The 56783-nt window shown below is 44.8% G+C and carries 57 protein-coding genes, 21 tRNA genes, 2 pseudogenes, 1 riboswitch and 1 other annotated feature (1 of these 82 running past the window's edge); of the genes and pseudogenes, 62 read left to right on the forward strand and 18 right to left on the reverse strand.

The window, feature by feature from the left end:
• Positions 1–51: 51 nt before the first annotated feature.
• The 21 genes from AXI59_RS09475 (at position 52) to AXI59_RS09575 (ending at position 1958) form a co-directional block, all read left to right on the forward strand.
• Positions 52–127: transfer RNA gene (locus AXI59_RS09475), tRNA-Val, on the forward strand.
• 30 nt (positions 128–157) lie between these two features.
• Positions 158–233, forward strand: a tRNA-Thr gene (locus AXI59_RS09480).
• A gap of 37 nt (positions 234–270) precedes the next feature.
• Positions 271–346, forward strand: a tRNA-Lys gene (locus tag AXI59_RS09485).
• A 10-nt stretch (positions 347–356) separates the two neighbouring features.
• Positions 357–440, forward strand: a tRNA-Leu gene (locus tag AXI59_RS09490).
• 9 nt (positions 441–449) lie between these two features.
• Positions 450–524: transfer RNA gene (locus tag AXI59_RS09495), tRNA-Gly, on the forward strand.
• 14 nt (positions 525–538) lie between these two features.
• Positions 539–624, forward strand: a tRNA-Leu gene (locus tag AXI59_RS09500).
• A 9-nt stretch (positions 625–633) separates the two neighbouring features.
• Positions 634–710, forward strand: a tRNA-Arg gene (locus tag AXI59_RS09505).
• A gap of 19 nt (positions 711–729) precedes the next feature.
• Positions 730–806, forward strand: a tRNA-Pro gene (locus AXI59_RS09510).
• Positions 807–811: 5 nt separating this feature from the next.
• Positions 812–884: transfer RNA gene (locus AXI59_RS09515), tRNA-Ala, on the forward strand.
• A gap of 19 nt (positions 885–903) precedes the next feature.
• Positions 904–980 (forward strand) — tRNA-Met (locus AXI59_RS09520).
• A 2-nt stretch (positions 981–982) separates the two neighbouring features.
• Positions 983–1059: transfer RNA gene (locus AXI59_RS09525), tRNA-Ile, on the forward strand.
• Positions 1060–1065: 6 nt separating this feature from the next.
• Positions 1066–1158: transfer RNA gene (locus tag AXI59_RS09530), tRNA-Ser, on the forward strand.
• 23 nt (positions 1159–1181) lie between these two features.
• Positions 1182–1258, forward strand: a tRNA-Met gene (locus AXI59_RS09535).
• 11 nt (positions 1259–1269) lie between these two features.
• A tRNA-Asp gene (locus AXI59_RS09540) sits at positions 1270–1346 on the forward strand.
• Between the two features lie 11 nt (positions 1347–1357).
• A tRNA-Phe gene (locus tag AXI59_RS09545) sits at positions 1358–1433 on the forward strand.
• 22 nt (positions 1434–1455) lie between these two features.
• Positions 1456–1531, forward strand: a tRNA-His gene (locus AXI59_RS09550).
• 7 nt (positions 1532–1538) lie between these two features.
• Positions 1539–1612 (forward strand) — tRNA-Gly (locus AXI59_RS09555).
• Positions 1613–1627: 15 nt separating this feature from the next.
• Positions 1628–1704: transfer RNA gene (locus AXI59_RS09560), tRNA-Ile, on the forward strand.
• 10 nt (positions 1705–1714) lie between these two features.
• Positions 1715–1789: transfer RNA gene (locus AXI59_RS09565), tRNA-Asn, on the forward strand.
• Between the two features lie 3 nt (positions 1790–1792).
• Positions 1793–1883 (forward strand) — tRNA-Ser (locus tag AXI59_RS09570).
• Between the two features lie 3 nt (positions 1884–1886).
• A tRNA-Glu gene (locus tag AXI59_RS09575) sits at positions 1887–1958 on the forward strand.
• A 49-nt stretch (positions 1959–2007) separates the two neighbouring features.
• Here the strand turns inward: AXI59_RS09575 and AXI59_RS19315 are convergent.
• The 3 genes and pseudogenes from AXI59_RS19315 to AXI59_RS09585 all read right to left on the reverse strand — a co-directional run.
• Positions 2008–2094: pseudogene (locus AXI59_RS19315) on the reverse strand (tryptophan-rich sensory protein); the annotation flags it as partial.
• 335 nt (positions 2095–2429) lie between these two features.
• Positions 2430–3626: a glycosyltransferase family 4 protein gene (locus tag AXI59_RS09580; protein ID WP_061528042.1), complete on the reverse strand. Its 1197-nt coding sequence runs from the start codon at positions 3624–3626 to the stop codon at positions 2430–2432.
• 169 nt (positions 3627–3795) lie between these two features.
• Complete coding sequence (locus AXI59_RS09585) at positions 3796–4515, reverse strand: TraR/DksA C4-type zinc finger protein (RefSeq protein ID WP_061528043.1); 720 nt, start codon at positions 4513–4515, stop codon at positions 3796–3798.
• A gap of 282 nt (positions 4516–4797) precedes the next feature.
• Between AXI59_RS09585 and AXI59_RS09590 the strand changes: the two genes are divergently transcribed.
• From AXI59_RS09590 to AXI59_RS09635, 10 genes are all read left to right on the forward strand, one after another.
• Entirely contained in the window at positions 4798–6213 is a 1416-nt protein-coding gene (locus AXI59_RS09590) for an isochorismate synthase (protein WP_061520043.1), read from the forward strand.
• The gene (menD, locus tag AXI59_RS09595) at positions 6210–7946 is read left to right on the forward strand and encodes a 2-succinyl-5-enolpyruvyl-6-hydroxy-3-cyclohexene-1-carboxylic-acid synthase (protein ID WP_061528044.1); all 1737 of its coding nucleotides are present in this window, start codon (positions 6210–6212) and stop codon (positions 7944–7946) included. The genes AXI59_RS09590 and menD overlap by 4 nt, the downstream gene beginning before the upstream one ends.
• A complete protein-coding gene (gene menH / locus AXI59_RS09600) occupies positions 7934–8764 on the forward strand; it encodes a 2-succinyl-6-hydroxy-2,4-cyclohexadiene-1-carboxylate synthase (protein ID WP_061520045.1) in 831 nt (276 codons plus the stop codon). Before menD ends, menH begins: the two co-directional genes overlap by 13 nt.
• A gap of 51 nt (positions 8765–8815) precedes the next feature.
• Positions 8816–9634, forward strand: coding sequence for a 1,4-dihydroxy-2-naphthoyl-CoA synthase (gene menB, locus AXI59_RS09605; protein WP_061520046.1), 819 nt, complete (start codon positions 8816–8818; stop codon positions 9632–9634).
• A gap of 90 nt (positions 9635–9724) precedes the next feature.
• Complete coding sequence (locus tag AXI59_RS09610; RefSeq protein ID WP_061528045.1) at positions 9725–11188, forward strand: o-succinylbenzoate--CoA ligase; 1464 nt, start codon at positions 9725–9727, stop codon at positions 11186–11188.
• A complete protein-coding gene (gene menC, locus AXI59_RS09615) occupies positions 11185–12300 on the forward strand; it encodes an o-succinylbenzoate synthase (RefSeq protein WP_061528046.1) in 1116 nt (371 codons plus the stop codon). Before AXI59_RS09610 ends, menC begins: the two co-directional genes overlap by 4 nt.
• Before the next feature lie 285 nt (positions 12301–12585).
• Entirely contained in the window at positions 12586–13503 is a 918-nt protein-coding gene (locus AXI59_RS09620) for a metal ABC transporter solute-binding protein, Zn/Mn family (protein WP_061528047.1), read from the forward strand.
• Between the two features lie 20 nt (positions 13504–13523).
• Positions 13524–14276, forward strand: coding sequence for a metal ABC transporter ATP-binding protein (locus AXI59_RS09625; protein WP_061520050.1), 753 nt, complete (start codon positions 13524–13526; stop codon positions 14274–14276).
• A 5-nt stretch (positions 14277–14281) separates the two neighbouring features.
• Entirely contained in the window at positions 14282–15565 is a 1284-nt protein-coding gene (locus tag AXI59_RS09630; protein WP_061528068.1) for a metal ABC transporter permease, read from the forward strand.
• Entirely contained in the window at positions 15555–16436 is an 882-nt protein-coding gene (locus AXI59_RS09635; protein ID WP_061520051.1) for a metal ABC transporter permease, read from the forward strand. The genes AXI59_RS09630 and AXI59_RS09635 overlap by 11 nt, the downstream gene beginning before the upstream one ends.
• Positions 16437–16451: 15 nt before the next feature.
• Here AXI59_RS09635 and AXI59_RS19320 read toward each other — a convergent pair whose 3' ends face one another.
• Genes AXI59_RS19320 through AXI59_RS09645 form a run of 3 tightly spaced genes read right to left on the reverse strand, consistent with a single transcriptional unit; the run spans position 16452 to position 19066 of the window.
• Positions 16452–16610, reverse strand: a complete 159-nt coding sequence (locus tag AXI59_RS19320; RefSeq protein ID WP_082791754.1) for a DUF1540 domain-containing protein — start codon at positions 16608–16610, stop codon at positions 16452–16454.
• A 59-nt stretch (positions 16611–16669) separates the two neighbouring features.
• Positions 16670–17710 carry a cytochrome d ubiquinol oxidase subunit II gene (locus tag AXI59_RS09640; protein WP_061520052.1) on the reverse strand — a complete coding sequence of 347 codons (1041 nt, stop codon included), beginning with the start codon at positions 17708–17710 and terminating at the stop codon, positions 16670–16672.
• 24 nt (positions 17711–17734) lie between these two features.
• A complete protein-coding gene (locus tag AXI59_RS09645; RefSeq protein WP_061520104.1) occupies positions 17735–19066 on the reverse strand; it encodes a cytochrome ubiquinol oxidase subunit I in 1332 nt (443 codons plus the stop codon).
• Between the two features lie 197 nt (positions 19067–19263).
• Between AXI59_RS09645 and AXI59_RS09650 the strand changes: the two genes are divergently transcribed.
• Together AXI59_RS09650 and AXI59_RS09655 are read left to right on the forward strand one after the other, a co-directional pair.
• The gene (locus AXI59_RS09650; RefSeq protein WP_061520053.1) at positions 19264–19512 is read left to right on the forward strand and encodes a type B 50S ribosomal protein L31; all 249 of its coding nucleotides are present in this window, start codon (positions 19264–19266) and stop codon (positions 19510–19512) included.
• A 125-nt stretch (positions 19513–19637) separates the two neighbouring features.
• Positions 19638–20207, forward strand: coding sequence for a beta-class carbonic anhydrase (locus AXI59_RS09655; protein WP_061528048.1), 570 nt, complete (start codon positions 19638–19640; stop codon positions 20205–20207).
• Here the strand turns inward: AXI59_RS09655 and yidD are convergent.
• Positions 20204–20431: a membrane protein insertion efficiency factor YidD gene (gene yidD / locus AXI59_RS09660; RefSeq protein ID WP_061520055.1), complete on the reverse strand. Its 228-nt coding sequence runs from the start codon at positions 20429–20431 to the stop codon at positions 20204–20206. The two genes, AXI59_RS09655 and yidD, sit on opposite strands and share 4 nt — an antisense overlap.
• A 121-nt stretch (positions 20432–20552) precedes the next feature.
• Between yidD and AXI59_RS09665 the strand changes: the two genes are divergently transcribed.
• Positions 20553–21026 (forward strand): S-ribosylhomocysteine lyase, encoded by a 474-nt coding sequence (locus AXI59_RS09665; protein WP_061520056.1) that lies wholly within the window; start codon positions 20553–20555, stop codon positions 21024–21026.
• A 115-nt stretch (positions 21027–21141) separates the two neighbouring features.
• Entirely contained in the window at positions 21142–21585 is a 444-nt protein-coding gene (locus tag AXI59_RS09670) for a FixH family protein (protein ID WP_061520057.1), read from the forward strand.
• Here the strand turns inward: AXI59_RS09670 and ytzI are convergent.
• The gene (gene ytzI, locus AXI59_RS09675; protein ID WP_061520058.1) at positions 21582–21731 is read right to left on the reverse strand and encodes a YtzI protein; all 150 of its coding nucleotides are present in this window, start codon (positions 21729–21731) and stop codon (positions 21582–21584) included. The two genes, AXI59_RS09670 and ytzI, sit on opposite strands and share 4 nt — an antisense overlap.
• A 126-nt stretch (positions 21732–21857) precedes the next feature.
• Between ytzI and AXI59_RS09680 the strand changes: the two genes are divergently transcribed.
• The 3 genes from AXI59_RS09680 to ytkD all read left to right on the forward strand — a co-directional run bounded on the left by AXI59_RS09680 (position 21858) and on the right by ytkD (position 23456).
• On the forward strand, positions 21858–22295 hold the full coding sequence (locus tag AXI59_RS09680; RefSeq protein WP_061520059.1) for a Dps family protein: 438 nt from the start codon (positions 21858–21860) through the stop codon (positions 22293–22295).
• A gap of 149 nt (positions 22296–22444) precedes the next feature.
• Positions 22445–22849, forward strand: a complete 405-nt coding sequence (locus tag AXI59_RS09685; RefSeq protein WP_061520060.1) for a phage holin family protein — start codon at positions 22445–22447, stop codon at positions 22847–22849.
• A gap of 130 nt (positions 22850–22979) precedes the next feature.
• Positions 22980–23456: an RNA deprotection pyrophosphohydrolase gene (ytkD, locus tag AXI59_RS09690; RefSeq protein WP_061528049.1), complete on the forward strand. Its 477-nt coding sequence runs from the start codon at positions 22980–22982 to the stop codon at positions 23454–23456.
• Between the two features lie 38 nt (positions 23457–23494).
• On the opposite strand, the gene AXI59_RS09695 is transcribed toward ytkD, so the two are convergent.
• The 3 genes from AXI59_RS09695 to AXI59_RS09705 are packed head-to-tail and all read right to left on the reverse strand — an operon-like array spanning position 23495 to position 26079.
• The gene (locus tag AXI59_RS09695; protein WP_061520062.1) at positions 23495–24307 is read right to left on the reverse strand and encodes an ABC transporter permease; all 813 of its coding nucleotides are present in this window, start codon (positions 24305–24307) and stop codon (positions 23495–23497) included.
• The gene (locus tag AXI59_RS09700; protein ID WP_061528050.1) at positions 24282–25064 is read right to left on the reverse strand and encodes an ABC transporter ATP-binding protein; all 783 of its coding nucleotides are present in this window, start codon (positions 25062–25064) and stop codon (positions 24282–24284) included. The genes AXI59_RS09695 and AXI59_RS09700 overlap by 26 nt, the downstream gene beginning before the upstream one ends.
• A gap of 10 nt (positions 25065–25074) precedes the next feature.
• Positions 25075–26079, reverse strand: coding sequence for an ABC transporter substrate-binding protein (locus AXI59_RS09705; protein ID WP_061520064.1), 1005 nt, complete (start codon positions 26077–26079; stop codon positions 25075–25077).
• A 141-nt stretch (positions 26080–26220) separates the two neighbouring features.
• Between AXI59_RS09705 and AXI59_RS09710 the strand changes: the two genes are divergently transcribed.
• Both AXI59_RS09710 and AXI59_RS09715 read left to right on the forward strand, forming a co-directional pair.
• Positions 26221–26994 (forward strand): alpha/beta hydrolase family protein, encoded by a 774-nt coding sequence (locus tag AXI59_RS09710; protein WP_061520065.1) that lies wholly within the window; start codon positions 26221–26223, stop codon positions 26992–26994.
• Between the two features lie 54 nt (positions 26995–27048).
• On the forward strand, positions 27049–27291 hold the full coding sequence (locus tag AXI59_RS09715) for a DUF2584 domain-containing protein (protein ID WP_061520066.1): 243 nt from the start codon (positions 27049–27051) through the stop codon (positions 27289–27291).
• A gap of 41 nt (positions 27292–27332) precedes the next feature.
• Here the strand turns inward: AXI59_RS09715 and pckA are convergent, their stop codons facing one another.
• Positions 27333–28916, reverse strand: a complete 1584-nt coding sequence (gene pckA, locus AXI59_RS09720) for a phosphoenolpyruvate carboxykinase (ATP) (protein ID WP_061520067.1) — start codon at positions 28914–28916, stop codon at positions 27333–27335.
• Positions 28917–29114: 198 nt separating this feature from the next.
• A riboswitch (SAM riboswitch) is annotated at positions 29115–29254 on the forward strand.
• A gap of 170 nt (positions 29255–29424) precedes the next feature.
• Here pckA and metK point away from each other — a divergent pair.
• The 3 genes from metK (at position 29425) to alaP (ending at position 34275) form a co-directional block, all read left to right on the forward strand.
• Positions 29425–30627: a methionine adenosyltransferase gene (metK, locus tag AXI59_RS09725; RefSeq protein ID WP_061520068.1), complete on the forward strand. Its 1203-nt coding sequence runs from the start codon at positions 29425–29427 to the stop codon at positions 30625–30627.
• A gap of 144 nt (positions 30628–30771) precedes the next feature.
• Positions 30772–32670, forward strand: a complete 1899-nt coding sequence (asnB, locus tag AXI59_RS09730) for an asparagine synthase (glutamine-hydrolyzing) (protein ID WP_061520069.1) — start codon at positions 30772–30774, stop codon at positions 32668–32670.
• Positions 32671–32871: 201 nt separating this feature from the next.
• Positions 32872–34275: an alanine permease AlaP gene (alaP, locus tag AXI59_RS09735; RefSeq protein WP_061528051.1), complete on the forward strand. Its 1404-nt coding sequence runs from the start codon at positions 32872–32874 to the stop codon at positions 34273–34275.
• Between the two features lie 174 nt (positions 34276–34449).
• Here the strand turns inward: alaP and AXI59_RS09740 are convergent, their stop codons facing one another.
• The gene (locus AXI59_RS09740; RefSeq protein ID WP_156476256.1) at positions 34450–34965 is read right to left on the reverse strand and encodes a gamma carbonic anhydrase; all 516 of its coding nucleotides are present in this window, start codon (positions 34963–34965) and stop codon (positions 34450–34452) included.
• A gap of 46 nt (positions 34966–35011) precedes the next feature.
• Here AXI59_RS09740 and AXI59_RS09745 point away from each other — a divergent pair, with 46 nt between their 5' ends.
• From AXI59_RS09745 to AXI59_RS20380, 3 genes and pseudogenes are all read left to right on the forward strand, one after another.
• The gene (locus AXI59_RS09745) at positions 35012–35791 is read left to right on the forward strand and encodes an alpha/beta hydrolase (protein WP_061528052.1); all 780 of its coding nucleotides are present in this window, start codon (positions 35012–35014) and stop codon (positions 35789–35791) included.
• A 20-nt stretch (positions 35792–35811) separates the two neighbouring features.
• Positions 35812–36891: a tetraprenyl-beta-curcumene synthase family protein gene (locus AXI59_RS09750; RefSeq protein ID WP_061520073.1), complete on the forward strand. Its 1080-nt coding sequence runs from the start codon at positions 35812–35814 to the stop codon at positions 36889–36891.
• A gap of 105 nt (positions 36892–36996) precedes the next feature.
• Positions 36997–37110 (forward strand): annotated as a pseudogene (locus tag AXI59_RS20380) (glycerophosphodiester phosphodiesterase); the annotation flags it as partial.
• 24 nt (positions 37111–37134) lie between these two features.
• Here the strand turns inward: AXI59_RS20380 and AXI59_RS09755 are convergent.
• The 4 genes from AXI59_RS09755 to AXI59_RS09770 form a co-directional block, all read right to left on the reverse strand.
• A complete protein-coding gene (locus AXI59_RS09755; RefSeq protein WP_061528069.1) occupies positions 37135–37329 on the reverse strand; it encodes a hypothetical protein in 195 nt (64 codons plus the stop codon).
• Between the two features lie 418 nt (positions 37330–37747).
• Positions 37748–38329: a tRNA 5-(aminomethyl)-2-thiouridylate-methyltransferase MnmM gene (gene mnmM / locus AXI59_RS09760; RefSeq protein WP_061528053.1), complete on the reverse strand. Its 582-nt coding sequence runs from the start codon at positions 38327–38329 to the stop codon at positions 37748–37750.
• A complete protein-coding gene (gene mnmL / locus AXI59_RS09765) occupies positions 38326–39294 on the reverse strand; it encodes a tRNA modification radical SAM protein MnmL/YtqA (RefSeq protein ID WP_061528054.1) in 969 nt (322 codons plus the stop codon). Before mnmL ends, mnmM begins: the two co-directional genes overlap by 4 nt.
• Positions 39295–39382: 88 nt before the next feature.
• Positions 39383–41023: an MFS transporter gene (locus AXI59_RS09770; protein ID WP_061528055.1), complete on the reverse strand. Its 1641-nt coding sequence runs from the start codon at positions 41021–41023 to the stop codon at positions 39383–39385.
• A gap of 158 nt (positions 41024–41181) precedes the next feature.
• On the opposite strand from AXI59_RS09770, the gene AXI59_RS09775 reads away from it, so the two are divergent.
• From AXI59_RS09775 to AXI59_RS09840, 15 genes are all read left to right on the forward strand, one after another.
• Positions 41182–42246, forward strand: coding sequence for an ArsR/SmtB family transcription factor (locus tag AXI59_RS09775; protein WP_061528056.1), 1065 nt, complete (start codon positions 41182–41184; stop codon positions 42244–42246).
• A gap of 108 nt (positions 42247–42354) precedes the next feature.
• The gene (locus AXI59_RS09780) at positions 42355–42627 is read left to right on the forward strand and encodes a YtzC family protein (protein WP_061520077.1); all 273 of its coding nucleotides are present in this window, start codon (positions 42355–42357) and stop codon (positions 42625–42627) included.
• Between the two features lie 191 nt (positions 42628–42818).
• Complete coding sequence (locus AXI59_RS20385) at positions 42819–42935, forward strand: hypothetical protein (protein ID WP_229978237.1); 117 nt, start codon at positions 42819–42821, stop codon at positions 42933–42935.
• A 38-nt stretch (positions 42936–42973) separates the two neighbouring features.
• A complete protein-coding gene (gene ytrA / locus AXI59_RS09785; RefSeq protein ID WP_061520078.1) occupies positions 42974–43366 on the forward strand; it encodes a GntR family transcriptional regulator YtrA in 393 nt (130 codons plus the stop codon).
• Positions 43359–44237 (forward strand): ABC transporter ATP-binding protein, encoded by an 879-nt coding sequence (locus AXI59_RS09790; protein ID WP_061520079.1) that lies wholly within the window; start codon positions 43359–43361, stop codon positions 44235–44237. The genes ytrA and AXI59_RS09790 overlap by 8 nt, the downstream gene beginning before the upstream one ends.
• On the forward strand, positions 44231–45205 hold the full coding sequence (locus tag AXI59_RS09795; protein WP_061528057.1) for an ABC transporter permease subunit: 975 nt from the start codon (positions 44231–44233) through the stop codon (positions 45203–45205). Before AXI59_RS09790 ends, AXI59_RS09795 begins: the two co-directional genes overlap by 7 nt.
• A gap of 56 nt (positions 45206–45261) precedes the next feature.
• Positions 45262–46245, forward strand: a complete 984-nt coding sequence (locus AXI59_RS09800; RefSeq protein WP_061528058.1) for an ABC transporter permease — start codon at positions 45262–45264, stop codon at positions 46243–46245.
• Between the two features lie 14 nt (positions 46246–46259).
• Complete coding sequence (locus AXI59_RS09805; RefSeq protein WP_061520083.1) at positions 46260–46955, forward strand: ABC transporter ATP-binding protein; 696 nt, start codon at positions 46260–46262, stop codon at positions 46953–46955.
• Positions 46945–48258, forward strand: a complete 1314-nt coding sequence (locus tag AXI59_RS09810) for an ABC transporter permease (protein WP_061528059.1) — start codon at positions 46945–46947, stop codon at positions 48256–48258. The genes AXI59_RS09805 and AXI59_RS09810 overlap by 11 nt, the downstream gene beginning before the upstream one ends.
• A gap of 63 nt (positions 48259–48321) precedes the next feature.
• A complete protein-coding gene (locus AXI59_RS09815; protein ID WP_061528060.1) occupies positions 48322–49017 on the forward strand; it encodes a response regulator transcription factor in 696 nt (231 codons plus the stop codon).
• Positions 49010–50014 carry a sensor histidine kinase gene (locus tag AXI59_RS09820; RefSeq protein ID WP_061528061.1) on the forward strand — a complete coding sequence of 335 codons (1005 nt, stop codon included), beginning with the start codon at positions 49010–49012 and terminating at the stop codon, positions 50012–50014. Before AXI59_RS09815 ends, AXI59_RS09820 begins: the two co-directional genes overlap by 8 nt.
• Before the next feature lie 101 nt (positions 50015–50115).
• Positions 50116–50877, forward strand: a complete 762-nt coding sequence (locus AXI59_RS09825) for an ABC transporter ATP-binding protein (protein WP_061520087.1) — start codon at positions 50116–50118, stop codon at positions 50875–50877.
• Positions 50867–52807, forward strand: a complete 1941-nt coding sequence (locus AXI59_RS09830; protein ID WP_061528062.1) for an ABC transporter permease — start codon at positions 50867–50869, stop codon at positions 52805–52807. Before AXI59_RS09825 ends, AXI59_RS09830 begins: the two co-directional genes overlap by 11 nt.
• A 116-nt stretch (positions 52808–52923) precedes the next feature.
• Positions 52924–53637: a YwaF family protein gene (locus AXI59_RS09835; protein ID WP_061520089.1), complete on the forward strand. Its 714-nt coding sequence runs from the start codon at positions 52924–52926 to the stop codon at positions 53635–53637.
• Between the two features lie 194 nt (positions 53638–53831).
• On the forward strand, positions 53832–55013 hold the full coding sequence (locus tag AXI59_RS09840; RefSeq protein ID WP_061528063.1) for an MDR family MFS transporter: 1182 nt from the start codon (positions 53832–53834) through the stop codon (positions 55011–55013).
• 40 nt (positions 55014–55053) lie between these two features.
• Here AXI59_RS09840 and ytvA read toward each other — a convergent pair whose 3' ends face one another.
• On the reverse strand, positions 55054–55839 hold the full coding sequence (gene ytvA, locus AXI59_RS09845) for a YtvA family blue-light photoreceptor (RefSeq protein ID WP_061528064.1): 786 nt from the start codon (positions 55837–55839) through the stop codon (positions 55054–55056).
• Positions 55840–56232: 393 nt separating this feature from the next.
• Here ytvA and AXI59_RS09850 point away from each other — a divergent pair, with 393 nt between their 5' ends.
• Positions 56233–56568, forward strand: a complete 336-nt coding sequence (locus tag AXI59_RS09850; RefSeq protein WP_082791755.1) for a DUF4257 domain-containing protein — start codon at positions 56233–56235, stop codon at positions 56566–56568.
• 102 nt (positions 56569–56670) lie between these two features.
• Positions 56671–56783, forward strand: a binding site (T-box leader); it runs 103 nt beyond the window's last position.

Genomic DNA, 56783 nt, shown 5'->3' on the forward strand with positions numbered 1-56783 from the left:
CCCCTGTGAGAGTAGGACGTCGCCAAGCAATTACACGTAAGTGTAATATATGGAGGATTAGCTCAGCTGGGAGAGCATCTGCCTTACAAGCAGAGGGTCGGCGGTTCGAGCCCGTCATCCTCCACCATTCACCTATTACATAAGTTAAGCGTATTGAGCCGGTGTAGCTCAATTGGTAGAGCAACTGACTTGTAATCAGTAGGTTGGGGGTTCAAGTCCTCTTGCCGGCACCACTTTTATATGTTATAATATCTAAGTCTCTTGTAAAAAGAGCCATTAGCTCAGTTGGTAGAGCATCTGACTTTTAATCAGAGGGTCGAAGGTTCGAGTCCTTCATGGCTCACCATGTTTTTCTTGCGGATGTGGCGGAATTGGCAGACGCGCTAGAATCAGGCTCTAGTGTCTTTACAGACGTGGGGGTTCAAGTCCCTTCATCCGCATTGCCAAACGCGGAAGTAGTTCAGTGGTAGAACACCACCTTGCCAAGGTGGGGGTCGCGGGTTCGAATCCCGTCTTCCGCTCCAACTATACCATCCATGCCGGGGTGGTGGAATTGGCAGACACACAGGACTTAAAATCCTGCGGTAGGTGACTACCGTGCCGGTTCAAGTCCGGCCCTCGGCACTTATTACTGCGCCCGTAGCTCAATTGGATAGAGCGTTTGACTACGGATCAAAAGGTTAGGGGTTCGACTCCTCTCGGGCGCGCCATACATACTTTTAACAAAATCGGGAAGTAGCTCAGCTTGGTAGAGCACATGGTTTGGGACCATGGGGTCGCAGGTTCGAATCCTGTCTTCCCGACCATCTTTGGGGCCTTAGCTCAGCTGGGAGAGCGCCTGCTTTGCACGCAGGAGGTCAGCGGTTCGATCCCGCTAGGCTCCACTTGATTTTAATTGTTTTTGGCGGTGTAGCTCAGCTGGCTAGAGCGTACGGTTCATACCCGTGAGGTCGGGGGTTCGATCCCCTCCGCCGCTACCATTGGACCTTTAGCTCAGTTGGTTAGAGCAGACGGCTCATAACCGTCCGGTCGTAGGTTCGAGTCCTACAAGGTCCACCATTATACGGAGGAATACCCAAGTCTGGCTGAAGGGATCGGTCTTGAAAACCGACAGGGGTGTCAAAGCCCGCGGGGGTTCGAATCCCTCTTCCTCCGCCATATCAAATTTCATATTATATCATCGCGGGGTGGAGCAGTTCGGTAGCTCGTCGGGCTCATAACCCGAAGGTCGCAGGTTCAAATCCTGCCCCCGCAACCAAATTTCAAAATGGTCCGGTAGTTCAGTTGGTTAGAATGCCTGCCTGTCACGCAGGAGGTCGCGGGTTCGAGTCCCGTCCGGACCGCCATTTATATTCAAGGCTCGGTAGCTCAGTTGGTAGAGCAACGGACTGAAAATCCGTGTGTCGGCGGTTCGATTCCGTCCCGAGCCACCATTTTAATTCAATATATGTTTTGGCGGTTGTGGCGAAGTGGTTAACGCACCAGATTGTGGCTCTGGCATTCGTGGGTTCGATTCCCATCAATCGCCCCAAACAAATGCGGGTGTAGTTTAGTGGTAAAACCTCAGCCTTCCAAGCTGATGTCGTGGGTTCGATTCCCATCACCCGCTCCATTTTTATATTGTCGTGGGCCTGTAGCTCAGCTGGTTAGAGCGCACGCCTGATAAGCGTGAGGTCGGTGGTTCGAGTCCACTCAGGCCCACCATGACTTTTCTTCCACAGTAGCTCAGTGGTAGAGCTATCGGCTGTTAACCGATCGGTCGCAGGTTCGAATCCTGCCTGTGGAGCCATATGGAGAAGTACTCAAGTGGCTGAAGAGGCGCCCCTGCTAAGGGTGTAGGTCGCGTAAGCGGCGCGAGGGTTCAAATCCCTCCTTCTCCGCCATAAGGCCCGTTGGTCAAGCGGTTAAGACACCGCCCTTTCACGGCGGTAACACGGGTTCGAATCCCGTACGGGTCATTTTAAAAACCTTGCATAGAATGCAAGGTTTTTTTGTTTGGTTTGGTTATTAATTTTTAGTGTAAATAGTAAATGAGAGATATGTGGCAAAAGCGCTCCATAATAAATAAGGAATCAGAAGGCAGGCTGCAGCCTTATGGAGGGTTTAATGCGCCCAGCTTTTCCTTTTTCATAGGCGAACGCTGCGATTAATGCCGTCATCCTAAAGTTCGTATGGGAACAGCATATCGATAAACATGATTTGTTTTTGATTATCTGTGAGCGGTGCTGCTTTTGGTCGGTGCTCCGTTAAGCGGTTGACAGCTGACAGAAGCGATAACAAAATTTGCAGGCACCTTCATCATCATGTGAATTCTGTTTATTCTATTGTCACATCAATCACTCGTAAACCCGTTCCTCCATCATGTATTTCTAAAACAGTTCATCGGGCTATGCCTTTTTAACATATGAAACGTCCGTGTAAGAGTTGCTTCAGTTAGCGAACAGGCGTTTTAAAAAAGACAAATCTGGCAGTTGCAGTAATGGAGGAGGCATTGATTTTCCGTTTGCCTTGTTTAGGACGGATTGATAAACGGCATCAAGTTTTTTGGCGGTATGGAGAAAGGTGAATGACGTTTCCACCCGATGCCTGGCCCTGCGTGTCATTTTCTTTACCAGTGAAGGCTGTAAAAAAACGATGTCGATGGCATGTACGAAGGCTGAAGGTTTTTGACAGTGTTCAATGACGAGCCCGTTTTCTTCGTGTTTGACAACCTCTGTGTTTCCGCCGCAGTTTGTCGTTATTAACGGGGTTCCGGCAGCCATTGCTTCATAATACACACGGGCGAGAGGCTCATTCTTTTGAGAGCTGCGGACAAAAACATCAGCCATGAGAAAAAGGTTCGGCATCTCATGCGGCGGGATAAACTTTGTGAAAATGACATGCTCTTTACAGGGGAGGGCCAGCTTGTGCAAATATTCCATGTATTGATTCATACCGTCACCCGTGATGATTAAAACAGCATCCTTGTGCTTTTGTAATATCCGTCTCATGCTGTGGATCAGTAGGTGAGGCCCTTTTGCCGGGCTTAAACGTCCGGCAAATAAAATGACGTTTTTGTCTTCAACTCCGTATCTTTTGCGGTATTCATTTCTTATGTCTTTCCCTTTTTTTGACCAGACCGGAGGATAGGATGCGAGGTCAACGCCTGAATAAACGACTTTGATGATGTCCTCTGCTTCGGGGAAACGTTCGATGACGGATTGTTTGATAAATGCACTGGCAGTTGTAATCATAGACACATGTTCAAGAACTTCTTTTCCTTGTGCGAATGTCAGTTTTTTTTCTGAGAACATCTCGTTGTGCAGACTCAGAACAACTTGGCTGTTTGGCGAGGCTTTTTTATATAACGGAACATTGAGGGGCCTGTTGAATACGTGTATCAAATCAAAGGAAGCTTCTCTCAGTTCATTGGCGACAGCTTCGCGGTAATGAGTCCTCGGGAGACGAATGTAGTTTACTCCGTTTCTCTTCTCCTCTTTAGGGAGAGCCGGATCTTCAATAGATAAGACGGTTAACTCGTAACGGCTGGAGAAAAAAGGGGATATCCCGTCAATCATCATCGGAATGGAGCCGCCGTGCACGGCGGGGACCGGTAATTTTTCCGTGCAAATCAAGGCCAGTTTCACATTGATTCCTCCTCATACATCGATATGTATTTTTCGTCTCCCGCGTTTTGTCCGGAGGTTAATGCAGCAGACGAAGATACCTATACGATATCGTATTACAAAAAAGGAAGAGCGTGCTTTGTATAAAAGCCTATATGTAAAAAAAAGACCCCGGAAAAAAGCCGGGGTATTAATCAGCGTGCAGGTCGCCGAAAGTCGTCATAATTCCTTCTTCATCCAGTTCCTGTTCATATTTTTCATGTGCTTTGCTGGGATACACAGAAACGTGTTTTCCGGTAATGTCTGTCGCGATAAAGTTTTCATAATCCTCGGCATAGCCGATGTTTTCTTCTGAATTCATTGTCATATCGCCGTAGCTGAGCGGCGGGTCCTCTAAATCCTGCGGCGTCTCCGAGTTTCCATACTCTTCGACATCCTGATAGGCGTCTTCACTGTCGTAGGCTGCCCGGATTGATTCATCATCGTCGAATTCAAACTGTCCGAATGGCGTTTCTTCTTCGATCGGCCTATCTTTTGAAACGGCGTCTTGTGAGGAATATTCCGCAAGCGTCGTAGCGGTCGGCAGAGCTTCCAGTCTGTCGTAAGGAATGTCTTTGCCGCTTGCTTCGCATATGCCGTATGTGCCGTTTTCGATTTTCTTCAGCGAGTAGTTAATGTCGTGAAGATGCTCACGTTCATGTTCGAGAAGAGCGATATCTTTTTCACGCTCGTATAACTCCGTCGCCTCGTCACCGGGATGATTGTCATAGGAAGACAGTTCTCCGACCGAGTCATAAGGAAATTCATCTGTTAATTGAAAATGGTCATTTTCCTTAAACCGACTTAAAATATCGTGTTTTGTTTCTTCCAGTTCTTTTTTCAGATGCATGATCTGTTCGTTTGTAAGCAATTTGATCGCCTCGTTTCTATGTGATGCTTACTGATAGTATGAACGTTTTTACGCTGAAAAATGGTGGATAAAAATAGGTGTTTTTCCTTCTGTGACTCAAGACATACAACGATTGCCGCGAGTGGAGAAAATAATTTAAAGTTTGTTTCTTTATTCATTTGCTCAAAAAGGTTTATAATAAGAAATGCAGGCATTTTGTCGTGCACATTCTGTGTGTTTGACACAATGTAACCACAGGTGTATTGTATTAAAAGCATTTAACGGATTATGGAGGAATGTCTCATGGTGACAACGGTGCAGCATACGTTCCGAAAGGAAGCAGTACATGCATTACATAAAGCCAAACAAGTCAACCATGCTGTCTTATTGAGCTATTCAAGACGTATTGCGTCTTTGGACCCTCTATCATTTTTCAATTACGGAGCAAAAAAATATAAAGGCAAGCGATTTTTTTGGTCAGAACCCGGTAGTGAATTAACAATAGTCGGTCTTGGCACAGAAGCGGTGTTCCAATCGAAAGAAAAAAATGAACAACGGTATCACGACGTTTTTGAACAATGGGAGCGCTTTAAAAAGACGGCTTTTCATATTCATGAGGAAGAACAGGCGCAGCACTCGGCGATAGGCCCTGTCTTATTCGGCGGTTTTTCGTTTAATCCTTCTGAGGAAAGAGGAGACGAGTGGAATGGGTTTGAAGAAGGGCTTTTCTTTATCCCGTCACTTATGCTCACGAAAACAGCTGACGGTGATTATGTAACCGTCAATCAATGGGTTGGTGAGGCGGATCAGGCAGAAGATGTGCTCGAACGCTTGAAATCCTTTTCGGAAGCTTTTACGGTTTCTTCTTTGACGTATGAAGATTATCCGGCATTAACGAAGGCGGAAGAACTTGATGTGGAAAACTGGCTTGAAGCTATTAAAACAGCAACAAACGAAATGAAAGAAAATCAATATGATAAAGTCGTGCTGGCGCGTGAGGTGCTCTTGTCGTATGACGGGCCGATCCCGATTGAAAGCGTGCTGAATAAGCTTTTGACGGATCAAACGACAAGCTATATCTTTGCCTCTGAGCAGGGAAATAAATGCTTTATCGGCGCTTCACCGGAACGGCTTATTAAAAAAGCCGGCAAAAACGTGATGTCATCCTGTCTTGCAGGGTCGATAAAACGAGGGGAAAATGAACAAGAAGATGAGCGTTTAGGCTGGGAATTGCTGCATGATGAAAAAAATCTCATGGAGCATGATTTTGTGGTCAAAATGATACACGGTGCTTTTTTATCGAGCTGTCATGATGTGGAAAAGCCGGCAGGCCCGCAATTATACAAGACAAAAAATGTCCAGCATCTTTATACGCCGATCGTCGGCCGTCTTAAGACGTCAGCTTCGCTCTTTGATTTAATTGAAAAGCTTCATCCTACACCGGCATTGGGAGGCGCGCCTCAAAAGAAAGCCGTTGAAGTGATTGCTGAGCTTGAGCCGATGACGCGCGGATGGTACGCAGCTCCTATCGGCTGGATTGACAGCAGGGAAAACGGAGAATTTGCGGTAGCGATCCGCTCGGGTCTGATCGAAGGCAATGAAGCGCGGCTGTTCGCAGGATGCGGCATTGTTGAAGATTCTGACCCGCAATCAGAATATGAAGAAACACAAATTAAACTAAAGCCGATGATCTCTGCTTTAGGAGGTGAAAGGCTTTGACAAACCCGATTACCCATTATATCGGAAGTTTTATTGATGAATTTGCTCTTTCAGGTGTAACCGATGCGGTCGTTTGTCCTGGATCGAGATCTACTCCGCTGGCCGTGCTGGCTGCGGCCCACCCGGATATCAATGTTCATATTCAGATTGATGAACGATCCGCCGGTTTTTTTGCGCTCGGTTTGGCAAAAGCCCGGCAGCGCCCGGTCATGCTGATTTGTACGTCCGGTACGGCTGCGGCGAACTTTTATCCTGCCGTTATTGAAGCGCATTATTCACGAGTGCCGCTTATCGTGCTGACCGCTGACCGTCCCCATGAATTACGCGAAGTAGGGGCGCCTCAAGCGATTAACCAGCATTTTCTGTTCGGTAACTTTGTTAAGTTTTTCACAGACTCGGCTCTTCCCGAAGAACAGCCGCAGATGCTGAGTTACATCCGGACGTTGGCCGGCCGTGCTGCCAGTGAAGCGGGCAAGCGTCCGATGGGGCCTGTTCATATCAATGTGCCGCTCAGGGAGCCGTTAATGCCGGATCTCTCCGCGCAGCCTTTTGAAAGAATGAGAACGGGACGCCACGTTTCTGTGAAAACAGGCATTCAGTCTGTCGATAAAGAGTCTTTGCGTGAGGTTACAGAGCGCCTTGCCGGCGTTGAAAAAGGAATGATCGTCTGCGGAGAGATTCACAGCAACGACGAAAAACAGCATATTATCGCGCTTGCTGAGACGCTTCAATATCCGATTTTGGCTGACCCGCTTTCAAATCTCCGAAACGGAAAACATGATAAGAGCATGATCATTGACGCCTATGATTCTTTCTTAAAAGATGAAGAGCTGAAAGAGGCCTTGCGTCCTGACGCTGTCATCCGTTTCGGCCCGATGCCGGTTTCAAAGCCGCTCTTTTTATGGCTGAGGGATGATCCTTCTATTGAGCAGTTCATCATTGATGAGGATGGCGGCTGGAGAGATCCTACTCAGGCCGGCGCACACATGATTCATTGCCATCCGGCAGTCTTTCTGGAAGCGGTCCGTTCCGCTGAAGGCGCAATGCGGCATTCGGACTGGCTGGAAAAATGGCAGTTTGTTAATGATCGGTTCCGCCTTCATTTGCAGACCGCCAGTATGGATGATCTGTCATTTGAAGGAAATGTATATCGACAGCTTCAGCATCTCATTCCTGAAAACAGTTCACTTTTTGTCGGAAACAGTATGCCCATTCGTGACGTGGATACGTTCTTTGAAAAACAGGACCGTTCCTTCCGTGTATATGCCAATCGCGGCGCAAACGGAATAGACGGGGTTGTCTCTTCGGCTATGGGGCTGTGTGAGGGGACGCAAGCCCCTGTAACGCTTGTGATCGGGGATTTATCGTTTTATCATGACTTAAACGGGCTGTTAGCAGCTAAGAAGCTTGGCATTCCGCTTACTGTCATTTTGATAAATAATGACGGCGGCGGGATTTTCTCATTTTTGCCGCAGGCTTCTGATAAAACTCATTTTGAAGAGCTGTTCGGCACGCCGACAGGCCTTGATTTTCAGCATGCGGCCGCTCTTTACGGGGGCACGTATACTTGCCCTGATACATGGGAAGCCTTCAGGGCTGCATATGAGCCGCAGGCGGACAAGCCCGGCCTTCACATTATCGAGCTGAAAACAGATCGCACATCAAGGGTTCAGTTCCATCGTGAGATGCTGCAGGCCGCTGTGCGGGAAGTGAAAAAAGAATGGAAACTGTAAACATCAAAATGGCGGACGGAGTGTGCTACCGTGCTGCTGATAGCGGATATGATTCATCGGAAGCGCTTGTATTTCTTCATGGATTTACAGGCAGCAAAGAATCCTGGATGTTTTTGCAGGATGCGTTTCCGGGTGAACGTTTGGTGATGATAGACTGCTTAGGGCACGGCGAATCAGACGCGCCATTACAAGCGGTAAGGTACAGCACGAGCCGGCAAGTTTCAGACCTTGCCGCCATTTTTGATCAATTAAAACTTCACAAAGTGAAACTTATTGGTTATTCTATGGGGGGCAGGCTTGCCTATTCATTTGCGCAGGTGTTTCCTGATCGTGTGTCGGCGCTTGTTTTGGAAAGTTCGACTCCAGGTCTTGGCACGCTTCAAGAACGCAAAAACAGAATTCATTCTGACCGGAAGCTTGCTGATTTCATTTTACGGAACGGCATTAAATCATTTGTTGATTATTGGGAGAACATCCCATTGTTTGCTACACAGCTTTCCCTTCCTGAAGGCGTGCGGAAGAACATCAGGGCAGGGAGACTGAAAAATAATCCGTCCGGACTTGCAGGCAGTTTACTCGGAATGGGGACTGGATCACAGCCTTCTTGGTGGGATGCATTAGACAATATAAAAGCGCCCGTTCTTCTGATATGCGGGGAATGGGATGAAAAATTTTGCATTATTAATCAAAAGGTGCATAACCGGCTTCCATCGAGTAAAATAGAGGTTGTTAAACAGGCGGGCCATACGGTTCATGTGGAACAGCCGCAAATTTTTGGTAAGATCATAAGTGAGTTTTTATCGTCGGAACAAGCATAACCCAGATGCTGTTTCGGCAGCTCACATGTAAAATTAGAGGAGGTCATATAGATGGCTGCAGAATGGAAAAGTGAACGTCAGTACGATGAAATATTGTATGAGACGTATAACGGCATTGCAAAAATAACAATTAATCGCCCGGAGGTACATAACGCATTTACCCCTAAGACGGTGTCTGAAATGATTGACGCATTTGCTTACGCGCGTGATGACGCAAACATCGGTGTTATCGTGCTTGCGGGTGCGGGAGATAAGGCGTTTTGTTCAGGAGGAGACCAAAAAGTGCGCGGTCACGGCGGATATGTCGGTGACGATCAGATCCCTCGTCTGAATGTGCTTGACCTTCAGCGTTTGATCCGTGTGATTCCTAAACCGGTTGTAGCGATGGTATCTGGTTATGCCATCGGCGGAGGCCATGTGCTTCATATCGTATGTGATTTGACAATTGCTGCGGATAATGCGATTTTCGGTCAAACAGGCCCGAAAGTGGGAAGCTTTGATGCCGGTTACGGTTCTGGTTACCTGGCGCGTATCGTCGGACATAAAAAAGCCCGGGAAATCTGGTACCTGTGCCGTCAATACAATGCACAGGAAGCGCTTGACATGGGGCTTGTCAATACAGTTGTTCCATTAGAGCAGCTTGAGGAAGAAACCATTAAATGGTGTGAGGAAATGCTTGAGAAAAGCCCGACCGCACTTCGTTTCCTTAAAGCGGCGTTTAATGCTGATACAGACGGACTTGCCGGAATTCAGCAATTTGCGGGAGATGCAACGCTTCTTTATTACACGACAGACGAAGCGAAAGAAGGCCGCGATTCCTTTAAAGAAAAACGCAGTCCCGATTTCGGTCAGTTCCCTCGTTTTCCGTGATCAGATGACACTTCGAAACAGCTTGAGCCATTCTTCTGGTCCAAGCTGTTTTCTTTTCAAAAACAGTACTTTTACCTCGGAGATGATAACATGCTGACAGAACAGCCTAACTGGCTCATTCAAAGGGCGCAGCTGACACCTGAAAGAATGGCTCTCATATTTGAAAACCAAAGTTTTACATTCAGAGAATTATATGAAGCTTCTAAACAAATGGCGGCGCGGCTGGCCGCATGCTGCTCGTTGAGAAAAGGCGACCGTGTTGCAATTTTGCTTTCTAACCGAGCAGAGATGGTCTTTGCCGTACATGCCTGTTTTTTACTCGGCGCTGAAGCTGTGCTGTTAAATACGAAGCTCTCAAAACAAGAAAGGCTGTTTCAGCTCGAAGATTCGAAGGCGGTGCTTTTATTGACGGATGCCGGTTTTTGCCGCCGGGAATACGACTCTGTGATTGCGACGGCCGACGTGGACGAGCTTCAAGCGGCTGAGGCGGGAGACATTGAGGTTGAGGATTATATGAAGCTTGATGATACGGCGACTTTAATGTACACGTCAGGAACGACAGGGAGGCCGAAGGGGGTCCAGCAAACGTTCGGAAACCATTATTCAAGCGCTGTATCTTCAGCTTTGAATCTGGGGATCACAGAGCGGGACCGCTGGCTTATTGCGCTGCCTCTGTTTCATATCAGCGGGCTGTCCGCGCTGTTTAAATCGGTCATTTACGGCATGCCTGTTGTGCTTCATCAAAAATTTTCTGTCAGTGATGTGCTGGACAGCATCAGCCGCCACCGGGTTACGATCATATCGGCGGTGCAGACGATGCTTTCCGGCCTGCTGGCGGAAACGGATCATTGTCCTGAATCTCTCAGGTGCATCCTGCTTGGCGGGGGGCCTGCACCGCTTCCGCTCCTTGAAGAGTGCCGGCAGAAACAATTTCCGGTGTTTCAATCATACGGCCTGACTGAAACCTGTTCACAGATTGTCACGCTTTCTCCCGAATTCAGTATGGAAAAGCTCGGCTCGGCAGGAAAGCCGCTGTTTTCATGCGAAATTTCGATTGAGAAAGACGGAAACAAGTGTGCTCCGTTTGAACACGGTGAAATTACGGTCAAAGGGCCGAATGTGATGAAAGGTTATTATAACCGTGATGAGGCCAATCGAGCGGCTTTTGAAAACGGATGGTTTAAGACGGGAGATCTTGGCTATTTAGATGAAGACGGGTTTTTATTTGTGCTGGATAGACGTTCTGATCTCATTATTTCAGGCGGCGAGAACATTTACCCCGCTGAAGTTGAGGCAGTGCTGCTTGCACATCCCGCAGTAGCTGAAGCAGGTGTTTCGGGAGCCGAAGATCCAAAGTGGGGAAAGGTCCCGCACGCTTTTCTCGTGTTAACCTCTCCGGTCAGTTCGGCGGAGCTGGCCGCCTTTTGCCGTGAACGGCTTGCAAAATATAAAATTCCGGCTAAATTTTTTGCGGCGGAAGAGCTGCCGCGAAACGCGTCAAATAAATTGATGAGACACCGGCTGAATGATCTTCGTAAAGGAGAGCTGTCATGATTAAGATAGAAAAAATCACCCTTTATCATGTAAATATGAGGCTGAAAAAACCGTTTAAAACAAGTATCGAAACGCTTCAAGACCGTAAGTTTTTGATTGTTGAAGCCATAGACGAATCCGGTGAGGCAGGCTGGGGGGAAGTATCCGCGTTTTCTTCTCCATGGTATACAGAAGAAACGATTCAAACGTGCGCGCATATGCTTAAGGATTTCTTTATCCCAAACATAGTGGGGCGTGAGTTTTCCCATCCGTCTGAGGTGCCGGACAGCCTCGCGCGTTTTAAGGGAAATCGTATGGCAAAGGCAGGGCTGGAATCTGCTGTGTGGGATGTATACGCAAAGAAAAAAGGCATTTCTCTCGCTGAAGCTCTCGGCGGCAAAAGAGATAAAGTTCCCGCCGGCGTCGTGGTGGGGCTTGCTCCGATTGATGATATGCTTCGGGAGATTGAGCAATATGTAAAAGAGGGTTATCAAAGAATAAAAATAAAAATTCAGCCGGGCCGGGATATTGATTTAGTGAAAGCCATTCGCAGCCGCTTTCCGAACGTGCCGCTGATGGCGGATGCAAATTCGGCGTATGAACTGAAAGATATCAGCAGGCTGAAGGAATTGGATGAATTCCATTTAATGATGATAGAGCAGCCGCTTCAGGCAGATGACATTGTCGATCACCGCCATCTGCAAAAGCATTTGAGAACGGCCATATGCCTTGATGAGAGCATTTGCTCGGCGGATGACGCAAGACGGGCTATTGAGCTTGGAAGCTGTAAAATCATTAACATTAAGCCGGCACGTGTCGGCGGCCTGACGGAGGCTCTTAAAATTCACGACTTGTGCAGAGAGCATCTAATGCCGGTATGGTGCGGAGGAATGTTTGAGACCGGCATTTCCCGGGCGCAGAGTGCGGCGCTTGCCTCGCTGCCCCAATTTACGATACCGGGCGACATCTCGTCATCCTCCCGATACTGGGAAGAGGATATCGTAACCCCTGATATTCGTATTGAAGAGGGGTTCATTTCTGTTCCGAACGGGCCCGGTTTGGGTGTGAAAGTCAATCAAGAGGTTATGAGAAAATATGTTACCCAAATGGATGTTTTTACAACAAACAGCTGATAAAACGAAATTTTAGAAAGTTGAGTACATAGCGTGCCGCTGTTATATTGAAATTGTTCACATTTTATCCCCTTCTCGTTTGAACCGGCTATCAGCCGGTTTTTTTGTTTGGCAGACACTTGACAAATGTGGATACGTGCGATAATTTTGCACTAAGGAAACTTTTTGTCTCGTCTCAATGAATCGTTCTTAAATATAAAGAATTGTCATAAGTCTAACATCAATATCTTGTTTTAAGAGCAAACTCGTCCGGAGACAAAACGAGACAAAGGAAAGGGGACAGATATGAAAAGAAGCAGTATGATGGCGGCTGTTCTGGTGATTTGTTTTGCTATGTCTTCGTGCAGCTCTGAGTCATCAAGCGGTAACGGAGAGAAGCTGAAGATCACCGCTACCACCTCCCAAGTCGCGGATGCGGCTGAACAAATCGGCGGAGACCATGTCGAAGTTACGGCATTAATGGGACCGGGAGTTGACCCCCATCTCTATAAAGCATCACAAGGGGATACAAAAAAATTAACGGAGGCTGATGTTATTTTGTACAGCGGGCTTCATTTAGAAGGGAAAATGGAGGACATCCTAACAAAAATCAGCGCCCAAAAACCCGCCGCCGCAGTGGCTGAATCCATCCCTAAAGAAAAATTAATTTCAGCGGGAGAAAATATGTACGATCCGCATGTGTGGTTCAGCATCCCGCTATGGCTGCATGCGGTTGATGAAGTCGAAACTCAATTAAAAAAGGCAAAGCCGCAATATGCAGATGATTTCGAGAAAAATGCCCGGGAATACAAAGAGAATTTGAAATATTTAGATAAAAAGTCTCGGGATAAGATCAGCACGATACCGGAAAAAAGCCGTGTACTAGTTACGGCTCATGATGCCTTTGCGTATTTTGGCAAGGAATATGAATTTGAGGTCAGAGGACTCCAAGGGCTGAGCACGGACTCTGATTACGGCTTGAAAGATGTTCAAAAGCTCGTCAGCCTGCTTGCAGCAAAACAAATTAAAGCTGTTTTTGTAGAAAGCAGCATTTCTAAAAAATCAATAAACGCGGTCGTTGAAGGCGCCAAGGAAAAAGGGCACGAAGTTATGATCGGCGGTCAGCTTTATTCAGATGCGATGGGTGAAAAGGGAACGAAGGAAGGAACATACACAGGCATGTTCAGCCATAACATTGACACGATTGTCGATTCACTGAAATAAGCTCGGAAGGAGAGAACAACTTGTACCCTGTCAACATAGAAAATGTAACGGTAGCTTATCATAAAAAACCCGTATTGCAGAACGTTTCCATGCAGGTGCCCGAAGGAAACCTGGTCGGTATCATCGGCCCTAACGGCGCGGGGAAATCGACTTTGATTAAAGCCATTTTAGGCTTGATTCCAAGCGCATCTGGGGAGATTTCCATTTACGGAAAGACCTACAGCGCGGAGCGGAAAAGAATCGGCTATGTTCCGCAGCGCGGTTCCGTTGATTGGGATTTCCCGACGAGCGCCCTTGATGTCGTCTTAATGGGGAGATACGGGCATATCGGCTGGTGTAAACGTCCGAAAAAACGTGATGTGGAGGCAGCCAAAACATGTTTGGATAAAGTCGGCATGCTTGATTACGCCAAAAGGCAAATCAGCCAGCTCTCAGGAGGTCAGCAGCAGAGGGTATTTTTGGCGAGGGCCTTATGCCAAGAGGCGGATATTTATTTTATGGATGAACCGTTTGTCGGCGTTGACGCAGCGACGGAGCGCGCCATTATTACGCTGTTAATGGAATTAAAACGAAAGGGAAAAACCGTTCTCGTCGTTCATCATGATTTACAGACTGCAAAGGATTATTTTGACTGGATGCTGCTTTTAAATGTAAGAAAGATTGCGTTCGGTCCGACGGAACAAGTGTTTACGATAGATAATTTACAAAAAACGTATGGCGGAAGGCTTGCTTTTCTGAAAGATCATCTGGTGGCTGAAGGGGGCACAGGCTGATGGCAATGCTGGAAAATCTATGGCTTCAGCTCCAGCAGCCGAATACCCAATGGGTGATGGCGGGGACTTTGCTTCTCGGCATGGCGAGCGGAGTCCTTGGAAGCTTTGTGCTGCTCAGAAGACAAAGTTTAATCGGCGATGCCATGGCCCATTCCGCTTTACCCGGAGTTTGTCTTGCTTTTTTGTTTGCCGGGGAAAAGTCGATGCTGTTATTTTTAATCGGCGCGGCTGCTGCGGGCTTAGCGGGGACATGGTGCATCCAGAAAATAACGGAGCATTCAAAAACAAAAGAGGATTCCGCGATCGGCATCGTGCTGTCTGTATTTTTTGGTGTCGGCATTATTCTGCTGACCTATATTCAAAGGCTCGGTTCCGGCAGTCAAAGCGGGCTTGATTCCTTTTTGTTCGGTCAAGCGGCTTCGCTTATCAAGCAGGATATTCTGATCATCGGCGTAATCTCCGCAGTTTTGCTCCTGCTGTGCACAGTCTTTTTTAAAGAATTTAAATTGATCACATTTGATATGGCGTTTGCAAAGGGTCTAGGGCTTCCGGTCCGCTTTCTGAATGGGCTTTTGGTTTTATTGATCGTTTGTGCGGTTGTAATCGGCCTTCAGACTGTCGGCGTCATTTTAATGGCGGCCATGCTCATTACACCTGCCATTGCCGCAAGATATTGGACGGAGCGTTTAACGGTGATGATTGTGCTGTCCGGACTGATCGGTGGGGTCAGCGGGGTGACGGGAACGCTGCTGAGCACGACTATGGACGGTATGGCGACCGGACCGTTAATTATTTTAACCGCGACTTCCGTATTTTTATTCTCTCTATTATTCGCCCCGAACCGGGGACTGGCTTCAAAGGCGGCAAGGCTGCTCAGACTGAGAAGAAAGACGGCTTTCGAACAAGTGCTTTCAGCCATCTATGAAAACTATGAACAAACGAATGAAACGGTACTAACAGAGCAGATGATTAAAAAAGAAGGGAGACGCTCCATCAGGATTCTGGAGAAAAAGGGCTTCATAAAGCGCGGCGGGGCTGAAACATGGAAGGTGACTCAATCCGGGCTTGAAAAGGGTTATGAGCTTGCTTTATCTCAGCGCATGTATGAGGTTTTTCTCATGCATGAAACAGAGCTTTCCCCCATAAATACGGCTGAAAGGGACGATTTTTCTCCTGATCGGCTGCCGAAGGAAACGAAAGAAAAGCTTTATCATCTTTTGCGATTGCATGGCAGAATGCCGCAGTTCTCTGCGCAAAAGGCAAAAGGAGGCGCTGTCAATGAGCTATGAAGCATGGATTATCGCGACGGGGATATTAGTCGGCGTGAGCTGCGCTTTAATCGGCACCTTTCTCGTTCTGAGAAAAATGGCAATGCTTGCTGACGCGATCAGCCATACTGTACTGCTGGGAATTGTCGGCGCTTTCCTTGTGACGAAAAGCCTTGACGGCATTCCTATGTTTATCGGAGCGGCAGCTGTCGGGCTTCTGACCGCTTTTTTCGTACAGCTGCTGCACAGCAAAGGAGTTCAGTCTGATGCGGCCATCGGAGTTGTTTTCACGTCTTTGTTTGCCGTCGGCGTCATTTTGCTGTCCGTATACGGTGAAAATGTGCATCTCGATGTGGAGCATTCCCTTATGGGGGAAATTGCCTTTGTTCCGTGGAATACTGCTGAACTGTTCGGCGCGGATATCGGCCCTAAAGCGTTCTGGATGCTTGCGTCTGTGCTTATCGTAAATGTATTGCTGATTGTGTTTTGTTATAAAGAATTTAAAATTGCTTCATTTGATCCTGAGATGGCAATGGCGATCGGCATTCCGGTTTTGCTGATTCATTATGTGCAGATGGGCATGCTGTCGCTTACGACCGTCGCTTCCTTTGATTCCGTCGGCGCTGTTTTAGTCGTGGCCATGCTGATTGTGCCGCCTGCCGCTGCCTATCTGTTTACAAACCGGCTGTCTTCCATGCTCATGATCAGCGCCTGTATCGGCGGGCTGTCTGCGGTATTGGGATATTGCTTTGCGTCGTGGCTGAATGTGTCAATTTCCGGCGCAATGGCCGCGATGACAGGTGTCTTTTTTCTGCTGGCGTTTCTGTTTTCGCCTTCACAGGGTCTGATCTCTAAAAGGCTTGCGGGACGCAAATTAAAAAGAGCTGTATGAAAACAGCTCTTTTTTTTACAAATCTTGCGGTTTAAAAGTTTTGCAATCCGTTTCTTCACTTTTTTTAGCTGTATTGCCTGTATGACTGACAACATAAATCGCGTCAGCCGTGCACTTGTTTCCTTGTCCCCAATATGAACAGTTATTGACTTCGCACAGAATTTTTTGTTTCATGCTGAAACTCTCCCTCCAAGATAAAAGGTACGCCTTTAGTATAGCCAGCCTTACATGTGCTATTCCTCCTGGCGGATATAACGTTTATCTTTCATAAATAACTTCCAAAAGAAATAAAATCCTGGAAATAAGATGATGAAAGCAACGATATAAGTCATAAACAGCGCCCTGAACGTTGCAGGCTCCGTAAAGCCGGACATGATGGTGATATCGGGATAAATCATATAAGGGAGATGAGCGCGCCCGTATGCATAGCTTGCCAGGAAATATTGAACCGCAATCGCTATCATGGCAATTCTCGGCTTGCCGAGGTTTTGTCCGAAACGTTTATTCGGCAGAAACAGAGCTACGCCCGCGATAATAAATGTAATGACAGAAAGAATCAGCCACGTCTTATCCTTCATCATCCCGGCATACAGCCAGGCGGCTTCAGTGCGTAAAGTCAGCATAATGAATATCGCAAAAAGAAGGGAAAGTGGTCCTGTTATTAACGCGCTCCGCCTGTAAATTCGGTATGCGTGCTCCTCTTCAGCCACATTGGAAAAATCGGCCAAAAGCAGCGAAGATAAAAATAAAGTAGTTAAGATGGCAAAGCCGATAAAAGCATAAGCGTTCAGGCTCGTGAACACACTGACCAAATTCAGATGATAAACTCCGCCCGTTTTTTCGATAAACCCGCCGTGTGTCACCGGAAGCACAAGAATAAGCACTGCCGGTATAATAAAGCCTGAGATGCCGGAAATATATCTCATAATTTTTCTTTCTTTCGCCGTGTTGGAAAAGACGAGAAAACCGCTGCGGATCGCTAAAAGCAGCAAAATGATACTCCCCGGAATTAATAAAACGGTTCCAAGCACGAAAGTTGCTCCCGGAAAGAAGCTGAAAAGGGCGACAACGATCGCGACGATAAAGACATTGGTCACTTCCCATGTCGGCGACAAATAACGGTTGGCGATGTTTGTCGCTTTTGTTTGTTCTTTATTTAAATAAATCATGGACCAAAAACCGGCTCCGAAGTCCATCGTCGCCATGACCGCGTAGATAAACACGAAACCCCATACGATTGAAATCGCGATAAGAGCATCCATGGTAATGTCCATTTTTCGATTCAGCCCTTCCTATTGTTAAGATTCTGCCGCCTTTACATCCTCCTCGACGGGATGCTTGCGGAAATAATAAAGCAGCACATAAATGACTGCGGCGGCCAAAATGGCATAAACCACTGTAAACAGAATAAACAGCATGCCGATTGAGCCCGTTGTCGTCACAACATCTGATGTTTTCAGCAGGTGGTAAATGACCCACGGCTGCCTGCCCGTACAAGCAAATATCCACCCGAACTCAATTCCGATTAAACTAAGCGGACCGGCTGTTAAAAATAAAATCAGCAGCCATGTCGGAAAGCTGTCTTTTTTTAAGATCTTTCTCCAAACAATGCCGATGACAGAGTACAGAATCAGCACCATGCCGATTCCGACCATTCCGTTAAACAAAGTATGGATAAATAAAGGCGGCCATTCGTCTCGAGGGAATGCATTCAGTCCTTTGACGACGGTGTCAAAGCTGTTTGCCGCTAAAAAGCTTAAGGCCCACGGCACTTCTATCGCCCATTTCACCTTTTCTTCTTTTGCATCCGTAAAACCGCCGATCGCAAGCGGGGCATGTGATCTTGTTTCAAATAATCCTTCAGCGCCCGCAAGTTTTTCCGGCTGGTATTGGTAAAGGAGCTGGGCTGATTCGTGTCCGTTTAAGGAAGCGACAATGGAAAAAATGCCGCCGATCGTTAAAGCAAGCAGCAGCGCTTTCCGGTGAAAACGATAAACTTGTTCCTGCTTTCTCGTTCTCAGCATTTTATAGGCGGCTACTGACGCAACAATAAACGCGCCTGTCATAAAAGCGGTCAGAACGACATGGCCTGCGGTGGTAAAAAAGCTCGGATTAAAAAACGCAGCCCACGGTTCAACGTCCGTTATTTTGCCGTTCAAAATTTTAAATCCGGCCGGCGTTCCTTCAAAGGCGTGGACATTTGTAATTAGGACGGCAGACGCCGCGGCGCCGATTAACACAAAAATAACGGCGATGATTCGCATAGCCGGAGTCAGCCGGTCAGCGGCATATACATAAATGGACATAAACAGCGCCTCGATAAAAAACGCGTAGATTTCAATCTGAAACGGAAGTGACATGACTCTGCCGATGACTTCCATAAATCCCGGCCATAACAAGGCGAGCTGTGTTCCCGCAATCGTTCCGGTCGGAATCGCCACGCCCAGCAACACGGCCTGCGCCTTTGTCCATCTTTTCGCCATAATGGCATAGTGCGGATCTTTTGTTTTTTGGTAAATCAATTCAGCCATTAAAATCATAAGAGGCAAACCTACCCCTAAAGTCGCGAAAATAATATGAAAGCCCATGGTTGTCCCGAACAGGCTTCTGGCTAACACTAAATCATCCACGATCATAAACCGCCTTTCTGAATTACCGTTTTATGTAATGTGGTTATATTATTTGCCGAAGCTATTAGATTATTCTTCTTATTCCAGAATTGTGCAGGGTTTAGAAATCTGCGGATAGGGGCATATATGATTGACAAAGGCCTATCAAAGGTATAGAATAAAACGCAATTATTACGATTTGAGAAAGGGAGATCAACATGAAAAAAGACATCCATCCGGATAATCATCAAGTGATTTTTCAAGATGTAAATAGCGGCTACCGTTTTTTAAGCCGTTCAACAAGAACATCCGAGGAAACTGCCCAGTGGGAAGACGGGAACACATACCCGGTGATTAAAGTAGAGGTCAGCTCAGATACGCATCCATTTTATACGGGCCGGCAAAAATTCAACGAAAAAGGCGGAAGAGTGGAACAGTTTAACAAAAGATACAATATGGGAAAATGAGACAAGCCCCGGCGGTTTGTCTTTTTTTATTGAACGCCTGTTACTTTTTCATCAAGTCCCGGGCGTGACGAAAAGCCGTGCCCTATGTTATATTGGGTATAAAAAAGCAGAAGGGAAACACCAGGATGAGTCTTCTAAATGATATCTTACAATTTAATGAGCAGTTCATTGAAAAGAAAGATTATGAAAAATATCAAACCTCTAAATTCCCTGATAAAAAGATGGCGATTTTGTCCTGTATGGACACCCGTCTCGTAGAATTGCTGCCGCATGCGATGAACATGCGAAACGGTGATGTGAAAATTATTAAAAGTGCGGGCGCGCTCGTTTCCCACCCATTCGGGAGCATTATGCGGAGCCTTTTGGTCGCCGTTTATGAGTTAAACGCAGATGAAGTCTGCGTTATCGGCCACCATGATTGCGGAATGAGCAAAATTAACAGCGAGGATATGCTCGGTAAAATCGTTGAGCGGGGCATTCCGAAAGAGCGGATCGACATGCTGAAGCACTCAGGCGTCGACCTTGATCAGTGGCTGAAAAGCTTTGATTCTGTAGAAGCAAGCGTCACGGACAGTGTAAACGTCATTAAAAATCATCCGCTTTTCCCTGATAATGTTCCGGTGCACGGCCTTGTGATTGATCCTGAAACCGGAAAACTTGATCTCGTTATCGACGGCTATCAACACATGAACTAATTATTTCGTTTTTTTTCAGGTACGGGATCAACGCCGCCCGGATGAAGCGGGTGGCACTTCAAAATACGTTTCAGCGTCAGCCATCCTCCTTTTACCGCGCCGTGTGTCTTTATGGCTTCAATTCCGTATTGTGAACACGTCGGGTAAAAGCGGCATGACGGCGGCGTCAGAGGAGAAATGAATTTTTGGTATCCGCGAATTATGGCGATAAATAAGGTTTTCATCGTAAAGCCCCTTTCTGATGTTAGTATAGAAAAAAAAACTCAGATTGAAAAGCTTCTGCCATAATTCTGATCGGAAAACTGTGTTATAATAGGTGCATATTCTAAAAAAGGGAGTGCCATTATGCCTTCAGTAGAAAGTTTTGAGCTTGACCATGATGCGGTTGTGGCTCCGTATGTAAGACATTGCGGAGTGCATAAAGTCGGAACAGACGGCGTCGTGAATAAATTTGACATCCGTTTCTGCCAGCCGAATAAACAGGCGATGAAGCCGGATACGATTCATACGCTTGAGCACTTGCTTGCGTTTACGATTCGTACACATTCTGAGAAATACGATCACTTCGACATCATTGATATTTCACCAATGGGCTGCCAAACAGGCTATTATCTCGTTGTCAGCGGCGAACCGACAGCAGAAGAAATTGTTGATTTGCTTGATGCGACGCTGAAAGAAGCCATTGATATTACGGAAATTCCCGCAGCCAATGAAAAACAGTGCGGACAGGCGAAGCTTCATGATTTAGAAGGCGCTAAACGCCTGATGCGCTTCTGGCTTTCACAGGATAAAGAGGAATTGCTGAAAGTGTTCGGATAACAAAGTAAGCCTTTTTGCTTCAGTGCAAAAGGGCTTTTTTACATATTTCTAAAAAATGTCACAACTTTTGTGTAAGCGTTTGCTAAAATGGAAGCAAACAAGAAGGAGTGATTGGATGAAACGAGCGGTATTGGCAGGAATGTGCGGTATGGTATTTCTTTTATCTTCTTGCGGCGGCGGTTCGGATAAAACTGCCGCAACTGATGAGCCTAAAGCGCTGGAGGTCAAGCTTACGGGGCCAAAAACGGTGAAGCCGCATGAAAAAGCGGAATATCAGGCAGATGTTTTTTATGGGGACGAGCGCGTCACAGATGCGGACGAAGTCATGTTTGAAGTATGGAAAGAAGGAAAGAAAGGCAGCAGTAAAACAAGCAAGGCCAAGGAGGAAAACGGGGCGTATCATTTACGGACTGAATTCGAAGAAGAAGGCGTATACACGATTCAATCCCACGTTACGGCAAAAAAACAGCACAACATGCCGACTCTGAATGTGCGTGTCGGAAATGCTGAGCCTGCCGGTGATTCCTCCGGCCAAGAGAAACAGACGCACCATCATTAATGTTTGTCTTTCTGTGAGAAGCCGTTTGGCGCGTTTCGCGGCGGATCAATCGTATGCTTTACGTTATAGGCCTTTACGGTCGACCAGATGGATAACAACAGGACGGCAAGCACGATAACGATGCCGAAGCTTAAAAGAAGCAGCATAATATCCCTCCTTTTTAACAAATGATAACATATTTTCCAGTCAGATGATCAAGGGGCTGAAATTTTATGTTTTGGCGGACGATAAAAAGGGTATATCAATAGTAAACCATAAGGAGGAAGATAAGAATGTCAGAAAAATTATTGAATGCAGTCAATAAACAAGTCGCAAACTGGACGGTCATGTATGTGAAATTACATAATTTTCATTGGTATGTAAAAGGGAAGGACTTCTTCACACTGCACGAAAAATTTGAAGAGTTGTATAACGAATCCGCTACTTATATTGATGATCTGGCAGAACGCCTTTTAGCATTAAACGGCAAGCCGATCGGCACAATGACTGAATCGCTGAAGACGGCGTCCGTAAAAGAAGCGGAAGGCAATGAGAGCGCCGAGCAAATGGTGCAAAGCATATATGATGATTTCTCTGTTATCGCAGAGGAGCTGAAAAGCGGCATGGATCTTGCCGATGAGGTGGGAGACGAAACAACGGGGGATATGCTGCTTGCAATCCACCAGAATATTGAAAAGCATAACTGGATGTTAAAAGCGTATTTAGGATAACATGATGAAAGACCGGGGCTTTACGGCGTCCGGTCTTTTATCTGTCTGCCCGCGGGAGGTGTTGTCCATTTTTCTGAAATATACAGTCCGTTCCTCCTCCTTTTCATACAATAAGGTAAGTCCGTTTCTGTGAAAGGATGTTGGAACAAGTGGGCAAAGACTTTGGCATCTTTTCGTTTTTTGCAGTCGTCGTGTCAGCAGCGGGGTTTTTCTTCGGCGGTTTTCAATATTCGTTTCTCATTTTGTTATCGTTAATGGCAATTGAATATATCAGTACAAGCTTAAAGGATACCATTTTACATCAGTTGACCGCGAAAAAGCTTTTTGCTCGGCTGGTCAAAAAAATTGTGACCTTGGCATTAATCTCAGTTTGCCATTTTTTTGATCAGCTGCTGACTACTGAGGGTTCAATCCGTAATTTAGCCATCATGTTTTATATTTTATATGAATCGGTGCAAATTGTGATTACGGCAAGTTCGCTTGGTATTCCGGTTCCGCAAGTGCTTGTCGATCTTTTAGACGCCTTGAAAAATAAATTCAAGCGCAAACCGTAACATTTGCCGCGCTGGAGGCCATACTAGGGTATGATGGTTTTCCTCTGAATTTTTGATAAAGGGCTTCCGATCAAACGCAACTGTGGTATGATGTATGGAAGATACGAAGGAACGGATTAGAGGGATAAACATGTACGAGTTTAAAGACTACTATCAAAATACTGTTCAGCTCTCCTTTGAACACCAGCCTTTTTCAGACAGCCCGAAGCACGTGTGGGTCATTTGCCGCTACGGTGATAAGTGGCTCTTGACTGAGCATGAAGACCGGGGCTTTGAATTTCCGGGCGGAAAAGTGGAGCCGATGGAATGTGCCGAGGAAGCGGCGCTGCGTGAGGTAAAGGAAGAGACCGGCGCGGCGGTAAGACATCTTCAGTACGTCGGGCAGTATAAAGTGCTCGGCAAAGAAAAGGTCATCGTTAAAAATATATACTTTGCCGATATCGAAAAGCTTGAAAAACAAGCCGATTACTTTGAGACGAAAGGCCCGGTGTTATTCAGCGAACTTCCGGACAATCTCCCGCGAAATAAAAAATTCAGCTTTATTATGAAAGATTCAGTGCTTCCGATCAGTTTGAAAAAGCTGAAACGGGACGGTTTATTTGAATAATGAAAAACGAAGACCCGGCGTCACCGCGCGGGCCTTTTTTATATTCTGCCTTTCGTCCATTTTCTTTCTAACAGCTCTACCACCTGATACATTAGTGTCGCAAAAATCGCGATAATCAAAAGGCTTAAGAATACGAGTGTAAAATTAAAGACTTGGAATCCATAAATAATCATATAACCCAAACCTTTTTCGGAGACGAGAAACTCACCGACAATGACGCCGACCCATGATAAGCCGACATTCACCTTCAGCGTTGAAATAATCGCGGGGGAGCACGCCGGCAAAATCACCTCTTTAAAAATGACACATTTTTTTGCGCCGAATGTTTTCATCACCTTAATATAATTTTCATCCACTTCCTGAAATGCCGTAAACACGACGATTGTGGTGATAATGACACTGATTACGGCTCCCATGGCGACAATGCTCGTGAAACTAGGCCCGAGTGCGACGATCAGGATCGGTCCGAGCGCGACCTTCGGCATCGCGTTTAAAATGACGAGGTACGGATCTAAAATCCGGGCGAGCCGGTTTGACCACCATAAAAGAGCGGCGAGGCAGGTGCCGAGCAGCGTTCCGAGCAAAAAGCCGAGAACGGTTTCTCCTAAGGTGACGCCGATATGCGCAGCGAGTGATCCGTCCGTGATTTTTTGAACCAGAAGTTTCCAAACGGCAGAAGGCGAGCTGAAGATTAACGGATCAATCCAGCCTGCTTTGCTTGATATCTCCCATCCGGCAAAAAAGATGACAAAGATGGCCGCCTGATACACACGGATATGGCGTTTTTCTTTTTTATGTTTTTTCTTAAACTGCTGATGAAGCTGTTCAATATTCCCGCTGCTGTTTTTCAAGGGAATTCAGCTCCTTCCATATGGTTTGAAACAGCGGCTGGAAGGCCGGGTCTTGGCGTGCGTCAAACGGGTCTAATGCAGCTAATTCTTTAGGTACGTTGAATATTTGATGGATGGTGCCCGGCTGATTTGAAAATAAGTAGATGGTATCGCTCATCGCGATGGCTTCGCCGATATCATGAGTCACAAGGACAGCTGTTTTTTGAAAATCTTTTAACGTCCGGAACACAAGATTTTCAAGAGAGAGCTTCGTTTGGAAGTCAAGTGCGGAAAAGGGTTCATCAAGAAGTAAAAGGCTCGGATTCGACGCAAGGGTTCTGGTAAGGGCCGCCCGCTGCCGCATTCCGCCTGAAAGCTCTTTCGGATATTTCTTTTCGACGCCGATTAATCCAAGCTCAGGAAGGAGGCCGAGAACCTCTGCTCTTTTTTCTTCCGTTAATGTCTTGGAAATGCGTAACCCGAGCAGCACATTTTCCTCAATTGATTTCCAAGGAAATAAATAATCCTGCTGAAGCATATAGCCGATATGATGCTCTTTATGATTCGGCACACTCCCTTCAATCAGCACTTGGCCTTCTGCGGGAGGGATAAGACCGGCAATAATCGATAAGAGCGTTGTTTTTCCGCATCCGCTCGGCCCGAGAAAGGAGATGAAGTCTCCTTTTTCAATCTGGAAATGTATATCCTTTACGGCGGTTGTTTTTTCTTTCAGCGAGAAATAAGTATGAGTTACATGATCTACATGTAAAAAAGGCATAATGGTCCTCCTATTGTTCTGAGGTGACTTTTTTGGCGATTTTTGTGTTTACCAGCTTGCTGTACGGAATATGTTTAGGGAGCTCCCCGGCTTCATCCATAATCGATTGGAGCTGTTCCCACTCGTCTTCTTGCAAAACGGGGTCAGAAGAGAATGATTTTTGTTTCTTATAGCGGTTTATCGAAGTTTCAATAATGGAAGGATCAGTATCTGTAAAGTCTTTTTGAATCGTTTTTGCAATGTCTTTGGCTGAATGGCTTTCCACCCATTGCTGAGCCTTGTAAATAGCCCGCGTGAATTTTTCCGCTGTGTTTTCGTTGTTCTTTAAATAGCTTTCTTTTGCCATAAAGGTTGTGTAGGGCATTCGGCCGGAAGCTTCCCCGAAGGAGGCGACGATATGGCCGATGCCTTCTTTTTCAAACAGTGAGGCCGTCGGTTCAAACAGCTGCACATAATCGCCGGTTCCTGACGCGAATGCGTTTGATATATTGGCAAAGTCAATGTTTTGAATAAGATCAATGTCCTTTTGCGGATCGATATGATGTTTTTTCAGGGCGTATTCACCGGCCATTTGCGGCATGCCGCCTTTTCGCTGACCGAGAAATGTCTTTCCTTTTACATCGTCCCATTTGAATTGTTTCTCATCCTTTCTTGCAACGAGAAATGTCCCGTCTGTCTGTGTCAGCTGAGCAAAGTTAATGACAGGGTCCTTTGCTCCTTGCGCCTCTACATAAATTGATGTTTCAGAACCGACTAATGCGATGTCTGATCCATTTGACAGCAGTGATGTCATCGTTTTGTCGCCGCCCCATGTCGTATTGACGGTGACAAGAAGCCCTTCTTTTTTAAAGAAGCCCTTTGCTTTAGCGACATACAAAGGTGTATAAAAGATAGAATGTGTGACTTCTGCCACCTTTACCTTTGTCAGACTTTCTTCCTGCTTGCAGGCCGGGAGCAAAAGAAGAAGAAAGGCGCATATGACGCAGGCGCAGCCCGTTTTGAGCCATTTGTTCACGGTATAACCTCCTTGTGTTAAGCGTTAAAATAACCCTTTTTGCTTTACATATCGTATGATGGGTATAAAAAATGTGTGAGTGCCCATATTCAGGTTGGGAAAGAATAAAAAAACCGATAGTGACAAGGAGGCTTATTTGTTTTGCTAGTTGAGAAGAGAAGATTTCCGTCTCCCAGTCGGAACGTCCGCCTCTTTACGGTGTGTTATGTTTCTGAAGGATTAAAGGTGAAGGGGCTGCTGGCAGAGCCGGCTGTGCCTGGGGAGTATGACGGTTTTTTATATTTGCGAGGAGGCATTAAAAACGTCGGCATGGTTCGGCCGGGAAGAATCGTTCAATTCGCATCGCAAGGCTTTATCGTGTTTGCGCCTTTTTACAGAGGCAATCAGGGCGGTGAGGGCAATGAAGATTTTGCGGGAGAGGACAGGGAAGATGCATTTTCCGCTTTCCGCCTGCTTCAAGAGCATCCGAGCGTAAGGAAAGGCAGAGTCCATATTTTCGGCTTTTCCCGCGGCGGGATTATGGGGCTTTTGACTGCGATTGAAATGGGGCGCCAAGCGGCTTCGTTCGTCTCATGGGGCGGTGTCAGTGATATGGTGCTTACATATGAGGAGCGAAAAGACTTGCGGCGAATGATGAAGCGGGTCATTGGCGGCACGCCGAAAAAGGTGCCGGACGAATATAAACGCCGCTCACCGTTTGAAAAAGTAAACTGCGTCCATGCTCCCGTGCTGCTCATTCATGGAGAGAAGGACCAAAATGTATCAATTGAACACGCCCGCATGATAGAAGAGAAGCTAAAAGAGGCGGACAAGCAGGTGGAAACATGGTATTACAGCGGTTTTACGCATTATTTTCCTCCAAAAGAAAACAGGCGCATCGTCCGGCAGCTTACCAAGTGGATGAAATCAAGGTAAGACCAATGATTTATGGTATGATAAAGAAAAAGAGAACGAAAGGGGATTTTCATTTTGGGAATGCCTGTTGAATTTAATACAATGATTGTGACAAAAGGCAACGAAAAACGGATAGAGGAAAATATCTTCATCCTTGAAAAAGAGGGCTACCGCGTTTATCCTCTTGATATTCCGATGGACGTGCGTAAAACGAAAACAGGCGAGAAATCGGGTACGGGAGAAGTCCAAAAGCTCGAATGGGCGAACGGACGGACAAGCATTACATACAGGCTCACCTCGCTTTACACCACAAATTAATGAACAAAAGCCAAGGGCATTTACGCCCTTGGCTTTTGTTGTTAAACGAGAGGTCCGCCTGTTTTTGCAATTGAATCGGTATGTGAGAACTTTTTAAAGTTTTCCTTGAACTCATGAGCGAGGAATAGCGCTTTTTCATTGTAAGCTGTTTTATCGCTCCATGTGTTTTCAGGCTGAAGGACATGATCGGGCACGCCTGGGACATGAACAGGGCTGTGGAGACCGAAGATGCTGTCTGTCACCATGTCTGTCTGATCCAGTTTGCCTTCAATAGCCGCTTTTACCATCGCTCTCGTGTAGGACAGCTTCATACGCTCTCCCTCACCGTATCCCCCGCCGGTCCAGCCTGTGTTAACAAGGAAGACCTGAACGCCGTGCTCATCGATTTTCTTCCCGAGCATTTCGGCATATACGTGAGCCGGAAGCGGAAGAAACGGAGAACCGAAGCATGTTGAGAAAGTCGTTTGCGGAGATGTCACTCCGCGCTCGGTTCCGGCAAGCTTACTGGTGTACCCGCTTAAGAAATGGTACATCGCCTGTTCTTTCGTCAATTTGCTGATCGGAGGCAGCACACCGAACGCGTCCGCCGTTAAAAAGACGATGGCAGACGGGTGCCCGGCGATGCTTGGAGACACGATATTGCCGATCATTTCAATCGGATATGCCGCTCTTGTGTTTTCCGTGTAGAAGGAATTATCGTAATCCGCCTCATGCGTCTTATCGTCAATCACAACATTTTCAAGAACTGACCCGAAGCGGATCGCGTTGAAAATCTGCGGTTCCTTTTCTTCACTCAAGTTGATACATTTAGCGTAGCAGCCGCCCTCGATGTTAAACACGCCGGAGTGTGACCAGCCGTGCTCATCATCACCGATCAATTTGCGGTTTGCATCTGCTGAGAGTGTCGTTTTTCCGGTGCCGGAAAGTCCGAAGAACAGGGCGACATCGCCTTTTTCCCCGACGTTGGCTGAGCAGTGCATCGGCAGGATATCCTGTGCGGGCAGCAGGAAATTCATAATGGAGAATATCGATTTTTTCATTTCTCCGGCATATTCCGTTCCGCCGATTAAAATGACACGTTTTTCGAAAGAAACGATAATAAACGTCTCAGAATGTGTGCCGTCAGTTTCCGGGTCCGCTTTGAAATGCGGGGCGGAAAGTATGGTAAACGGCTGAACCCCGGTGTCTCTTTCGTCTGTCTCAGGTCTGATAAACAGCTGGCGTGCGAATAAATTATGCCATGCAAATTCATTTACGACCGTAATCGGCAGTCGGTATTTTTCATCAGCACCTGCGAATCCTTCAAATACAAACAGTTCATCCCGCTGTTTTAAATAGCTGACGACTTTTGAATACAGCCGTTCGAACGCTTCTTCAGAAATAGGCTGGTTCACCGGTCCCCAATCAATCTGATCTTCTGTGCTTTTTTCCCTGACGATAAATTTATCTTTAGGAGAACGGCCGGTGTATGCGCCGGTAGTCGCACGGACAGCACCCGTTGATGTTAATGTTCCTTCATTTCGGCTGATCACTTTTTCGGTAAGTCTTGGGGCGGATAAATTATGATGTACATTCGGACTTCCGAGTAACGCTTGTAAGTCTGCGGTTAAATCAACTAATTTCATAAAAACCTTCCTTTGCCGGTTTATTTGTGTTTCGCTGAATGTGAAATTAGTATAACACATATCTAAAAATAGTCTATACTATTTATTATTTTTTGTTTGTGTTTTTTCCATTGCTTTCCGAAATAAAGGCGCGTAATCGCTTTAATTCATATTGACACCTTAAACACTTTTACGATAAGATATTTCATTGAGCGGATACTCTTATCCCGAGCTGGCGGAGGGACAGGCCCGATGAAGCCCAGCAACCGGTTTCTCTGTTAAAAAGCATGTGGAAACACTGTGAGAAACCAAGGTGCTAACCTGATGCAAGGTTCAATATTTTCCTTGAGCGATAAGAGTGAAAGGCACACAAACCAAACCCTTTCCTCGAGTGGAAAAGGTTTTTTTATTTCATAAAATATGCCAATTAACATTCTCTGATATAGTATGACATTGTATTAAGAGGGAGCGAGTTCCGTATCATATGAGAAGATCTTGGGAAGGATCTTTTTTCAGGAGGAAAAAATTTATGAGTAAAAACCGTCGTTTATTTACATCTGAATCAGTTACTGAAGGGCATCCGGATAAAATCTGTGATCAAATTTCTGACAGCATTTTAGATGAAATTTTGAAAAATGACCCTAACGCGCGCGTAGCCTGCGAAACATCTGTAACGACAGGCTTAGTGCTGGTCAGCGGAGAGATTACAACATCAACATACGTTGACATTCCGAAAACGGTCCGTGAAACGATTAAAGAAATCGGCTATACACGCGCCAAATACGGATTTGATGCGGAAACTTGCGCTGTTTTAACGTCAATTGACGAACAGTCAGCAGATATCGCGATGGGAGTAGACCAAGCGCTTGAAGCACGTGAAGGCACAATGAGCGATGCTGAAATCGAAGCAATCGGAGCGGGAGACCAAGGCTTGATGTTCGGTTATGCATGTAATGAGACGAAAGAGCTTATGCCGCTTCCGATCTCACTGGCCCATAAATTGGCCCGCCGTTTAAGCGAAGTCCGCAAAGAAGACATCCTTCCGTACCTTCGCCCGGACGGTAAAACACAAGTAACAGTTGAATATGATGAAAACAACAAGCCGGTCCGCATCGATGCGATCGTTATTTCCACTCAGCACCACCCTGAAATCACGCTTGAGCAAATTCAGCGCAATCTGAAAGAGCATGTCATTAACCCGGTCGTTCCTGAGGAACTGATTGATGAAGAAACAAAATACTTCATTAACCCGACAGGACGCTTTGTTATCGGCGGACCTCAAGGTGACGCTGGGCTTACAGGGCGTAAGATCATCGTTGATACATACGGCGGCTATGCACGCCACGGCGGCGGCGCGTTCTCCGGTAAGGATGCGACGAAGGTAGACCGTTCTGCGGCATACGCAGCCAGATATGTAGCGAAAAACATTGTTGCCGCCGGCCTTGCGGATTCTTGCGAAGTGCAGCTTGCATACGCAATCGGCGTTGCGCAGCCTGTTTCCATTTCAATCAATACATTTGATACCGGAAAAGCTTCTGAAGAAAAGCTGATTGAAGTCGTGCGCAGCAACTTCGATCTGAGACCGGCCGGCATTATTAAAATGCTTGACCTGCGCCGCCCGATCTATAAGCAAACGGCTGCTTACGGCCACTTCGGACGTCATGACGTGGATCTTCCTTGGGAGCGTACTGACAAGGCGGAAACGCTTCGCAAAGAAGCGCTAGGAGAATAATTATATAGCCGCTTACTTAAGCGGCTTTCCCTTTTTGTAGATGCTGTCATGTTTATTTTTTTACATAACGTGAAACAAATGATTGAGCAAAGCGTCTATAAAAAGGGGGTCCAATTAGAAAATTACACTTATGGAGGCTATACTATGTGTGGATTTGTCGGTGTTTTTAATAAGCATCCATTAACTCAAACCGCAGATCAAGAAGAGCTAATCAAACAAATGAACCAAATGATCGTTCACCGCGGTCCTGACAGCGATGGGTATTATCATGATGAGCACGTCGGATTCGGCTTCAGACGGCTCAGTATTATTGATGTAGAAAATGGCGGACAGCCTTTATCATATGAAGATGAAAAATATTGGATCATTTTTAACGGCGAAATTTATAACTATATTGAATTGAGAGAAGAGCTCGAAGCGAAGGGCTACACTTTCAATACTGATTCCGATACCGAAGTTCTGCTTGCGACATACCGCCATTATAAAGAAGAAGCGGCTTCAAAGCTTCGCGGAATGTTTGCGTTTCTGATTTGGAACAAAGCTGACCAAGTCATGTACGGCGCGAGAGACCCGTTCGGAATCAAACCGCTGTACTATACAACGATCCAAGACAAGGTGTATTTTGCTTCTGAAAGAAAAAGTTTAATGGCCGCTCAGAACGGAATTGATCTTGATACAGCTTCTTTACAGCAATATATGTCTTTCCAATTCGTTCCTGAACCAGGCACGCTTGATGCTGAAGTGAAAAAAGTGGAGCCGGGCAGCCAGTTTACGATCCGTCCGGAAGGCGATATTGCGTTTAAAACGTATTTCAAAGCGAACTTCAAGCCTGTTCAGTCAGATGAAGATAAGCTTGTGAAGGAAGTCAGAGACGCGATTTTTGACTCTGTTAAAGTTCATATGAGAAGTGACGTTCCTGTCGGCTCGTTTCTTTCCGGCGGTATTGACTCTTCTTTTATCGTCTCTGTGGCGAAAGAATTTCACCCAAATCTTAAAACGTTTTCTGTCGGCTTTGAACAGCAGGGCTTCAGTGAAGTTGATGTAGCGAAGGAAACAGCCGCTGCGCTCGGTATCGAAAACATCAGCAAGGTCATTTCTCCTGAGGAGTATATGAACGAGCTTCCGAAAATCGTATGGCACTTTGATGATCCGCTTGCAGATCCCGCGGCGATTCCGTTGTATTTCGTTGCGAAAGAAGCGAAGAAGCATGTAACGGTTGCGTTATCCGGGGAGGGTGCTGACGAGTTATTCGGCGGTTATAACATTTACCGTGAGCCGCTGTCCCTTAAACCGTTTGAACGCATTCCGTCCGGCTTGAAAAAAATGCTTCTTCATGTGGCTGCTGTCATGCCTGAGGGAATGAGAGGAAAAAGCCTCTTAGTCCGCGGCTGTACACCGCTTGAAGATCGTTATATCGGCAACGCGAAAATTTTTGAAGAGCCTGTGAAGAAACAGCTGCTGAAACATTATAACCCGCAGCTTTCATACCGTGATGTGACGAAGCCGTACTTTACGGAAAGCAGCACATACAGTGATATTAATAAAATGCAGTATGTCGACATTCATACGTGGATGCGCGGCGATATTTTGTTAAAGGCTGATAAAATGACGATGGCGAATTCATTGGAATTGCGTGTGCCGTTCCTTGATAAAGTCGTGTTCGATGTGGCTTCTAAAATTCCTGATGAACTGAAAACGAAAAACGGCACGACGAAGTACCTCTTGCGTAAAGCCGCAGAAGGGGTAGTGCCTGACCATGTGCTTAACCGCAAAAAACTCGGCTTCCCTGTGCCGATCCGCCATTGGCTGAAAAATGAAATGAACGAATGGGTGCGTAATATCATTCGTGAAAGTGAAACGGACGCTTACATTGAAAAGGACTATGTTCTTCAGCTTCTTGAAGACCATTGTGCCGACAGAGCGGACAACAGCCGTAAAATCTGGACGGTGCTGATCTTTATGATCTGGCACAGCATTAATGTTGAAAAACGTCTCGTGCCCGAAGAGCTGAACCACCAGCCGAAAGAAGTCATTTTCGTTTAATAAAGAAGGCTTTCGATATTTGTCGAAAGCCTTTTTTCTATAGATTTCTAATCCGTCTATTCCGCTTTGATTTTGATAAAGTATTACACAATATTCAGAAAAGAGTTATAATAGGACTAATCGGGTGTCTGCCGGAAAGCGTTTTCTGGCTATTTCGTCTCGGTTTATGTTGTTCTCTGTCAAAATCAGGGGGGGAGAGTTATGCAAAACAAAGGAAAAACGCTGCATCGCGGATTAGAGGAGAGGCATATTTCACTCATGTCTCTAGGTGCCGCGATTGGAGTCGGCTTGTTTCTCGGATCAGCTTCTGCCATTAAGCTTGCCGGGCCGGGAATTTTAGCCGCTTACGCCTGCAGCGGGCTTATTATGTTTTTTATTATGCGGGCATTAGGGGAAATGGCGATTCAAAAGCCTGTAGCCGGATCTTTCAGCAGATATGCGCGGGATTATTTAGGCCCTCTCGCCGGGTTTTTAACGGGCTGGAACTATTGGTTTTTATGGGTCGTAACCTGTATGGCGGAAATTACGGCGGTAGGCATTTACATGGGCTACTGGTTCCCGGACGTACCGGCATGGATTTGGGCGCTTGCGGCGCTTGTCATTATGACGGCTGTCAACTTTTTGGCGGTTAAAGCATACGGTGAGCTTGAATTTTGGTTTGCGCTCATCAAGGTCGCTGCGATCCTCTCCATGATCGCGATCGGTTTAGTCATGATCGTGTTCGGGCTCGGTAACGGGGGCGTGGCGCTGGGCATCAGTAATTTGTGGAGTCACGGCGGCTTTTTCCCGAACGGGATAAAAGGGGTGCTGCTGTCGCTTCAAATGGTCATGTTTGCTTATCTCGGTATTGAATTAATCGGCGTAACAGCCGGTGAAGTCAAAAACCCGCAAAAATCACTGGCGAGGGCCATTGATACTGTCTTTTGGCGTATTCTCATTTTTTATGTCGGTGCTTTGTTTGTTATTATGTCTATTTACCCTTGGCAGGAAATCGGTTCAGCAGGAAGCCCCTTTGTTCTTACGTTTGAAAAAGTGGGAATCCCCGCAGCTGCCGGCATTATTAATTTTGTCGTATTGACAGCGGCGCTTTCTTCCTGCAACAGCGGGATTTTCAGCACGGGCCGCATGCTTTTTAACCTTGCGGAACAAAACGAAGCTCCCAAAGCCTACGGAACGGTCACAAAAGGCGGCGTGCCGGGAAAAGCGGTATTGGTTTCGGCAGGCGCATTATGCATCGGGGTTATTTTAAACTACGTGGTGCCGGCGAAAGTATTCACGTGGGTGACAAGCATTGCGACGTTCGGAGCGATTTGGACGTGGGCGATTATTTTGCTTTCTCAATTGAAATATCGTAAAAGTTTACAGCCGGAAGAGCGTAAAAAACTGAAATATAAAATGCCTTTATATCCTTTTTCCTCATACATCTCACTGGCATTTCTCGCTTTTGTGGTTGTGCTGATGGCTTATAACGCGGAGACAAGAGTCGCCGTGATTATCGGCCCTATCTGGTTTTGTATCCTATTAGCGGTGTACTACGGAAAAGGATTCCATAAAAGGAAACATGTGAGTCTGGAAACAGGGCAAACATTCGCCGAAAAAGCATAAAGAAAGAGCCCTGCTGAACGGGCTCTTTTTTCATAGGATCTCGGTGATCGGGGAAGAATAAAACAAATTCCTGAACATTTTGTTTCTGTTTTTTTTACAATCGTAAAAACGCAAATGGTTTTCGCTTAAATAATATTTTGAAAAATGGTACAGTAGTTAAACAAAGCTGATTTTTTATTTCTCTTGCAGTGTTTTATAGTATCGGCCTTTTTCAACATATTCCGTTCTGATTCTTTCCATGTCCTGTATGTCTTCTTCCGTCAGCCGGCGAATGACCTTTGCGGGCCGGCCGAACGCGAGACAGCCGGGCGGAATCGTTTTGCCCGGAGGAACGAGGCTTCCGGCGCCGATAAACGCGCCTTCTCCGATTTCAGCTCCATCAAGAATGACGGAGCCCATACCGATTAAAGCATTCTTTCTGATGATTGCGCTGTGCAGTGTAACCTGATGCCCGATTGTGGCGTCATCTTCTATAAGAAGCGCGCGGCCCGGACTTTGATGAAGGCAGCTTAAGTCTTGGATATTGACTCTTTTTCCGATTCTTGTCGGCGCCACATCTCCCCGAATGACTGCCGAGAACCAAATGCTCGATTGTTCTCCGATAACAACGTCGCCGGTGATGACGGCGTTATCCGCGATAAATGCTTCAGGGTGGATGTCCGGCGTGAATTGTTTATAAGGGTAGATAATCATTCTCATCCTTCTTTCTTAATAAATATCGTAAGAGGTGAACAGTATGTGGACTTGGAAAGCAGACAGTCCTGTCGGTACGATTGTCATTATCCACGGGGCAAGCGAATACCACGGACGGTATAAATGGTTAATTGAAATGTGGAGATCTTCCGGTTATAACGTTGTGATCGGCGATTTGCCCGGTCAGGGAACATCCACCCGCGCCAGGGGGCATATTCGCTCTTTCCAAGAATACATTGATGAAGTAGATATATGGATTGATCAAGCGAGAACGCTTGAGGCGCCCGTTTTTCTTTTGGGCCACAGCATGGGCGGGCTGATTGCGATAGAATGGTTTAAACAGCAGAGAAATCCCCGCATTACGGCACTTATTTTATCATCACCTTGTCTGGGGCTGCAAATTAAAGTGAATAAAGTGCTTGATTTCGCGTCAAAAGGACTGAATGTCCTCGCGCCCTCCCTCAGGGTGGATTCCGGATTATCTCCGGATATGGCGACTCGGAATGCGGAAATGGTTGAAGCGGATGTAAACGACTCTTTATATGTCACAAAGGTATCTGTAAGATGGTACAGAGAGCTTTTAAAAACCATTGACGCCGCTATGGTGCCGACCGATGCTTTTTTAAAGGTGCCGCTTCTTCTCATGCAGGGCGGCGATGATAAAATTGTCGATAAAATCAAGGTCCGCAAATGGTTTTCCGGCGTGGCTTCCCATAATAAATCTTACAGGGAGTGGGAAGGGCTTTATCATGAAATTTTTAATGAACCTGAAAGAGACGATGTTTTTAAGGCAGCAAAAGCCTTTACAGATCAGTATATTTGAATTCATTGGGGGTGCATGTGTTGACAGTACCGGAACATCCTTTTAATCTAATGGCAAAAGTGTATCGGGAGATTTTTCCGCTCGTCCATCAGGAGCTTAACATGTGGCGGGCAAAATCAGAAACCATTAAAAATACCGAGCTGCAGCAGCAGGCAGCCGCAAGTATCCGGGATAAATCGTTTCATTGTGAAGGCGGCGGCATTTTGGCCCTGCTGTCGGGTGAGCAAAAGCAGAAATGTGTGCAATTTATCATTGCGTACCAGACGATCAGTGACTACTTGGACAATCTGTGCGACCGGAGCACCTCGCTTGATCCTGAGGATTTTCGCATGCTTCATCTTTCAATGCGTGATGCACTGACAGTCGGCGCCGATGTGCAGCCGTACTATCAATACAGAGAGGAACAGGATGACGGCGGGTATCTGCATGAGCTGGTCAGAACATGCCAGCGCGTTCTCGGGTCAATTGAACATTACGACATCATTAAGCCCTATTTGCTTGAACTGTGCGGCTATTACTGCGACCTGCAGGTTCATAAGCATGTCGTGGAGCATGAACGTGTTCCGAGGCTTAAAAAGTGGTTTGAGCAGTATCAATCACAGCTGCCGGAAATGGAATGGTTTGAATTTTCCGCCTGTGCAGGATCAACGTTAGGCATTTTCTGTCTTGTCGCATATTCTTTCCAGCCTGATTTTGACGAACATACCGCTGAGAAAATCCGCAGCAGCTATTTTCCGTACATACAAGGGCTTCACATTTTGCTCGATTATTTAATTGACCAGGAAGAGGATTTGCTTGAAGGAGACCTGAACTTCTGTACGTATTACGAGTCACATGAAGAAATGATGCAGAGGCTGAAGCACTTTATAGAAAAAGCGGATGAGCATTTACAGGGCATCCCGCATGAAAATTTTCACCGGCTGATTAACAGGGGGCTGCTCGGCGTCTATTTATCAGATGATAAAGTCGCGAGTCAGAAAGAGATGGGCCGACTAGCCAGAAAGCTGATCAGAGCAAGCGGAAAAACGTCTTTTTTCTTTTATATCAACGGCAGAGCCTACCGCAAATTCCAGAAGATGGCTTGGACGAAAAGTTCGTAATCACTAAAACTGCGCTCTTCATTTGTGACCAAAACGGCAAATGGGGGTGCGGTTTTTTTGTTTATTTTTGGTCAGTGTCAAGAAGATCATCTGATTTTATGCCTTTTTGATGCGGAAGATGAGAGGAAATTAACGCCGGGCATGCTGAAATTAAAAGTGGATGGGATATTTACAAACAACCCTGCTTACACAAAAAAGGTGCTGAAAGAGTACATATAAATTAAAAAAAGAGACGCGCGCGAATTACGCTGTCTCTTTTTTTAATGGTTTCTTTTTTGTCATAATGTACAACACAAACTTGCCGATAATCCCAATGATGAACAATGAAGCAAACCACCAATAATATGTTTTGGCAAATTCAAAACCTAAATGTCTTAATAAAATGATCACAAACATCATATATGGAACAATTGAAAAGACGATGCGAAGAATATTCAAACTGCTGCTCCTCCCGGATGAAAAAAATATCGGTTCATCGTTTTTTGATGAAGCAAGAACTGTTAACGCTATAGCGAGGATCACCATTATGTAAATAGTGTCATGCATATGGATTAATAATATCAGGACTGTCCTTTTCAAACCCTGTGTCAATTCCGGCCTCATTCTAATGAACGCTTACGGGTTATCCGCTTTGTGAGTTGAAACTGATTAATAGCAATAGTATGGCGAGTAATAACTTTTTTCAATGAACTAACCTTTATTCGAAGCTGCTTCTTTTTTTGCTACAATTTCATGTTAATATATTTTTTAAAAAAGTAAACACGATTACCCAAAAAGGTAATGAATCCTTCTGAAATTTGTCCCAAAAAAGGATTGAGCCCTGAGATATGACAGAATCCAATCCTCAAACATCCGATTATTTGTTTTGCACTTTTTTTTCAATAGCTATAATAAACGGCGGATCGTTTCGCTGATTGAGAAAGCCGTAGCTTAACACGCGTGCTTTCTCTTGATCAAGATTTTGGCAGTATTCTAAGAGGGCATTTTTTTCTTCCTTGCCTTCAGGGTGTCCGTGATACACCACGAGTACAATCAGCCCGTTGTCTTTCAGCAGTTCAAGGAGCTGTTCAATTGCCGTAATTGTGGAGTGTCCGTTTGTTGTTATGCTTTTATCACCGCCGGGCAGATAGCCAAGATTAAAAACAGCCGCCGCCACCCGGCCGTGTGCTTCCTCCGGCAGGGATTCTTTTATTTGATCATGGCTTTTATGATGCAGTGTGACACGCTTTCCGAACGTTTCTCCGAGCCGTTCCTTCGTTTTAGCAAGTGCATTTGCTTGAATGTCAAACGCGTGAACATGTCCCGTTTCCCCGACAAGGTCCGCTAAAAAAAACGTATCATGCCCGTTGCCCATCGTCGCGTCAATTGTGATATCTCCTTCTTGTACGGCGGACTTCAGCAATTCTTTACTGAAAGGAAGGATGTGCATTAAAGTCATAGAGCGGATTCCTCCCCGATTCTCCGGAAGAGCTTGCCTTGATAGCTTTCCCGCTGTTCCAGCTCTTTTTGAATAGCGCCTAATACTTCCCATTTATTGACACTCCACATCGGACCTACCATTAATTCAATCGGCCCGTCTCCTGTAATGCGGTGGACGATCATTTCCGGGGGAATGATTTCTAGCTGATCACAGACAAGCTGGACATACTCATCTTGAGAGAGAAATTCAAGCTTGCCTTTTTCATATTGCTTCACCATCGGCGTGCCTTTTAATAGGTGAAGCAGATGGATTTTAATACCTTGGACGTCTAAGTCGGCTACCGCTTTTGCCGTTTGCATCATCATATCCCGGTTTTCGAGCGGAAGCCCGTTAATGATATGGGAGCAGACACGGATGCCGTGTTTTCTTAACTTATTGACGCCCTCGACGTAACAGTCAAAATCATGGGCGCGATTGATTAAAAGCGCTGTCCTTTCGTGCACTGTCTGCAGTCCGAGCTCGACCCACAAATACGTGCGCTCATTCAGCTCGGCTAAATATTCCACGACGTCATCCGGCAGGCAGTCGGGGCGGGTTGCGATCGACATTCCGACAACACCGTCAAGCTTCAGCACGGATTCGAACTTTTCGCGGAGCTCCTCGACCGGGGCATGCGTATTGGTGAAGGCTTGGAAATAAGCGATATATTTGCCGTCCTTCCATTTTTCGTGCATGCGGTTTTTAATATCGTGAAATTGAGTTAATAAGTCATCGGCCCGGTTGCCGGCGAAATCACCGGAGCCCGCCGCGCTGCAAAATGTACAGCCGCCATGGGCGACCGTGCCGTCCCGGTTCGGGCAGTCAAAGCCGCCATCAAGCGCAACTTTAAACACTTTATGGCCGAAATGCTCCCGCAAGTGATAATTTAATGTATGATACCGTTTTTCCGTATTTGAATAAGGAAAAGGGTTCTTCTTGTTCAATGTTCAAAAAGCCTCCTCACATCAGATGCATCCTAAAATTGTAGCATGAAAGATCAGGGTTCACAATGCGGAAACCGATACGCGATTGTTATGATACGGCTTTTTGAGGTTTTTCTTTTTTTCTCTGTTTAACATTGATGAAAATAGCAAAAATAATTCCTAATATTAATATGTATCCTCCTGTTTTACATGTACTCTGAAAACTGAAGCTGATGTTCTCTTTGTATAATGTTGTTATTTTATTTTGGAGCAGGAGCACCTCATTTTTCTGAATGTTTAATTGTTGTTTTTTTTGCTTTTGTTCTTTTTTGGGGACGCTATTCAATACTTCGGATTCTTTTCTATCAATCGTTTCTGTTGTTTTTGTTTGAGAAAATGAATTTGTGTTATTTGAATGTTGAAGCTGATTTATAAATTCTGCTTTTGTACTAGGATCTAGGATAGAATCTTGTTCAGCAAGTGCAATCGCCTCTTTTTTTGCCAGCTCTGTATGTATTGTCATGTTTGCTGTTAATAAAGAGGTAAGAATTGCAATCCCAACCGCTTGCCCTACGGTTCTCATCATATTCATAATCCCTGATGCCATACCAGTTTTTTCATAAGCGATATGTTTGATCCCAGTTCCCATGACAGGACCTATCACAAAACCTAATGCCAATCCTGAAAAAGACAGCAGCAAAACCACGAAATAGATTGAACTGTCATAGCTGATAAATCCATAAAGATATGTTGAAACGGTCAGTCCGAGCATTCCGATACTCGGAAGCCAAACAGATCTCCATATGCCTGAAAGCGCAGAGGTAAACATTGAGGATAATGCTAAGGAAGAAATAATGAATCCAGCCTCAAGCTCAGTCTTTCCCATTAAATTTGTCAAAAGCAAGGTAATGATAAGTGTACCGCCTGTTAACCCTAACCCGAGCATAAATAAGGTTAGAGAACTGAACGCAAATGTACGTACTTTAAGCATTTGAATAGGGATCATCGGTGACTTTGTCTTACATTCAATTATGAAAAATAATATAAATAATACGGCGGAACTTGCAAACAGCAGCATGACTGGAAGAGATGTCCATCCGTCGTCAGACACGCGAGCAAACCCGAAAGTAAGGCAAAAAAGGGCAGAAGACAATACGAGCATTCCAAAAAAATCTATACGGTGATCAGCAGAGGAATCATAGCTTTCAGTAATAAATAAAACAGCCAAAAGCAGACAAATAAGGCCTAGAGGAATATTGATAAAAAAGATGGCTTGCCAGTTTATTTTTTGAATTATAATGCCGCCGAGCATTGGCCCTGCTGTTGCCGCAAGGCCGGAAAAAGCACCCCAAATCCCGATCAGCATTCCTTTTCTTTCTTCAGAAATAAGGTTTAATGCGATTGGCATTGTAACCGGAACGATAAATGCTGCAGCCAAACCTTGGATTACTCTTAATGCAATCAGCATCTCAATTGATGAGCTGAAACAAGCTGCTGCAGAAACTGCAACAAACAATGACAATCCGAAAATAAAGGCTTTTTTTCTGCCTAAATGGTCAGCGAGTTTTGATGCAGCCACCAATACAACGGCAAACGCTAAGTTATAGCCCGTAGCCACCCATCCAGCCTGTGAAAGGGAGCAAGAAAAGCGGTTCAATAAATCAGGTATAGCGATATTGACAATAGTTGTGTCCATAACCGAAATAAATGTGCTTAATAATAAAGCTGTCAAAATTAATTTTTGTTTCATGGCTGATCTCCTTATTTAGATTATTGTATGAAATTATTTTAGATATACATCTAAATATGTTAAAAAATACACCTATAATTGTCAATGCTATTCGTCAAAGTGATAAATGTTTTATAATCAAATAACAGATTGCGGTAGCGAAAAAGGAGCTGTAAGAATTGGATTTGACTCTGAGTAATAAGCCTTCTGAATTTTTGGATAAAATAAGTGCATTAATTTGGGTAACTCATGAATCATTTTTTCATGAGTATTGGAAAAAATTAAATGTCTCAATAGATAAAGAATATATTCAGGTGCTGAAGGAATTAAGAGAAGTGAAAGAAGAAGAGCGTGAGTTTTTAACGTTCTATTTTGGCAGCTTTTTCGGTTATGATGATGTAGCGAATGGGAATATTTTTTGTTTGGCTACAACATTTTTTCGAATCCATGAAATTTTTGATAAAAGCTTTTCAGATACCATCAATGGAATATCAAATAGCAAAGAGAGTGAGACTAGAAAGAAAATAGCAGAGTCATTATTGCATGTGAAGGGTCATTCGGATAAAACTGAAGCGGATCTGTATGCAGAGGATGAAGAGCTGTTTTTTTCGCTGCTGAAAGAGCTTCCAATCACAGGTGAATCGAAATGGAACTTACTTGAAGTAATGAAACAGCCTAGAGTCCACATACAGTTTTTTTGTGATACATTGAAGAAACTGGACAAACAATTAGATCAAGCATTGTCTCCCCTAGAGCCTCAGAGGACAAGCTGGATGAATCGTTTAAAGGCAATGGGGAATGATATTCCTTTACATATTATCCAAACAATAAAAGGTAAGGAGTACATGCAAAAATCTAAGGTTCACATATATCCGGTTTTGATTCCATTCACAGCCTTGATTTCAAAAAAACAAAACCAAATCTATATGGGACTTGGCAATAAAGCAGATGTTTTCTTTGCATCTAAAGGAGAAGACCGGAATGTCCGTATGTTAAATCTTTTGAAATTAATGGCTGATCAGAGCAAATTTAAAATATTAACGCTGTTGAAGGACAAAAAATTATATGCGAACGAGATTGCTGAACGGCTTCAATTGTCAAACGCGACGATTTCTCATCATATGAGGGTGATGACGGCTCAGGGGCTGGTAGAGAGTACACGCATTCAAAATAAAACGTATTATTATATCAATAAAGAGGCAATTAACGAAGTGCTGCAGGAGCTTCATGAGCAGCTGACCTGATCATTTTAAAAATTGGTTCCTTTTCCTATAACATTCATGTCTTAATCATTTGCTGTACGCTCAAACTAAGTTTGATTTTCCATTTTCATTCACTTAGGAGGGGTTTCTTTGGCAACAAGACAATCAGTAGATGAACATCTCCAAAGAAGCGAACAGGCATATGAATTTGCGAATGAGCAATTTTCTATTGCTTCAAGGCAAGAGCATTACAATGATAATGAGTACAGCGAAGCGCAGATGATGCTTGAAAACGCGGTGAATGAATTAAACAAGCTGTCATTATCAGCGAATGATCAGCAAAGAGAACAGCTTTACCGTATGAGATTGCAGCTGCAAACATTGCAAAACAATATGATTTTGCAGCGTAACTTCGATTATTAACAAACAGCGCTTTAGCGGCTGAAGCTTGCCGGAATGCCGGCAGGCTTTTTTTTCGGTTATTTTTCAAAAAAAGAATTGACAATTTACTGGTGTGTGTATATTGTATTAGGTGTACTACTTGATGTAATACACAACGAACACTTCATATACTGAATTTACATATCATCCCGAAAAAAGAAAGGAGAGCTTTCATGAAGACGAAAAGACCTGTAAAACAAGATGTGCCTCTCATTATTGCAGCTTCGGTTCTGGCCAGCAGTCTGTTTATCATTCTTGTTATGATCGGGTTTCAGTGGCAAAACATTTAACCAATAGAGAGCAGCTCGTATAGAAAGAAGGGAAGTAAATGATTCAAATCGATCCGAGAAGCTCAACTCCGATTTACGAGCAAATCATACAGCAACTGAAAGAGCTTTGTTTAAAAGGGATCATGAAGCCTGGAGATAAACTTCCTTCTGTCAGGGAATTGGCCACGATTATTATCGCTAATCCCAATACTGTCAGCAAAGCGTACAAGGAGCTAGAACGCGAAGGAATTATTGAAACGCTGAGAGGAAGAGGAACGTATATATCGGAGGACGCAAAAACGACATTGGTTGAAGGGAAGATGACGATGATAAAAGAGCAACTGAAACAGCTCATCATCGATGCCCATTACGCGGGAGTGGAGCTGGAGAAGCTGCAGGAATGGATAAAGGAAATCAGCGCTGATGTGAAAGGAGGGAAAGCTCATGATTGAATTGCGAAATCTCTCGAAAACGATTGACGGAAAAGAAGTGCTCAAAGATATCTCACTCACCATCGGAAAAGGAGAAATCTTCGGGCTGCTCGGCAGAAACGGATCAGGAAAAACAACGATGCTCCGGCTCATTCAGCAAATACTATTGCCGGATAAAGGTACGGTCTTATTTGATAATGTAGAAATAAAACGTCATCCGAAGGTAAAGCAGAATATCATTTACATGCCTGTCCAAAACCCTTTTTATGATAAGTATACGTATAAACAGCTTGTCGGCATTTTAAGCAGAATCTATCCAAGCTTTGATGTGACTTATGCCAATGAGCTGATGAACAGGTATGACATTCCGGAAACGAAGAAATACCGCGAACTGTCAACAGGGCTGAAAAAACAGCTGGCGCTCGTCCTTGCCTTCGCTTCCCGCCCCGCATTGATTCTGCTGGATGAACCGACGGACGGGATTGACGCCGTGACGCGCCATGACGTGCTTCAGCTCATGGTGGACGAAGTGGCAGAGCGGGATACAAGCATTTTGATTACCTCACACCGTTTAGAGGATATTGAACGTATGTGCAACCGGATCGGATTTTTGGAAGGAAATCAGCTGACAAATGTGATGGACTTGGATGATATGAAAGAGGAATATATCAAAATCCAAATGGCGTTTGAAACGGATGTCAATTTGACGATCAGAGAACAAAATATACCGATTCTCGATCAGGCCGGTGTGTTTTATACAGTGCTGATTCCGAAAAACGATGAGGAGAAAAAGTACTTTCTGAAAGAGCTGAATCCGAAAGTGTGGAACGAGCTGCCTGTGAATTTAGAGGAAGTCTTCATCGCGAAGTTTGGGGGGAACCGGAGATGGTAGACCGGGGACTGTTATATCGCGAGTGGAAACAGAATCAGGTTGTACTGATTTTGGTCAGTATCTTTTTAGCAGCAGTCAATCCGTTTTCAGTTTTTAATACTTATTTAACCTATAAAGGCTGTCTAGGTGATCCGGGGGAATATTATTGCGTTTTTCACGTGAATTCATTTGATAACGGAATGCTCATTATGAATTGGGTTACCGGTCTTATGCTGGCGGTCTGTTTATTCGGATTGGAGCGTACAAAGGGAACGATGGATTCACTGCTGAGTCTGCCTTATACACGCGGGCAGGTGTTTCAAACTAAATTTTTACTCGGGGGAGCGGTCATTGTCGGTTTCCAAGCGGTCGGTTATGGGCTCGCCGAGCTTTTGATCATTTTGCTGAAGCCTGAGCGTGTATACTATTTTCACCATTTCAGTGTCGGCGAAATCATTGTGAGTGTTTTGGCTTTCACATTGGTTGCAAGCGCCGGTACTTTAACGGGGAATACGTTCGGGCAGCTGTTAACGGCGTTTACCGTATCGATAGCGCCATACTTAATCATTTCTTTGCCGCTGGCAAATGCAGAAGTCGTTTTAGGGGTTAAGACATATGAATTATTGCCGTCTAGTGTAAACCATTCTTTTCAATTTATTAATCCGATTATGTACGCTAATACAGATTGGATCACTGCGAGTAAATACATCCTAATCATTCCGGCAGCGATGAGCATTTTGTTTTATGTCATTGGGTATATCTGCTTTGTCAGACAGCCGATTGAACGAAACGGGCGCTTTTTCCTTTGGAAAAAACTTGACCGTCCTGTTCAAATCTTCGTAATTATCATCGGCGTTCTCGGTTTTGGTTTGGCGGGATACTCGACGGGCCAGACAATCACTGGGTACGTTGTCGGGATGTTGATCGGAGGAGCAGTCGGCTTTTTGATCAGTTATTTTGCGATTTATAAAAAAACAAAGCATGTGTAGTTTAACCAGTTTACACACAGCATAAGAGGTGTTTACCGCGCAGGGAGGAAGTAAAATTGTCAGACCGCGGTTTGTTTTATAAAGAGTGGAAGCAGAATCATGTCACTTTCGTTTTGATTTCAGCTGTCCTCGTTTTTCTTAATCCGTTATCAATCATTAATAACTATTTCAAGTACCAAAGCTGTCTGAGTACGCAAAATCAATACCCTGATTACGAATGTAAATATACTGTAGACTTTTCCGATATGGGTTTGATTTTGCTTCATTTAGCGCCTGCTGTTATTTTAGCTGTCATCCAATTAGGGATTGACCGGAGTAAAGGGGTACTTGAATATACTTTAAGTTTGCCTTATTCAAGAAGTCAGGTGTTTCATGCAAAATTCATCATAGGCGCTTCAATTATCATCAGTTCACAATTATTTGCTTACCTGTTATCAGAACTCATGATTTTTTTGACACATCCGGGTAAGGTCATTTTTTTTCATCACTACATTGCGGGAATGATGATCATTAGCCTGCTGGCTTACTCTCTGCTGCTTGCGGCAGGCTCTTTAACCGGAAATGTAATCGCTCAGCTTTTAACTGCTTTATCAGTTTCTGTATTGCCTTATCTGATCATTCTTTTATTAGCGGTTAATGCTGGTATTATCTTTGGAGAGTCTGTGATTCCTGAGATAAATTTTCCATGGTCGGGCATTGTGATTTATTTTTTGCCGATAGTATATATACATCCTGCATGGCTCGGCTATAGCAAATACATTTTGCTTATTCCTGCTGCCATGAGTATTCTTTTTTATCTCATCGGTTTATTTTGTTTCATTCACCATCCGAATGAGCGCAGGGGTTATTTCTTTTTGTGGAAAAAGTTTGAGCGTCCTATTCAGATCCTCGTCATTGCGATTGGGATATTAGGATTTGGAGCTTTTGGCTATTACTCTGTAAATAGTTATTTCGGTTATGCATTCGGCATGCTCATAGGCGCAGTCATCGGCTTTTTGATCAGTTATTTCTTAATCTATAAAAAAACAAAGCTTATATAAGAGGAGTGGTGTAAATGATAGATGTGCAGCATATCGATCATTCATTTAAAATCGGCAGAAAAGGACGAGAAAATGAGGTTCCGGTGTTAAAGGATGTTTCTTTGACTGTTGAGAAAGGAGAAATCGCCTGCATTGTCGGGCGGAGCGGGTCCGGAAAGTCGACGCTTTTGAATTTGATTTCCGGCTACATATCACCAACGAAAGGCAGAATCGTCATTGACGGCACTGATGTGACAGATTTCAGTGAAAAAGAATGGGCACAGTTCCGTCTCGGCCATTTCGGTTTTATTTTTCAAAGCTTTCAGCTCATACCGAGTTTAACAACCTATGAAAATATTGAAATGCCGCTTGCACTGAAGGGCGTTAAGCCGTCTGAGCGCAAGCAGAAAGTCGCGGATATGCTGAAACGGGTCGGGCTTGAGAATCATGCCAATCATTATCCGAATGAGCTGTCAGGCGGCCAGCAGCAGCGTGTCAGTATTGCGAGGGCGCTGATTTTAAATCCGTCGATTATTTTAGCCGACGAACCGACTGGAAGCTTAGATTCAGAAACGGAGCTCGAAGTGCTTGCGTTAATTCAGCAGCTGAACCGGGAGCGCGGGATTACATTTGTCATCATCACGCATGACGATGAAGTCGCTTCGATCGCGCATTCAAAATTCCTTCTGCATGATGGTGTATTAAAAGGGGGCGTTACTGTTGAGATTTAAGGATCAGATTCACTTTATCAGAAGAAATATGAAGAAAAACCGTCTGCGTGTTTTCATGACGGTGCTTGCCACGACGATGGCGTGCGCATTTTTGGTTGTGCTGTCCTCGGTCGGATTCGGAATACAAAAAACGATTACAGATATCACCATGAGCCAGCAGATTGTAACCGAAATCAGCGTGCTCGGCCAAGAGAACGGCAAATCGGTAAAAAAATCCGACTTGGAAAAATATCAGCATGTAAAGTCTGTCGTTGAAAGAACCCAAGTGAATGAACCGAATAAAGCGACCTTGGATAACAGAACAAACGAAGATTCAACGATCGTGTTAACGAATATGAAAGACGAAGTAAAAGCCAACATGGAGCTTGAGCAGGGAAGAGTAGCCAAATCAGAAAATGAAATTGTGGTCGGCTATGATTTCGCGAAGAACTTATGGACGAAAAAAGAGGCGGATGCCTACAACAAAGAATTAAAGGATCATCAAGATGACCTGTCAGATGTGAAAAAGCCAAAAGGCTATACGAAGGATTTGCTAAATAAAACTATACAGCTGAGCATCTCTAAAACGAACAATGATACCGGAAAAACGGAAGGAACGAAAACGTACGACTTTAAAATTGTCGGGATTACAAAAAAACCGTCTCAAGATTGGATGGAAGACACAAATATTTTTATCAGTGATCAATTCAAAAAGGATTTTTCGAAATTCTTAGATTTTAAAGGCGGAAATGTTCAAAAAAGCACAAAAGTCTATGCTGACAAATTTGATAATGTTGACCAATTAACGAATGACCTGAGTGATGACGGTTATCAAGTCATATCAGTCACAACCCAGCTGCAAGGCGTCAACACATTTTTCCTTGTCTTTAAAATCGGCCTGATCTTTGTCGGATGCATTGCCGTGATTATATCTGCGATCGGGATTTTCAATACGATGACGATGGCCGTTACAGAAAGAACGCAGGAAATCGGGATTATGAAAGCAATCGGCGCAAGCCCGTCCATTATCCGCAGAATGTTCTTGATGGAAAGCGCGTATATCGGGATTTTAGGATCTGTGATCGGAATTATTATTTCTTACGGAGTGAGCTTTGCCGTAAACTTGGCTGTGCCGGTTATTTTGAAAGCGGTAGGGGGAAAAACCGGAGCTGAGGATCTTCATTATACGTTCTCCTATATCCCGCTCAGCCTCGTTGTGATTGCAGTTGTCATTTGTGCGGGAGTTGCGGTCATCTCCGGTATGAATCCGGCCCGCAAAGCGACAAAAACAAATGTCTTAACTGCGTTAAGAAGAGAGCTGTAAGAAGAAAAAACCGGCTGGACATCAGCCGGTTTTTCCTCTATCTATCGGAAAAGGGCGGATACAATGTTTCACATTTTGTTAATAGAAGATGATAAAACTTTGTTTCACGAAATAAAAGAGCGTTTAACGGGATGGTCATTTGCCGTTCACGGTATAAAGGATTTCAGCCGGGTCATCCGGGAGTTTTCGGAGATCAAACCTGATCTGGTGATTATTGATGTGCAGCTGCCGAAATTTGACGGCTTTCATTGGTGCAGAATGATCCGCTCTCAATCGAACGTGCCGATTCTGTTTTTATCTTCGCGTGATCATCCCGCAGATATGGTGATGTCGATGCAGCTCGGAGCGGATGATTTTATTCAGAAGCCTTTTCATTTTGAGGTTTTAATCGCTAAAATACAAGCCGTGTTTCGGCGGGTGTATCAATACAATGCAGAGCCGGCGCTAATCAAAAGGTGGTGCGGGGCTGCAATTGATGCTGAAACAAATATCGTCAGTAATGAAAACGGTTCAGTTGAGCTGACTAAAAATGAAATGCTGATTTTAAAGCTTTTAGCGGAACGAAAAAATAAAATCGTCAGCCGTGAAGATATGATCAGAAGCTTATGGAATGATGAACGCTTCGTCAGCGACAATACGTTAACGGTTAACGTCAATCGCCTGCGGAAAAAACTTGATCAATTAGGCATCGGGAAAATGATAGAAACAAAAGTCGGCCAAGGCTACATCGCAAAGGAAGATGACGGGCGCTATGATTAAGACATTTCTTTTGGAGAGAAAAAGCTGGATTATGATGTTTTTCATTCAGCAGCTCATAATCCTTTTTTTCGCATATATTGATCCGTCGATCCCGTTTTTTTCGGTTTTGTATTTTATCTATTTGTCACTTCTCGCGTTTCTGGTTTTTCTCGTGTTTCGTTTCCGCAAAGAGACCGCGTTTTATAAAAGCTTAAAGGAGTGGGACACCAATCTTGACATGTCTTATCTTAAAGAGCCGGACAGCCCGTTTGAGTCGATCATTGAGGAAAGCATTGAAGGCCAGACGCGGCAATTAAGAGAAAGCTCGCTTGCTCTGCGGTCAGAGCTTGAACGCGAAAAGGATGAGCTGATGTCTTGGATTCATGAAGTCAAAACACCATTAACGGCGATGCACCTCATGATCGAGCGCCTCGATGAACGGCCGTTAAAAGCTCCTTTAATGTATGAATGGCTGCGGATACACCTTCTCCTTGACCAGCAGCTGCATCAGAAACGTATTTCCTTTATAGAAAATGACTTATCGTTTCAAAGCATTCAGCTTGAAACGCTCCTTTTTAAAGAGATTAAAGTCTTACAATCATGGTGCATTCAAAAAGGCATCGGGTTTGACATTCAGCTTGAGGCGGAAGAAGTTCTCAGTGACGCAAAATGGCTTTCTTTTATCATCAGACAGCTTTTAAGCAATGCGGTCAAATACAGTGAAGCAGATGACATCACTGTGAAAAGTTATGAAAAAAACGGGCAGGTGTACATGGAGATCAAAGACCGCGGCATCGGCATCGCTCCGCAGGATATCACCCGTATTTTTGAAAAAGGGTTTACGTCGACGGGAAAGCGGCACGATCATGCGTCAACAGGGATGGGGCTGTATTTGGCTGAAAAAGCTGCGGTTCCGCTCTTGATCCGCATCAGCGTTCGCTCAGAGCCGGAAAGCGGCACGGTTTTCACTTTGGCTTTTCCGAAGCGGAACGATGCCGTCAAAATAATCAGCATGTGACAAAAGTGTCACATGCTTTTCTTTTTTGTTCGCTCAATCAAACGAAAAAAACGTGTCCTGTTTTTATAATAAAAGTATCTAATATAAAGGAGAATCGTAACGTGATGATTTTAGAAGCCGGTAACATTCAAAAAAGCTACGGAAGTAAGCTGAATAAACAAGAGGTGTTAAAAGGAATCGATCTTCAGATTCAAAAAGGGGAATTTGTCAGCATTATGGGGCCGTCAGGATCGGGTAAAACAACCCTGCTTAATGTGCTCTCTTCCATTGATAAAGTGAGCGCGGGATCGATTAAACTGAATCGGACAGATATCACCGCAATGAAAGAAAAACAGCTCGCTGAATTCAGAAAACGGCATCTCGGGTTTATATTTCAGGATTACAATCTATTAGATACGCTGACAGTGAAAGAAAACATTCTGCTTCCGATATCCATTACGAAAATGTCTAAAAAAGATGCCAATCAAAAATTTGAAGAGGCGGCAGAGGAGCTTGGCATTTATGAATTGAAAGATAAGTATCCAAGTGAGATTTCAGGCGGACAAAAGCAGCGGACATCGGCCGCGAGAGCCTTTATCCACGAACCGAGCATTATTTTCGCCGATGAACCGACCGGAGCGCTTGATTCCAAGGCAGCATCTGATTTGTTAAATAAGCTCAGCCGACTTAATCAAAAACGGAATGCCACGATCGTTATGGTGACGCACGATCCGGTTGCTGCCAGCTATTCCGGACGGGTGATTTTCATTAAGGACGGCCGTATTTATACGCAGCTGAATAAAGGCGGACAGGACAGGCGGGACTTTTTCGAGGATATTATGAAAACACAAGGCGTGCTAGGCGGGGTTCAGCATGAACATTAATCATTTGATCTTCCAGAATTTAAAAAAGAACATCAAAAACTATTATCTTTATGTCTTTGCTTTAGTTTTTAGCGCCGCCCTTTATTTTGCGTTTGTCACGATGCAGTACGACCCGGCTCTTGATGAAATGAAAAGCTCTATCAAAGGAGCGGCAGCGATCCGGGCGGCGTCGATCCTGCTTGTGGCAATCGTGTCCGTTTTTCTTTTATACGCCAACACGATTTTTATTAAACGGCGCAGCAAGGAAATCGGTTTATTCCAATTGATCGGAATGACGAAAATGAGGATTTTCCGCATTCTCAGCGCGGAGAATTTCATTTTGTATTTCGCTTCCATATGGATCGGGATTTTTGTCGGTTTTTCCTTTTCTAAATTATGCATGATGATTTTGTTTCACACAGTCGGTGTAAAAGCCTCTGTCTCACTGTTTTTTTCAAGCCAGGCGCTTGTTCAGACCCTTATCGTTTTCGGTGTGATTTATGTTCTGATTATGATCATGAATTACCTGTTTATCAAACGGCAAAGCATTCTGTCGTTATTTAAGGCGGCATCATCCTCTGAACAAAAGATGACATCGCTCTCTTGGTTCCAGATGGTGATCGGCATTATTGGAATTGTGTGCATTATCGCAGGATATGCTGTGTCCTCCAAATTATTCGGCGGCAGCTTTACGTCAATGAATGAACTGTTTTTAGCGATGGTATTTATTCTTGGATCGGTTATTATCGGGACCTATCTTTTTTACAAAGGCTCCGTCAGCTTTCTGGCAAATCTTATCCGGAAATCAAAAGGCGGTTATTTGAATGTAAGTGAAGTGCTGTCACTGTCATCCATCATGTTCCGGATGAAGTCCAATGCCGTTTTGCTGACGATTATTACAACTCTCTCGGCGCTTTCGATCGGTTTATTGTCATTAAGCTACATCTCGTATTATTCTGCGGAAAAATCAGCCGAGCAAAATGTAGCGGCGGATTTTGCGATGAACAATCAAAAGGAGGCGGATTCATTTACTGCTTTATTGCGTGAGAACGGGATTCAATATCACATGAAAAAAATAAAGACGATTCAAGTCGATGCCAATGTGAAGCACATTATAAACGGTGATATGGGTAATTTTAAACAAGACCCCTCACACATGGTCTTGCCGATCGTAAGTGAAAAGGACGCAGAAGGGGTATCTCTTTCTGACGGCGAAACCGTGTTCACAGGCTATAATGATATGATGCGAAAATTTCTGAGCTTGAAAGAGTCGGGACGCATCGAAATGAATGGCAAAAAGGAAAGCATATCATTGTCTTATTCGGGCTTGAGACGTGATTTCATATTGCCTTATATATTCACAAGCGGACTGCCCATTGCCATTGTGAGTCAGCATGTATTTGACCATTTGGAAAAGGATATCGATCCGGCCATTCAGAAAAAAACCACGCTGTTTTTCAGCATCACACTGAAGAATGAGGATGAATTAAAAGCAGCAAACGATCTGTTTCAGGCGCAGCACTATTCAGACGATCAGCTCTCGCGTTTTGACTTAGCCGACACCCAAAAGAAAAATATGGGGCTGATCATGTTTATTGTCGGGTTTTTAGGGTTAACTTTTCTCATCACATCAGGCTGTATCCTGTATTTTAAACAAATGGGTGAGTGTGAAGATGAGAAGGCTGATTACACGATATTGCGAAAGCTCGGATTTACACCAGGGGATCTGCTTAAAGGCATTCGCAGAAAACAAGTATATAATTTCGGCATTCCGCTGATTCTTGGGCTTTTCCATAGTTATTTCGCCGTTCAATCCGGCTGGTTTTTATTCGGAACGGAAGTATGGACGCCGATGATCATTGTCATGGCGCTGTATACGGTGCTGTATTCCATCTTCGGAATGCTGTCTGTGCTTTATTATAAAAAAGTTATTCATTCCGCACTGTCATGATGAAAAGAAAAGCTCCGGCAAACCGGGGCTTTTTTTTCTGTATGAGGTGTTCTGAATAGAGGAGAGGGTTTTTTAGCACGATAAGCATATATCATTCTTTATACGCGGGGGAGCATATGCAAACATATTTTCAATTGAATCCTAAAACCGAACCCTTTCAGCTTTTTTCTAAAGAACACATCTGTACGCTGCTGATCATAGGCCTGCTTGGGGCGTGTGTGATCATCTTTCGGCGGAAACTCGACCAGCAAGGCCGTTTTATTCGGTATGTGCTCTTGTTTCTTCTCGTAGTGTCACAGATCAGCTACCATTTTTGGCTGCTTTATTTTCATGACTGGTCGCTGAGAACGTCCCTGCCCTTGCAGCTGAGTGATATTTCAGTGTATCTGGTCATGCTTATGTTAATCACGAAAAGCAGGAGGCTGTTTGCCTTTCTCTATTTTGCCGGTTTGGGCAGCGCGATACAAGCGATGGCAACTCCTGATCTGGGGGCCTATTCCTTTCCGCATTTTCGGTATATCGTGTTTTTTGTCTCTCATGGAGGCGTTTTTCTTGCTTGTCTGTTTATGGCTGCCGCCCAAAAGTACAAGCCGACGGTCCGCGCCCTTTGGATGACCGTGCTGATCGTGAATATATACGGTGTCTGCGTCTTTTTTATTGATCGCGCACTGAACGCAAATTACCTCTATTTGATGAAAAAGCCGAAGACATCCTCACTTTTGGACGTTCTCGGTCCTTGGCCGTGGTACCTTCTGTCAATGGAAGCGGCAGTGATATTGAGCTTTTTCATACTTTATATTCCGTTTTGGATTCAGAAGAAAAGGGCGTGATTACGGATCATTTTTGTGAATCCTTTCATTTGTCATTTTTTCAACATTCCGGCATTATTTTTTCGGTTTCCTATGTTGAAAAAAGGAGGCGGGGGATATAGAATGAATGTGCTATGATAACTTGATCGATACGGAGCCGCCGCTTGCGGTTTCCGTTTTTTCATGGGTTTTTTTATTAAGAAAGGGGGATCGGTATGCCGCGCGCTTTGAAAATATTAGTCATCGGAATGTTTATCAATGTCACGGGAGCATCTTTTTTGTGGCCGCTCAATACGATCTATATTCATAATCATTTAGGGAAGTCGCTGACGGTGGCCGGGATTGTCCTGATGCTGAATTCAGGCGCGAGTGTGGCGGGGAATTTATGCGGCGGATTTTTGTTTGATAAAATCGGCGGGTTCAAATCGATTATGCTGGGAATTATCATTACGCTGGCAAGCCTTCTTGCACTCGTTTCGTTTCATCAATGGCCCGTTTATATTTGGCTGCTTATTCTTGTCGGGTTCGGTTCCGGTATTGTATTTCCGGCAAGCTATGCCATGGCGGGAGCGGTTTGGAAGGAAGGCGGCCGAAAAGCCTTTAATGCGATTTATGTCGCCCAAAACGCAGGTGTCGCCGTCGGTTCAGCGCTTGGGGGAATGGTCGCGGCTTATTCCTTTACGTACGTGTTTTTAGCCAATGCACTGCTGTATGCGCTGTTTTTTCTGATCGTATTTTTCGGGTTCCGAAACATCAAAACCGGAGATGCCAGCCAAGCATCCGTTCTGGATTATGAACCTGTCAGCAATAAAACAAAATTTATGGCGCTTCTTATTTTAAGCGGCGGGTATGTCCTTGGCTGGATTGCTTATTCGCAATGGTCAACAACCGTGGCTTCTCATACCCAAAGCATCGGAATGCCCCTTTCATTATACAGTGTGCTGTGGACGGTAAACGGAATTTTAATCGTCGCCGGACAGCCGTTTGCCGGGGCTGTTGTGAAAAAGTGGGCCGGCGCTTTAAAAACACAAATGGTCATCGGCTTCTGCATTTTTATCGTCTCCTTCGGGGTATTGCTTGCTGCAAAGCAATTTCCGATGTATCTCGCCGCAATGGTGATTTTAACGATCGGAGAAATGCTCGTTTGGCCTGCCGTTCCGACTATCGCCAATCAGCTTGCGCCTAAAGGAAAAGAAGGTTTTTATCAAGGATTCGTCAACAGCGCGGCGACGGGCGGAAGAATGATCGGCCCGCTGCTTGGCGGCGTGCTTGTTGATCAGTACGGCATGTCTGTCCTGCTTTTGATCCTGATGGCGCTCCTTGTCGTCAGTATCGCAGCGACAGTGCTGTACGACAAACGGTTAAAAACCGTGAATAAGAGAAACGTCCAAGTGTGATGACGTTATAAAAAAATCCCGCTATTCGGCGGGATTTTTTCTATACAACTGGAAGCACGTTGACGGCGTCCTTTACATTTAAATAGGTTTTTAATGAAGCAAAGCTGGCGTCCAATTGATTCATTTTCATCGCAAGGGAAGGCTTGATGCCTGTAATAATTAATTCTGTTCCGATTAATTTCAGCAAATGGTGCAATTTAAAGATTTGATCTGCGGTATGTTCATTTATCTCAGCCAAACCCGATAAGTCTATAATTAAATAATCATCTTTAGATGCGGTCAGAATGTCGGTCAATGTTGAAACAATTGAATCGAATCGTTCCTCTGTCAAGTTGCCGATCAGAGGCATAGCCGAGATGCCGTTTCGAATCGGAACGATCGGGGTTGACAGGGTTGTAATTTCTGTGAGGGAATCCTCCAGAAGCTTCTCATATTCTTTTTGCTCTGTTATGTCTTTTTGAAAGCCGACAAAATATAATCTGTCTTCAATATACAAAGGGTCAATGTTCAGCTCGTTCCAAAATGGTGTGCCGTCTTTTTTTACGTTTTTCAGCCGAACCGTAATCGGTTCTTTATTTTTCAGACCGTTTCTTATTTTAGCGACTTGTTTTTTGTCTGTTTGTTTCCCCTGCAGAAATCTGCAGTTCTTACCTAATATTTCTTCGGAAGAATAGCCGGTCATATCGATAAATCCCTGGTTTGTATACACAATGGGATTGTCCTCAAGAGAGGGGTCTGTAATCACCACGCCTATACGTGCATGATCAAGCGCCTTTTTGATCAGCTCTAGCTGCTCCAGTTTTCCGAATAAGTTTGAGTCAGCCATGTAAAACCCCCTTTTGGCCGTGAAGCTATGCACTTTTTTCAGCCATTGTTACTCCCCTTTTTAAATGAACCTACAGTAACCGTAGCATAACATATGTTCTGATTCAAGCAGCCGCGGCTTTCAATTTGTCATTCAGGCTTGTCCTCATATACACTGAATATAGAAGGGATTGCACATCCGGCGCTAAGTAAGTCACTAGGTCATTGTCACTGGATAAAAAATGAATCTAATGCATCAAGCTTACCGATCGTGTGTTCACATATAATGGAAGAAACAAGCTTTTTACTTTCTTGCAGAATCGCCAGTATGTAGATATCGAAAATCATCGTATTCGTTAAGGGGGCTGGATGGCCTGAAGTCGCTTTACTAAATAAGGGCTTTAGGAAGGTGATGATGAAGATGCTGCATCAGGTATTAATTGCTTGTGTAATTGGAGGAATCATGGGGATTCTCGGTCATGTGAAAAAGAGAGGCAGGCTGGAGAAACCCAGAATGACAAAGCGGTTCATCTATCTCGGGTTTTTGGAAGATGGTTTTATCGGAATGGCTGCTTCCATTTTACTTGTCTTATCCGCTGACCCCGATTCAGGAATTCAACTCGTCATTTTATCCATAATCGCAGGCTACGGCGGTGAAGCTGTTCTTAGGAGCTTTGATTTTGTCAGGGAACAAAACAGCGACTCGGCCGGAGCAAAACCACACCAGCAAAAAGATCCTCCATCAAAATAATATCCCCACTCCTGACCCGTTCAGGGTACATTCCCATTGTATACAAACCTGCTTGCACTTATGAACAGAATTCTATAAAATACAGGTAAGATTACGGTAGCGATAAGAACAGTGAAGAGGAGCAGTAAGAAGCAGATTTCGCATACAGAGAATTGGCGGCTGGTGAAAGTCAATCAAGTCTGTTTCTGAACTCACCTCAGAGTTGCAGCGGTGAA

The sequence above is a fragment of the Bacillus nakamurai genome, assembly GCF_001584325.1.
In the GTDB taxonomy this organism is placed as follows: domain Bacteria; phylum Bacillota; class Bacilli; order Bacillales; family Bacillaceae; genus Bacillus; species Bacillus nakamurai.

Coding starts and splice junctions, on each gene's coding strand:
- AXI59_RS09590 (WP_061520043.1), top strand. CDS start 4,798: ATGGTGACAACGGTGCAGCATACGTTCCGAAAGGAAGCAGTACATGCA.
- menH (WP_061520045.1), top strand. CDS start 7,934: ATGGAAACTGTAAACATCAAAATGGCGGACGGAGTGTGCTACCGTGCT.
- menB (WP_061520046.1), top strand. CDS start 8,816: ATGGCTGCAGAATGGAAAAGTGAACGTCAGTACGATGAAATATTGTAT.
- AXI59_RS09610 (WP_061528045.1), top strand. CDS start 9,725: ATGCTGACAGAACAGCCTAACTGGCTCATTCAAAGGGCGCAGCTGACA.
- menC (WP_061528046.1), top strand. CDS start 11,185: ATGATTAAGATAGAAAAAATCACCCTTTATCATGTAAATATGAGGCTG.
- AXI59_RS09620 (WP_061528047.1), top strand. CDS start 12,586: ATGAAAAGAAGCAGTATGATGGCGGCTGTTCTGGTGATTTGTTTTGCT.
- AXI59_RS09630 (WP_061528068.1), top strand. CDS start 14,282: ATGCTGGAAAATCTATGGCTTCAGCTCCAGCAGCCGAATACCCAATGG.
- AXI59_RS09635 (WP_061520051.1), top strand. CDS start 15,555: ATGAGCTATGAAGCATGGATTATCGCGACGGGGATATTAGTCGGCGTG.
- AXI59_RS19320 (WP_082791754.1), bottom strand. CDS start 16,610: ATGAAACAAAAAATTCTGTGCGAAGTCAATAACTGTTCATATTGGGGA.
- AXI59_RS09640 (WP_061520052.1), bottom strand. CDS start 17,710: ATGGACATTACCATGGATGCTCTTATCGCGATTTCAATCGTATGGGGT.
- AXI59_RS09650 (WP_061520053.1), top strand. CDS start 19,264: ATGAAAAAAGACATCCATCCGGATAATCATCAAGTGATTTTTCAAGAT.
- AXI59_RS09655 (WP_061528048.1), top strand. CDS start 19,638: ATGAGTCTTCTAAATGATATCTTACAATTTAATGAGCAGTTCATTGAA.
- yidD (WP_061520055.1), bottom strand. CDS start 20,431: ATGAAAACCTTATTTATCGCCATAATTCGCGGATACCAAAAATTCATT.
- AXI59_RS09665 (WP_061520056.1), top strand. CDS start 20,553: ATGCCTTCAGTAGAAAGTTTTGAGCTTGACCATGATGCGGTTGTGGCT.
- AXI59_RS09670 (WP_061520057.1), top strand. CDS start 21,142: ATGAAACGAGCGGTATTGGCAGGAATGTGCGGTATGGTATTTCTTTTA.
- ytzI (WP_061520058.1), bottom strand. CDS start 21,731: ATGCTGCTTCTTTTAAGCTTCGGCATCGTTATCGTGCTTGCCGTCCTG.
- AXI59_RS09680 (WP_061520059.1), top strand. CDS start 21,858: ATGTCAGAAAAATTATTGAATGCAGTCAATAAACAAGTCGCAAACTGG.
- ytkD (WP_061528049.1), top strand. CDS start 22,980: ATGTACGAGTTTAAAGACTACTATCAAAATACTGTTCAGCTCTCCTTT.
- AXI59_RS09700 (WP_061528050.1), bottom strand. CDS start 25,064: ATGCCTTTTTTACATGTAGATCATGTAACTCATACTTATTTCTCGCTG.
- pckA (WP_061520067.1), bottom strand. CDS start 28,916: ATGAAATTAGTTGATTTAACCGCAGACTTACAAGCGTTACTCGGAAGT.
- metK (WP_061520068.1), top strand. CDS start 29,425: ATGAGTAAAAACCGTCGTTTATTTACATCTGAATCAGTTACTGAAGGG.
- asnB (WP_061520069.1), top strand. CDS start 30,772: ATGTGTGGATTTGTCGGTGTTTTTAATAAGCATCCATTAACTCAAACC.
- alaP (WP_061528051.1), top strand. CDS start 32,872: ATGCAAAACAAAGGAAAAACGCTGCATCGCGGATTAGAGGAGAGGCAT.
- AXI59_RS09745 (WP_061528052.1), top strand. CDS start 35,012: ATGTGGACTTGGAAAGCAGACAGTCCTGTCGGTACGATTGTCATTATC.
- mnmM (WP_061528053.1), bottom strand. CDS start 38,329: ATGACTTTAATGCACATCCTTCCTTTCAGTAAAGAATTGCTGAAGTCC.
- AXI59_RS09770 (WP_061528055.1), bottom strand. CDS start 41,023: ATGAAACAAAAATTAATTTTGACAGCTTTATTATTAAGCACATTTATT.
- AXI59_RS20385 (WP_229978237.1), top strand. CDS start 42,819: ATGAAGACGAAAAGACCTGTAAAACAAGATGTGCCTCTCATTATTGCA.
- ytrA (WP_061520078.1), top strand. CDS start 42,974: ATGATTCAAATCGATCCGAGAAGCTCAACTCCGATTTACGAGCAAATC.
- AXI59_RS09790 (WP_061520079.1), top strand. CDS start 43,359: ATGATTGAATTGCGAAATCTCTCGAAAACGATTGACGGAAAAGAAGTG.
- AXI59_RS09795 (WP_061528057.1), top strand. CDS start 44,231: ATGGTAGACCGGGGACTGTTATATCGCGAGTGGAAACAGAATCAGGTT.
- AXI59_RS09805 (WP_061520083.1), top strand. CDS start 46,260: ATGATAGATGTGCAGCATATCGATCATTCATTTAAAATCGGCAGAAAA.
- AXI59_RS09815 (WP_061528060.1), top strand. CDS start 48,322: ATGTTTCACATTTTGTTAATAGAAGATGATAAAACTTTGTTTCACGAA.
- AXI59_RS09820 (WP_061528061.1), top strand. CDS start 49,010: ATGATTAAGACATTTCTTTTGGAGAGAAAAAGCTGGATTATGATGTTT.
- AXI59_RS09830 (WP_061528062.1), top strand. CDS start 50,867: ATGAACATTAATCATTTGATCTTCCAGAATTTAAAAAAGAACATCAAA.
- AXI59_RS09835 (WP_061520089.1), top strand. CDS start 52,924: ATGCAAACATATTTTCAATTGAATCCTAAAACCGAACCCTTTCAGCTT.
- AXI59_RS09840 (WP_061528063.1), top strand. CDS start 53,832: ATGCCGCGCGCTTTGAAAATATTAGTCATCGGAATGTTTATCAATGTC.
- ytvA (WP_061528064.1), bottom strand. CDS start 55,839: ATGGCTGACTCAAACTTATTCGGAAAACTGGAGCAGCTAGAGCTGATC.
- AXI59_RS09850 (WP_082791755.1), top strand. CDS start 56,233: ATGAAGATGCTGCATCAGGTATTAATTGCTTGTGTAATTGGAGGAATC.